We start from the raw sequence: 57,671 nt of genomic DNA on the forward strand, positions 1-57,671 counted from the left end.
CAGACCCGAGCAAGGAACTCGAGTTTAGCGGCGTCTACTGCCTCTACAACGGGACGCTCCGGCTGGTAGGAACGGATATGACCGGCCCCAACGGCCTGGCGCTCTCGCCCGATGAGAAGCACCTGTATGTTGACAACTGGGACGAAAAGCGCAAGGTGGTGATGCGATACGATGTCGCGCCGGATGGGTCGCTATCGAATGGCGCGGTGTTCTTCGACATGACGGGAGCGCCGGGAGAGGAAGCGCTCGACGGCCTGAAGGTCGATGCACACGGGAATGTGTATGTGTCAGGTCCGGGTGGGGTCTGGATCATCTCGGCCGCGGGGGCGCACCTTGGGACACTTGTACTCCCCGAGTTGCCGGCCAACTTCGCGTGGGGGGATGCGGATGGACGGACGCTGTATATGACGGCTCGTACAGGGCTGTACCGGATCCTGCTGGGGGTGCCTGGGAGCCGCCGCTAGGCATGCACGCCGAGTGCTTGCGTCGGGGTGGACCTATTGTGAGCAGGCCGCCGCGGACACGGCGACTGATTGGGGAGCGGCGATGACGATTCAAATTGATGAACGTACAGAGTGGCTGGAGGCCGATGGCCTGGGCGGGTTCGCTTCGGGAACGACCAGCGGGGTTCGCTCTCGCCGGTATCACGGTCTGCTGACGGCGTCGGTCCGTCCGCCGACGGGGCGGTTTGTGCTGGTCAACGGGTTCGACGCGTGGATCGAGACGCCCGGCGGTGTCTTCCCGCTTACGTCGCAGAAGTACCCGCCGGGGGTGGTGCATCCCCACGGTTCGCTGCACATCGCGTCGTTCACGCACAAACCGTGGCCGACCTGGACGTGTCGCTTTGAGGACGGGACAGAACTTGTGCACGAGGTGTTCGTGCCGAGGGGACGGGCGATGGTCGCGGTCTCCTTCCGGCTTGTCCGCGGCGGGGCGGGCGGATCGCGGCTGGTGCTCAGGCCGTTCCTTTCGGGTCGGGACTACCACAGCTTGCACCATGAGAACGGCGAGTTCAACTTCACGCCCGAGGTCAAGGGAGAGGTCGCCGTGTTCCGGCCTTACCCCGGAGTACCGAGCGTGGTCGTGCGGTCCAACGGCGTGTTCGCGAGTGATCCGGTCTGGTACAGGAACTTTCAATATGACGAGGAGCGGGCCCGCGGGCTGGAGTGCACGGAGGACCTGGCCTCGCCCGGTTCGCTGACGTGGAGGCTCTCGGCGCGTGACGGCGCGGAGCCGGCGGTGATGCTGCTGGCGGCCGGGTCGGTGCCGTGCTCCAGCGCCGAGTTGATCTCCGGGCCGTCGCCGGCGGTGCCGACGTACGAGGACCTCCGGAACGGCGAGTTGCACCGGCGCCGGGCGCTCGGCTCCGGGCTGGAGGTCGCCGCGAACTCGTACATCTCGCGGCGGGAGGATCCCGGATCGGAGGCTGGAAGGACGATCATCGCCGGGTACCCCTGGTTCACCGACTGGGGCCGGGACACGTTCATTTCCCTCCGGGGCCTGTGCCTCGCGGCGGGGCGGATCGAGGACGCGAGGGCGATCCTGCTCGCGTGGGCGGCGCATGTGTCGGAAGGAATGCTGCCGAATCGATTCCCGGACTCGCCGTCGGACAGCCCCGAGTACAACGCGGTCGATGCGTCGCTGTGGTATGTCGTCGCCGTCGGGGAATACCTCGACCTTGCAGCGGCAGGCAAGGCGAGCATCTCGGCGTCGGAGGAGCGAACCCTTCGGCGTGCGGTCCTGGAGATCGTCAGCGGCTATTCAAAGGGAACCCGATACGGCATCCGCGTCGACAGGGATGGTCTGGTTGCCGCGGGCGAGCCCGGGGTCCAGCTCACGTGGATGGATGCGAAGTGCGGCGATTGGGTGGTGACGCCGCGGATCGGCAAGCCCGTAGAAATCCAGGCGCTGTGGGCGGCGGCGCTGGCCGTGGCGGAGCGGTTCGATTCGGCGTGGAGCGACGCGCTGCAGCGCGTTCGGACCGGCTTTGCGGAGCGGTTCTGGAATCCCGAGCGAGGCTGCCTGTTTGACGTCGTCGATACCGACCACGTCACGGGACGGAACGACGGGACGCTCCGGCCGAACCAACTGTTCGCGGTCGGGGGCCTGCCCGTGCAGCTCGTTGCCGGCGACCAGGCCCGCCAGATTGTGGACCTCGCCGAACGGGAACTGCTGACGCCGATGGGGCCGCGGTCGCTGGCGCGGGGAGAGCCGGGCTACACCGAGCGATACGGCGGCACGCCGTTGCAGCGCGACGGATCCTACCACCAGGGGATTGTCTGGCCGTGGGTGCTTGGGGCGTTTGTGGAGGCGTGGGTCAGGGTCCGCGGCGGGACCGACGAGGCCAAGTCGGAGGCGCGCCGGCGGTTCCTTGATCCGATTCTCGCCGGGCTCGACGATGGGAGCGTCGGCGGCCTCGGGCACATCGCTGAGATCGCGGATGCAGCGGCGCCGTTCACTCCGCGCGGATGCCCGTTCCAGGCGTGGTCGATCGGCGAGGCGCTCCGGCTGGATCGCGTGGTGCTCGCGCCGGGTCACTCGCAGTCAACCGGGATCGAGCCCAGGCCCGTGACCGCGGCGCCTCGGGGTCGAGCGGCCGTCGGCGCGAAGCCGTCGAGCGCGCGCGCCCGCAGGTAGGCGCGGGGGTCGCGGGGAATGGCAGGTCGCTGTATGCTCCCACCACGCGGCGAGGTCATGCCGCGCCGGGGCCGCCATGTCGAACCAGCACCCACACGCCGACGATGCCCACCCCACGATGTGCAAGGACCCCGAGTCGCAGCGGCTCGCTGAGGATGCCGCGCGCATCAAGAACTGGAAGCGCTGGGGGCCCTACCTCTCCGAACGGCAGTGGGGGACGGTGCGAGAGGACTACTCGCCGAACGGGGACTGCTGGAACTATCTCCTGCACGACCACGCACGGTCGCGTGCCTACCGCTGGGGCGAGGACGGGATCCTCGGCCTGACCGATCGCGAGTGCCGGCTCTGCTTCGCGCTGGCGATGTGGAACGGCAAGGACCCGATCATCAAGGAGCGGCTCTTCGGCCTCACGGGCCCCGAGGGGAACCACGGCGAGGACGTCAAGGAGACCTACTTCTTCCTCGATTCGACGCCGACACACTCCTACATGAAGGGGCTGTACAAGTACCCTCAGCAGGCGTATCCGTACGACCACATCGTGGCGGTGAACAAGGGGCGCACGCGGCTGGAGCCGGAGTACGAGATCGCCGACACCGGCATCTTCGACGAGGGCCGGTACTTCGATGTCCAGATCGAGTACGCGAAGGACGGCGGCGGCGGGCCGGACGACATCCTGATCCGCGCCACCATCTTCAACCGCGGTCCGGACGCCGCGCCGCTGCACTTCCTGCCGACGCTGTGGTGCCGCAACACGTGGGCGTGGGGCGCGGTGCACGAGGGGTCGTGGCCGCGGGCGCCGATCGAGGCGGCCGGGCCGGCCGTCTCGAACGGGCTGCGAGTGGCGCACGCCTCGCTCGGCACGTTCCGGTTCTGGGCCGATGCCGCGTCTGATTCGACGGCGCCGGCCTGGCTCTTCACCGAGAACGAGACCAACTCGGAGCGGCTGTTCGGCCGGCCCAACGCCGCGGCCCACGTCAAGGACGCGTTCAACGAGCTGCTGGTGCACGGCAAGACGGATGCGGTCAGTCCGGAGCGGTCGGGGACCAAGGTGGCCGCGTACTACAACCTGACCGTTCCCGCCGGCGGCTCCGTGGTGGTCCGCATGAGGCTCTGCGCCGAGGCGGCGACGCCGCCGGCGCCGTTCTCGCCTGAGTTCGAGGCGGCCTTCTCACGCCGGAAGGCGGAGGCCGACGAGTTCTATTCGCACCGCATCCGCGGCGACCTCGGCAACGAGCGGTCGATGGTGTCACGGCAGGCCTACGCGGGGCTGCTCTGGTCGAAGCAGTACTACAACTACATCGTCGACGTCTGGCTCAAGGGGGACCCGGCCGAGCCGACCCCATCGCCGGAGCGGGAGCGCGGTCGGAACAGCGAGTGGCGGCAGGTCTTCTGCCGCGATGTCATCTCGATGCCCGACTCGTGGGAGTACCCGTGGTTCGCCGCGTGGGACCTGGCGTTCCACTGCGTTGCGTTCGCGCGGATCGACCCGGAGTTTGCGAAGCAGCAGTTGATTCTGTTTCTGCGCGAGTGGTACATGCACCCCTCGGGGCAGCTCCCGGCGTACGAGTTCGCGTTCAGCGACGTCAACCCGCCGGTGCACGCGTGGGCGGTGTGGCGGGTGTACAAGATCACGGGGCTGCGGGGGAAGCGGGACCGACTTTTTCTCGCGAGGGCGTTCCAGAAGCTGCTGATCAACTTCACGTGGTGGGTGAACCGCAAGGACCCGAACGGCAAGAACCTTTTCGCCGGCGGATTCCTCGGTCTGGACAACATCGGTGTGTTCGATCGATCGATGAAGCTCCCCGACGACGTCACGCTGGCCCAGGCGGACGGGACGGCGTGGATGGCGTTCTTCTGCGGCACGATGATGTCGATCGCGCTGGAACTGGCCTCGGAGGACCCGGCGTACGAGGATGTGGCCTCCAAGTTCTTCGAGCACTTCGTGGCCATCACGGATGCGATGAACAGCCTCGGTGGCTCCGGCCTGTGGGACGAGACCGACGGGTTCTACTACGACCAGGTGAGCATGGACGGCGTAGTCGTGCCGATGAAGGTGCGATCGCTCGTCGGCGTCGTGCCGATGCTCGCCGTCGAGGTGCTGGAGGACGACACCATCGATCGCCTGCCGGGGTTCCGCAAGCGGATGGAGTGGTTCCTCAAGAACCGCACGGATCTCGCGCGGTACATCACCTACCTCGAGCACAAGGGGGAGCAGCAGCACAACCACCGCCTGCTGGCGATTCCCTCCCGGCAGCGACTGGAGTCGGTCCTGCGGTACCTCTTCGACGAGTCCGAGTTCCTGTCGCCGTACGGCGTCCGCTCCGTCTCGAAGTTCCACGAGGCCCATCCCTTTGTGACCCAGGACCGTGCCGGGCGCGAGTACCGCGTGGACTACGCGCCGGGCGAATCGACGACCGAGATGTTCGGCGGCAACTCCAACTGGCGCGGGCCGGTGTGGCTCCCGCTCAACTACCTCATCATCGAGGCGCTCGAGCGGTACCACCACTACTACGGCGACAACCTGCTGGTCGAGGTCCCCGTCGGGTCGGGTCGGAAGATCAGCCTCCACGACGCGGCCCACGAGCTGCGATCGAGGCTGACGGCGCTGTTCCTGGCGGGCGGAGGCGGTCGGAGGCCGTGCAACGGGGACGATCCGCGGTTTGCATCCGACCCGCACTGGAAGGACCTCGTGCTCTTCCACGAGTACTTCCACGCCGAGACCGGCAAGGGCCTCGGGGCGAGCCATCAGACCGGCTGGACCGCGCTGATCGCGACGCTCTTGCAGAAACACTGAGCGTCAGCGGTCCTTGTGCGGCCCGCCAGCCGGCGGGATCGGGCGGCCGTGAGGGTCGGTGCTGGCGCCGATCTGGCGGTCGAGGCGGGCATCGAGCGAGGGGCCGATGAAGTGCTCGACCCGGTGCGAGGGCTCGTGCACGTGGTCCTCGGGATATCCGAGTTCGCCCGCGAGGAAACTCTCCCACAGGCGGTGCGAGCGGACGACCTGGGCGGCGCTCGCCGCGCCCCGATCGGTGAGGGAGAGCGTGCCCGCGGGATCGACGCCGACAAGCCGCTCGCGCCGCAGCGAGGCAAGAGCGAGTCTCGCGATCACCCCGCCCCCAGCCGATTTCGAAACGGCGTGCGCGGTCGCGGGCCCCGCGCCCCCCGATTCGTGCGCCCGGTACAGATCGCCCAGGATATCCTCGCGAGCGATCCGCAGGCTCAGCCGGGCGCCGTGCACGAGCTTGCTGACGACGCCGTGGCGCGGAGCCGCCAAGGCCGCGAGCAGGAACTGGCACCCCGCGACCACGCTCACCATGCCGGAGACCGACGAGTTGGTCCACAGCGCCAGCAGGTAGCCCAGGATCGCGGCGGTGGTGCCGAGCACCGCGGCCAGGACGAGCATCCGCCCCAGGCGATCGGTGAGCAGGTGCGCGGTCGCGCCTGGTGCAACGAGCATCGCGACGACGAGGATCGACCCCACCGCCTCGAAGGAGACGACGGAGGTGGCGGCCACCATCGTCATGAGCCCGTAGTGGATCAGCGGCACGCTGATCCCCATGGTCGCCGCGAGATACTGGTCAAACGAGACGACCTTGAGTTCCTTGTAGAACACCGCCACGAGCGCGATATTAAAGGCCGCGACGGCGGCGAGCCAGAACGTCATCGAAGGCATGCCGGCGATCCGGTGCGGGTCGGTGGCGACCGTCTCGATGATCCCGTAGAGCACGCACCCGGGGTCAAGGTCGACGCTCCCGGCCTTCCACGTGATCAGGACGACACCGACGGCGAACAGCGTGGTGAACACCACTCCCATCGCGGAGTCCTCGCCGACGCGGCCCCATCGGTGCAGCGCACTCGACAGCACCGCCGTCGCGACGCCCACGACCAGGGCCCCGGCCAGCATCGCGGGGACGTTGCGGCTGTTGGTCAGGATGAACGCGACCGCCAGCCCGGGGAGGATCGCGTGCGAGATCGCGTCCCCAAGCAGCGACAACCGGCGCAGCACCAGGAAGCAGCCGATTACGCCGCAGGCCACGCTGCAGAGCGCGGCGGTGAGCATCACCCAGAGGTCGTCGCCGGTCAGGCCGAAGGCAGCTGCCAGAATCATGTCACGGGCTCCTGCGCGGCGTTGGCGGACGGCGGCCCGACGGGATCGGATGAACCGACAGCGGAACCTCGCCGCGGCTTCCCGGCAGGCGGCCCTCGGCGGCGAGGCGGGACTCGAGCCGGCTGATCAACTCGGGCGGCAGGAAGTGCTCGATGCGGTCGGCGTCGCTGTCCACGTGGTCGGGCGCGATGTGCGCGTGCTCGACCATGAAGAGTTCCCACAGGCGGTGGGTGCGAACGGCGCGGGCGGCGGCGACCGCCCCTTCGGGCGTGAGGTTCCATCCCCCGGGGGCCCGCTGCGCGAAGCCCCGCCGCGTCGCGAGGCGGAGGGCGTGTTTGAAGGCACGGCGCCCGCCCCGGGCGTCGACCCGGAGATCGTCGGCGTTCCACGGGGCTGGTATCTCACGCGGCTCGGACCACTCGTACACGGTCCGCAGCAGGTGGTCGAGTTCGACGCGGCGCCTCAGACGCACCTGTCGCACGAGGCTGGCCACGAGGCCGCGACGGGGCGCGGCGGCGAGCGAGAACGCAAACGCCGCCGCGGCGGTCAGCACGATCATCGGTCCGGTGGGCCATCCGCGGCTGAGGGCCTCGCGGGGTGCTGGCAGGACGGCGCTCAGGGCCGTGCCCAGTGCCCCCGCGCCGGCGCCGATCGCCCCCGCGAGCACGAGCATCGGCCCGAATCGGTCGGTCCAGCACCGGGCGGTCACGGGCGGGATCACCAGCAGCGCCACCATCAGCACGACGCCGACTGCGGGTAGCCCGGCGACGGTGCACACGCAGACGAGGGCCATCAGCAGAAGATCAAGCCGGGCGGCCGGCCAGCCCTGCGACACCGCAAAGTCCTGGTCGAAGCAGAGGAGCTTGAACTCCTTCCACAGAAGCGCGGCGACGCCGATGACCGCGGCCGCGACCGCGGCGATGACCAGGGCGTCGGACCGAAGCATGGTCGCGGCCTTGCCGAAGATGAACGAGTCCAGCCCGGCGCGGTTACCCGCCGGGCGATGCTGGATCACCACGCTCAGCACGATCCCGAGCCCGAAGAACCCGCCGATCGCCATCGCGATCGCCGCGTCCTCCTTCACCCGGGTGAACCGCTTGACCGCCGAGATGGTCCACGCGGCGACCACGCCGATGATGAGCGCTCCGAGCAGGAAGGCCGAGAAGTTCCGGTCGCCGACCACGAAGAACGCCAGGCACACGCCGGGCAGCGCCGCGTGGGCCATGGCGTCGCCGACCAGAGCCCGCCGGCGCAGGACCGCGAGCGAGCCCACCACGCCGCTCGCCAGACCAAGCAGCGCCGTCCCGGCGAGCACGGTCCGAGTGTTCGCGTCCTGCAGGGTCAGGAGCCGGATGAGGTCCGAAGTGTCCATGGTGTCTGCAGCAGTGGACTGTGCGATTAGCGACTGCCGTCCGCGCCCGCGGCTCGACGAACGGCCTCGGCGGCTTCGTCGAGCAGGGTGAGCCGACCGCCGTAGGTCTTCTGCAGGTTCTCCCGGGTAAAGACCGCCGCGGTCGGCCCCGCGGCCACGAGCCGCATATTGAGCATGACGATGAAGTCGAAGTACTCGGGCACGGTCTGGAGGTCGTGGTGCACGGCTACGACCGTGCGTCCTTCGGAGCGGAGCGACCTGAGCACGTCGACGATGGCCTTCTCCGTCGCGGCATCAACGCCGGCAAAGGGCTCGTCCATGAAGTACAGCGGCGCATCCTGGGCCAGCGCCCGCGCGAGGAACACCCGCTGCTGCTGGCCGCCGGAGAGCTGGCTGATCTGCCTGCGGGCGAGCGGCAGCATCCCGACCTGATCGAGGGCGTGCTCCGCCGCGGCGCGGTCGTTGCGCCCGGGGCGGCGGAACCAGCCGAGGGTGCCGTAGCGGCCCATGATGACCACGTCGAGCGCATCGACGGGGAAGTCCCAGTCAACGGTCTCCCGCTGGGGGACGTAGCCGATCAGCCGGCGTGCCTGGTTGAGCGGCTTGCCGAACAGGTCGATCCGGCCGCTCGCGAGGGGAACCAGCCCGAGGATCGCCTTGATCAGCGTGCTCTTGCCCGCGCCGTTCGGCCCGACCACGGCGATCAACTGCCCGGCGGGGAGCGAGACGTCGACGTCCCAGAGAACGGGCTTGCGGTGGTACGCCACCGTGACGTCGTGCACCTCTACGGCAGCGGCGGTCGCGGGCGGGGCATGCGGCGGCCGTGTGCGGGCGGTGCTGCTGGTGGTGGTCATCGTGCGGGCTCCGCGAGCGCCGCGACGATGACGTCGACGTTGTGGCGCACCATGCCGATGTAGGTGCCCTCGGGGGTTCCCGACGGGCCCATGGCGTCGCTGAAGAGTTCGCCGCCGATCTTCACGTTGTGCCCGCGGGCACGGGCCCCCTCGACGAGTGCTTCGATCGTCTTCCTGGGAACGCTGCTCTCGACGAAGACCGCAGGGATTCGGTCCTTCACGAGCATGTCGACGAGCGCGTTGATGTCGCGCATGCTTGCCTCGGAATCGGTGCTGATCCCCTGGATCGCGCGGACCTCCATCCCGTAGGCCCGCCCGAAGTACCCGAACGCGTCGTGGGCGGTCACCAGGACACGCCGGTCGGCGGGGATGGTCGCGATGCGCTCGCGGGCCCAGGCGTCCAGCCTCGCGAGTTCTTCGAGGTACGCCGCGCTTCGCTCGTTGTACCCGGGCTTCCCGGCGGGATCGATCTCGATGAGGGCGTCGCGGGTGCGTTCGGTCGCGAGCATCCACAGCGAGACGTCGAACCAGACGTGAGGATCGAAATGTCCCTGGAACTCGGGCGGCTCGCGGAGGCGGTCTTCCGGGATCGCGTCCGTGACCTGGACGGTCGGGTGCCGCTGCGCCATCTTGACGAGCACATCCGCCATCCGTCCCTCGAGATGCAGGCCGTTGTACAGGACCAGGTCCGCCGAGGTCAGCAGCCGCACATCGCCGGGCGAGGCCTTGTACATGTGCGGATCGACCCCCTCACCCATCAGCGCCGTGACGGCCGCCCGGTCCCCGGCGACGTTGCGGGCCACATCGGCGATCATGCCGGTGGTCGCGACGACACTGAGTGGGGAACCGCTCTGCCCGTCCGCGGGCGGGGACGAGCCCTCGCCGGCGGTGCGGGAGCACGCGGCAACCAAACCGCCGGCGATGAGCGCCACCACGAGTCGGAATGCAGCCCAAGCCGGTGCTGACCAAGACCATCCGTGCCGCATGAGGGGCCTCCATCCACGAGAAGTGTAACCTCGGCTACAAATAAATCGTATCATCATCTGTAGCCCACGGCAACTTCTGCCGCGCTGGCTACACTTTTCTGATGCCACGACCCGGCTCCAAGCCCGGTAACGCCCGCCCCGTCTCCGCACGCCAGTCCGCGGCGGTGCACGCCCAGACCCGCCGGGCGCATGCCAAGGAGACCGCAGAGGACTATGCCGAAGCGATCGCCGACCTGATCTCTTCACGGGGAGAGGCCCGCGTGACGGACATCGCCCAGTTGCTCGGCGTCTCCCACGTCACGGTGGTGAGGACGATCGCGCGGCTGCAGCGGGATGGGTGGGTCACGGCGAAGCCGTACCGGTCGATCTTCCTGACCGACTCGGGCGCTCGCCTGGCCGAGATGGCCCGGCGGCGGCACGGGATCGTGCTGAGTTTCCTCCTGTCACTGGGCGTGAGCGAGGCGGCGGCGCTCGCCGATGCGGAGGGGATCGAGCACCACGTGAGCGACGAGACGCTCGCCGCGTTCGAGCGGTTCAGCCGGCGCACGAAAAAAGGCCCGGCATAGGCCGGGCCTTTGGGGGAATACCGGAGGAAGGGCGATCAGTTCGGGATCAGCTTGTTCGTCTCGGCGACCAGGACGCCCAGGCTCTGCTTGAGCATGAACGACTGCTTGGTGGCGTCCTCGAGCTTGGGCATGAGCGACTGCACGTTGGCGGAGCTCATGTCGGTGGCGAGGCTGGCCTCGGTGTCCTTCAAGGTGGTGAGGAGGCTCATGTACTGGTCGCGGGTCCGTTGCATGTACTCCTGCAGAACGGAGTACTTCAGGGCGCCCTGCGTGCGTTGGGCGTTGGCATCGGGCATGGCATCTCCCGGCTCGCCGGCGATCTGGCGGTCCCACGCGGCGAAGTAGGCCTGGCCGTCGTCGCGCATGTAGCCCGCCTGGGCCTGGATCAGGGCCGCCTGGCGACGCAGACCGCCGAGGTCGCTCTGGAAGGTCTTAAACGCGGCCTCGCGGTTCGTGGTCGCGGACGACATCACGTTGGTCAGGGACTTCATCGTGCTGTCGAGCTGCGGGATCGCCTGGGACAGCTCCTGCTTGTACGTGACGGCGCTCACTCGCGCCTGGTCGTACACCTCTTCGCGGGTGGGCGAGCACCCGGTGGCGGTCAGCAGCGCCGCTCCGACGGCTGCCAGCGTCATCGTCCCGATCAATCGTCTGTTCATGGCAGGACTCCTGGTTCGTGTTTGATACCCGGCTTCGGGTGGTTGACCGAGCCGGCGGTTGAATCGTGTCGTGCGAGTATATCGTGCAAAGGTGCGGCTATCGTGGCGAGCAGAACTGGTAGCGGCATCGTGCGTAAAGAAGTCCCCTATTTTAGTGATCTGGCCGCGAGACGAGCGCATGATTCCTCGCGATCCATCCGAGTGAGTGTGGCATCGGCGTCGTCGGTCCAGACGAAGAGCTTGGCGTCGTCGTTGTGGACAGCGAGGTAATCGAGTGCGGTGGCGATGCTGGGGAATACCCCGCGGCGGAGCTGCTTTTGCGTCAGGCTGGCGAAAGCGTGTTCGATCTGGTTGTGCCAGTTGGAGTTGGTTGGGGGGATGCAGTGGTATTCGGGATGACACGTCAGCCGCCGCCAGCGGCGGCCTGTGTGAGGCGTCGCTGCCCAGCACGATGTGCATCGCCGTGTTCAGGGTTCGAACGTCTTCACCACCGCGCCGATGGAGTTGAGGAATCCGACGAACTCCTGGCGCCGATGGTTGCGATGGCATTCGCCGATTACCACACCGGTCTTGGAAGACTCTCTTTCAGACGCTCCGTCGAAACGCGGTGCAGGATCACCGCGAGATACTCAAGATCCGTGGGCGGTAACAGCGATCACCGGACACTCGGAGGAAGTAGAACCCAAGCACTACCTCGGCTACGACAGGCTGACATGAATAGGGCCACCGGCGCAGCGAAACACAATGGGGTGGAACTGGTTGTTGCGATATGGAAGTCGCTGCTAGCCGCGACCGTGGAGGAGATTCTCGCTGTTGTGTGCAAGCAAGCCGCCGGTTGATGTTGGTCACGCTCCGATGCGGCGAAGCCGGTCGATGGTGGGCGTGATTTCCGGGTCTCTGAGTTCCCGCGGTATCGACGCGAAATAGTCTCCGTCGATTTCGACGTCGGTATTTGCTCCGTGGTCTGGCGCGGCGTCCAAGAACATTTTTCCGTCTTCAAAGTCGCGGTCCCACAAGACCTGATCGCTCAGATCTTCGATCGCCCAAGTCCACTCTTCAAGATCGTCGTCGTTATCGGCAAGGGCTTTAAGGCCACGCTCGTAGCACCCAGCTCGAATAATGCTCCGGATATCAAAGCTGTCGGCCGCATCAAGTTCGAACTCGACGAGGGCCAGCAGTTGCTTGTAAACCGCGTAGATAGCCGCCTCGCTCGCGGCGGTGTGGGCCGGAGTCGACACAGAAGAGGGGTCGAGAAGCGCACCCGCGATATCTTCAAGCAATGCCAATCGCTGGCCGTAGGAAAGCGAATCGAACACCTCCACGCTGCTCTCGTGGTCGTCGCCCCACTCAGCCAACTCCTCGACGAGAGCACTCAACCCGGCCTTGAAAGCTCGGGCTTCCGCACCCTTCAGAACGCGATTTCCTTGAGGGGTTCGCCACATGGCCGCTCGCTCAAAGCGGAACTGCCGCAACCCGGCTTCGGCCATCCGCCTCAAATAGGCCGAAGGTGAATAGAACCGCAAACGCAGATTCAAATCGAAGTGCCCCCCGTAGGACTCGAACCTACGACCCGCTGATTAAGAGTCAGCTGCTCTACCAACTGAGCTAGGAGGGCGTTCACGCGGCGGATTTCTCCCGCCGTCGGCCATTCTAGCCCTTCAGCCCCTTCCGTCCAGATTGATCGGTCCGCTTGGCCCGCCTAGGTATGCCTGACACTCGCGCCTTGTCGTCGTTCCACCCGGGGTCGGCCTCAGTGCACAACGTCCGATCCCGCGCTCTCGGCGCGGCGACTTCCGGTTCAGTGCCGCCTGCTCTGAGACAGTGCCAAACCCATCCCAGCCCAGCGGTTCCGGCCGCGGTTTACCCCTGCTCTGGCCGCGTTGACTCCCCCAGTGCTTTCACCTAACCTTCCGGTCCGATTCCCGGCTCGTTTGGGGGAATCATCACCTCAGTCCAACGCGGCTTCAGCCGGATGGCCGGCAGCCGGTGGCCTCACCCGACTGGAGCGTCTCGCCATGCAGCCTGCCTTTCGCCAATCCTACGGTCGGACCCGCCGCCGCCGTTCGCACCATGCCCTGACGGCTGTGAAGCCCACGCTCGACCCCCTCTCGGGCATGCCGAAGATGCACCACCGCGTCTGCAAGGAATCCGGGTACGTCCGGCCCGGCCTGCGCATCAGCGTTCCGAAGCTTGGGATCGGTTCTCAGAAGGGCTAAGGCCGATGCGGCTTGCCGTTGACGTCATGGGGGGCGACCACGCTCCCGATGCGATCCTGAAGGGCTGCCTGGATGCCCTGCCGTCGCTGGGGCCCGATGACCAGTTGGTACTGGTCGGCAACCGGCGCGATATCCAGGAGATCCTCACTGAGCGCGGCGCTACCGACCCGCGGCTGATCGTCGAGCACGCCTCCGAAGTCATCGGGATGGATGAGAGCCCGGTGGACGCCGTCCGGGCCAAGAAGGATTCCTCGCTGGTCCGCATGGCCCTGCTCGGCTCCCGCAAGGCCGAGGTTCCCTGCGACGTCGTCCTCTCCGCAGGGAACACCGGGGCGTGCGTCTCCGCTGCGACCATGCACATGAAGCGACTGCCCGGAGTCCACCGCCCGGGCATCGCCGTGACAATCCCCTCGTTCAAGGGGCCGGTGGTCCTTTGTGATGCCGGGGCCAACCCTGAGCCGCGGGCGACCCACCTTTGGCAGTATGGGATCATGTCCGCCGTATTCTCCCACCAGGTCCTGGGGATCGAGCGGCCGCGCGTGGCCCAGATGAACATCGGGTCGGAAGAGGGCAAGGGCACCGACCTGATCCAGCAGGTCCACGAGCTGTGCAAGGCCACACCCGGGATGAACTACATCGGGTTCATCGAGGGGCGCGACCTGTTCGACGGCGCGGCAGATGTCGTGATTACCGATGGCTTTGTCGGGAACACGCTGCTGAAGATGGCCGAGGGTCTGGCCAAGAGCCTCATCCAGAACATGATCGAGCACGTCTTTGCCGCCGACATGGACCTGGCGCTCCAGCTCGAGCCGGTGATGAAGTCGCTCTACAAGCGGATGGACTACCACGAGTACGGCGGCGCCCCGCTCCTGGGGGTCAATGGCGTCTGCGTCATCGCCCACGGTTCCAGCCAGGCCAAGACGATCAAGTCCGCGATCGCCAACTGCCGGCAGTACGTCAAGTCCGGGTTCAACGATTCCATCATCCAGCGGCTGGCGGAGGTCGAACACATTGCCCGGCACCAGCACCAGGCGGAGCCGGCATGACCACTCCGGCTCCCGCCGCCGCCGGACCTCGCCCGACGCCCGCGGTGCGCGGGGTGGAGCTTCTCGGCACCGGATCGGCCCTCCCGGCTCGCCGGCTGACCAACGTCGACCTCGAGAAGATGATGGACACCTCGGACGAATGGATCGTCCAGCGGACCGGTATCCGGGAACGACGGATCATCAACCGCGAGGCCGGGGAATCCGCTCACTCGCTGAGTGCCGACGCCTTGCGGGCCGCGCTGACCGATGCAAAGATCGGCCCGGAAGAACTCGACCTGGTGATCGTCGCGACAATGACGGCGGAGATGACCTGCCCGCCGACTTCCTGCCGCGTTATTGATTCTGTCGGCGCTGCGAACGCAGGCGCGTTCGACCTTTCCGCCGCGTGCTGCGGCTTTGTCTTCGCGATCAATACCGCTCACGATCTGATCAAGTGCGGTGGGTACCGAACCATCGCGGTGATCGGGTGCGACACGCTCTCGATCAACATGGACTACACGACCGAGGGGCGCAGCACCGCGATCATCTTCGGCGACGCGGCGGGCGCGGCCATCTTCCGCGCGTGCGACGACGCCGGCAAGGGGATCCTCGCTCAGAGCATGCACGCCGATGGTGGGGGATGGAAGGACATCTACGTTCCCCGGTGTGCGCACGATTTCCCGAGCGGAACGGAGCCCGACGCCGCCAAGCACGGCTTTGTGCAGATGAATGGCGCGCAGGTCTTCAAGTTCGCTGTCGGGACCTTCCCTGAGTTGATCGCCGAGACGCTGGCCAAGGCCGCGATCGCCGCCGACAAGGTCGACATGTACGTCTGCCATCAGAGCAACGCACGCATCCTCCAGGCTGCCCGCGACCGATTCGGGCTCCCAGCCGACAAACTCTATATCAACATTGACCGTTACGGGAACACCGTCGCGGCCAGCGTCCCCCTGTGCCTCGATGAACTCCGGCGGGCAGGCCGAGTTCAGGCGGGTCAGCGGGTCATGTTCGTGGCCTTTGGAGGCGGCCTGACGTGGGGAAGCAGCCTCTGGCAGCTCTGAGCGGCGTCGGAATGGCGAGGTCCACCGGATCGCACGCCGGCGCGTGTTCCCCCATATCCTTGTTCCATGGCATCTCCCCGGATTGTGCTGTGTCCCGGTCAGGGCGCCCAAGTGGTCGGCATGGGCAAGGCGTGGTACGACGCCTCGCCCGAGGCGCGGAAGGTCTTCCACACAGCAGATGAACTTCTTGGTGACCGTTTCGGCGCTCCGCTGAGCCTGTTGTGCTTCGAGGGGCCCGTCGAGCGGCTGAATCAGACCGACGCCGCCCAGCCGGCCCTCTATGTTGCCGGTGTGGCCTGCTGGCGAGGGCTGCTGGCACAGTGGCATGCCGGGGGCAACGCGGGCGGCGCCGCCGTCGAGGCCTCTGTCCTCGCGATTGCGGGCCTGAGCCTGGGCGAGTACACGGCCCTGCACCTTGCAGGGGCGTTTTCATTCGAGGACGGGTTGGAACTTGTCGCTGTCCGTGGCCGCGCCATGCAGGATGCGGCCGAGGCGGTTCCCTCCGGGATGGTCGCCCTCATCGGGGCCGATGAGGCCCAGGCAGCGGCTGTCTGCGCCAAGGCTCGCGGGAACGATGTGCTTGTGACGGCGAACTTCAATGCCCCGGGTCAGGTGGTCATCAGCGGGTCCAAGGCGGCTTGCGAGCGGGCCATTGAAGCGGCGGGCACCGTGGGCGTTCGGGCAACCCCCCTCCCCGTCGCCGGGGCGTTCCATTCACCGATCATGGCCCCCGCCGCCGAGCGGCTTGCGCTGGCCCTGAAGAGGACCGCGATTCGTCCTCCCAGGTGCGCGGTGGTATCGAATGTCACTGCTCTTCCGCATGAAGCCGACGGTTCGGGTACCATCGAAGAGTCCATTCGGCGCCGGCTCGTTGAGCAGCTCACGTCCCCGGTGCGGTGGTCGCAGTCGTGCCAGTGGTTGGCTTCCGGGTGGCCGGCCGACAGGGCGGAGTACCACGAGCTCGCGCCGGGCAAGACGCTTGCCGGCCTCATGCGTCGGATCGAGAAGACGATCAAGGTCGCTGCTCACGATGAGCCAGGAGTTGGGAATGCGGTCTGAACGGAAAGGACATCGCGGGTGGGCTGGGGTGTTTGGATTGGCGTTGCTCGCCTCGGTCGCGGTCCTCGCCGGCTGTCCCGCCAAGAAGGCGCCACCCCCGCCGCCGCCCCCGCCGGCCCCTCCGCCGGCTCCTCCGCCGCTGACCCTTGGCACGTTGGCGCAGGACATGCAGGCCGACCCGCGTGTGCAGTTTGCTGACAACGTCGAGGTCTTCGACGAGGCCTTCGCGCGGAGCGTGGTGTCACTGGCCGATGCGATCGCTCGGGGCAGCGCCTCGGGCCTCCGCTCCATGGTCACGCCCTCCACATCGGGTGTGCTCTCGATGCTCGAGACCAGCGGCGATTGGTCCGCTGAGACCGGCAAACTCGAGGCCGTGCGGATCGTCTACATCGGGGCGCCTCCCAGTTCCGACCTCGGTCTTCCTCCCCCCGGCTCGCTGCCCGAGGTCAGCCAGGCCGAGATGATGAAGCTCGCCGAGAAGATGCAGGGCGCCATGGCGTCCCTCAACCTCACCCAGGAGGACATGATGCGGATTGCGGCCGCGGGACCCAACGCGCCGCAGGTCATCGAGGAGATGAAGGGCGAGGGCAAGTTCACAGACGAGCAGATGCAGAAGTTTCAGGACGCTGTGAGCGAAGCCCTTCCTGCCGCGATGACCGGCGGGCGATCCGATTTCGTCCCTGAGCGCGCGGTCGTCCTCGCCATGCAGGATCCCGCTGGGGCCTATCTGCTCGGCTGGTTCAGCAAGTCGTCGGGGGACGACTTTGTCTGGACCGGGGCGCCGAGTGCATCCCTCACGCGGCCGCGGGCTTCCGACTTCGATTCCATCGGTCTCGCCGCGTTCTCTTCCGAACAGGCGGCGGCGTGGAAGCCGACTGAGCGGTCTGTCGGCAGCGGTGATGAGGCCTCGACGGATCCGGCGGCCGGTGTGCCGGTGCCGACGGATGAAGCCCCGAAGGGACCGAGGAAGAAGAGCACCCCGGCCGGGCCGGTCACCATTCCAGGTGGTTGACGGTGCGTGGCGTTGCGGTCCGAATGAAAGGCCATAACGGTCCTCCAGGAAGGTAAGAGACATTGACTCAGCCCACACCCGCCCGCCGCGTCGCCGTTGTGACAGGGGCCTCGAGAGGAATTGGAAAAGCGATCGCGTTGCGTCTGGCCCGTGACGGCCGTCACGTCGCGATGATCGCTCGCACCGAGGGTCCCCTCGAGGACCTTCGAGCTCAGATCGAGTCCGCAGGAGGGGCGGCCACAGCCTACCGCGGTGACATCTCCGACTCGACGGCCTTCGGCGAGCTGGTCGACCGCATCGCCTCCGACCTCGGTCGCATCGACATCCTCGTGAACAACGCCGGCGTCACGCGTGACGGCCTCGCCCTGCGTATGTCCGATGAGGACTGGACCTCGGTGGTCCATACAAACCTGACCAGCGCGTTCGTCGGTATCCGCGCCGCGGCCCGGGCCATGATGCGGGGCCGGTTTGGCCGGATCGTCAACATCTCGTCGACCAGCGGCGTTGTCGGCAACGCCGGTCAGGCCAACTACGCGGCGGCCAAGGCGGGGCTCGCCGGGCTCTCCAAGACCATCGCCAGGGAACTCGGTTCCAAGGGCATCACCTGCAACGTCATCGCCCCGGGGTTTATCGAGACTGACATGACCAAAGACCTGCCACAGCAGATCAAGGATCACGTGATGGCGATCATGGCCGTCAAGCGGTTCGGGTCTGGAGAGGACATCGCCGCGGCGGTCTCGTACGTCACCAGCGACGAGGCAGGCTTCCTGACCGGCCAGGTCATCTGCATCGATGGCGGTATGACCATGTGCTGAGCACTGGTCGCAGTGTTCGCAGGCCATTCGTATATCTGTCCGAACGAAACCGGCGCGCCGGCGGCCCGTACACTTCCGGTGGATCGACAATCCAAACTGGAGGCCCACCATGCGCACGTTCACGTCCATGTTGGCGGCCGGCCTTATGGCGCTCGGTGTGTACGCCCAGGCTCTTGCAGCCGATCCGCCGCTCCCCAACGGCTTGTACACCATCGCACCGAGTTCCAAGTATTTCCAGGGGTGCATCGCGCCCTGCCAGTGCATCGTGGTGTACTTGGACGACCTCCGCGGGTCGTTCGCGCTGCGCTACACGCATTCAGACCCGGTGTTTGACTACTACGACGTCGACCGGGCCGTGCTGGATACGCCGGCTCTGCAATGGCGCTACACCGGTGAGGGCACGCTGCGGATCGGGGGCGAGGTCGCCGTTGTCCAGTCGCTCTCGCTCGACCTTTCGCTCGCAGACAACCCGCCCGCAAACTTCCAGGGTGCCGCGAGCGGCGCACCCGCCGGAACGGTCAGCGTTCAGATTTCCATGAACGACCTTGACTGCTACGACACGCTGTTCACAATCGAGGCTCGACCCTGTCGGGCCGACATCGACCGCAGCGGCGAGGTGACCCCGGCGGACGTCGGGTCGTTTATTCAGGTCTGGATCGCCAGCATCCAAGGCGGCACGCTCGCCGGCGACTACGACGGAAACGGCCAGGTCACGCCAGCCGACGTCGCGGCCTTCGTTTCGTCCTGGCTCGCGGCGATCGAGGGGAACTGCCCGTAGCGACTCGGTCGGCTAGCCTTCGGCAGTTGCCATGCCCTCGCTTACGCTCGCGGCCTTGGCGGCTCGCGGCGAGTCCTTGCCATGGCCGGTCCGCTCGAGGCCGAGGATGATGATCCCGCCGATGATCATCGCCACCGCGAAGCCCTTGCTCGGGGTCATCCGCTCGCCAAGGACAAGCCAGCCGAGCAGCACGGCGGTGGCTGGTGCCATCCCGAACGCGATCGGTCGAAGCAGCGAGATGTCCCCTCCCGGCTTGGAGAGCCCGAGGTAGAAGAAGAACACGCCCGCGAATCCCGCCATCAGCCCGGAGCCGACGATCATCCGGATCCACACGCCGGCCGAGGCCTCCCGCATCCAGTTGGGTGGTTCGCTCTGCCAGAGGTACGTGGCGAGCAGGTACGCTCCCGCCGCGGGCGGCAGCGTTACCGCAGCACGCACGAGCAGCGTTGTCATCGGACCCACCTGGCCCGAGTTGAGAGCCCCCTTGGTCAGAATCTCGCCGACACCCCAGCACAGCCCGGCCACGATCGCAAGCAGTATTGCCGCCATGGCGGCACTGTAGCGAATATCGCGCGAGGGATCAGAAGAAGTCCGCCATCCACGGCGACGTGGAACGGAACACGCTGTCCGCAGCACGGAGGGACGCCTCATCACCCTCGACCAGTCCTGCCAAAGCCGCCTGGCTGGCCGAGTACAACCCCGAGTACATCGCCGCCAGTCCCCGGACGTTCGCGCGGAGCACCGGCCCTGTCGCCTGGTCCGCCCGGTCGACCCGCGCCCGTCCGTCAGCGACGTGGATCGACCAGATACCCTGGTTTTCCGGCAGCAGGTCGTCAGTGACTTCGATGACCGCGCCCGCCACGACACCGGCCGGCCACCCCCGTGCTTCCAAAGCCGCCTTGACGTCGAGGACGCGTGTCATCCAGTAATCCCGCTTCTCCACGCGGTAGTGCCTCGCGCCGATCATCGTCAGTAACGGGTGGATCGGTCCGCACTGGAAGACCACGTCCTCACCCATTGTTGCAAAATCGGCCATGAACGTCAGCAGCCGGCGGCCCGCCGTGGCGTCAAGGAACGCGAGGTCGGAGATGGCCAGATCGTGTCCGCCGGTCTCGGGCTTCCTGGTCTGCGCGAGCCGGACGTAGCCCCGAAGCGTTCCATGGGCATCAAAGCACCCAAAGCCGCTGTAGGCGACCTCGCGGAGTTTCTTGGTTCTGGCCCAGGAGTACTCGCTGCGGTCGAGCATCCCGTCGAATCGCACCGCGAAGCGGCGGTAGCACTCCCGCACCTGTGCCTCGCCATCCGCGACCAGCGGCCGGATGTCGAGCCCGTGCTCAGAAACATCGATCCGGTGGATCGGCACGGTCGCCTGGAACCGGCACCCTGTCTGCTCGTAGCCGACCTGTCGATACAGCGGCTGGGTCGATGCGTACAGCCCGCCGATGGGGAAGCCCTCGCCTCGCATCTCGCGGACGAACTCCCGCATCATCGTCCGGGCAAATCCCTTTCCGCGAGCCTCGGGCGACACAGCGACTCCGGCGACGCCCATCATCCGCACGCTGGCGCCGCCGAAGTACTGCGCCATCGGAACGCGCAGAAGGCAGGCGACGATGAGCCCGCCCGGCGCCCTGAGGACGCGGACGTGCTGCGGCCCGGCTTCTCTCAGCCACTCTTCGCTCTTGTCAACGGGCCCGGCGAACGCGTGGTGGATCAGGCGGGCGACACTGCCCACTTCGCCGTCGCCTGCCAGGGGTCCGTAGGTAGTCTCCGCCATGCGTCCTCGCGTGCTGAGGGGTGGGCCAGTGGGTACTCGCGTTATGCTGTCGTGCTCGCGGCCTCGCGGTCGTCCACCGGGTGAAGGAACGACAGGTGCAGCGCCGCATGGCCAAGGTTGAGCTTTGACCACTCACTCAGCGACATCCGGCCGAATACCGGGCTCGGATGGACCGGTTCTTCACCCCGTTTCATCCGTGCGATCGCGCTCAGAAGTCGCGCCGCGCCCTCCTCGGTCGAGAGCACCTCGATCCCGTACGTTCCTCCCGGCGCACCTGGAATCCGGTATCCGGCGGGGAGCCCGCCACGAAAGACGAATCGCTTCAAGGCCGGACCGACGAGACGCACCAGCCACGGTGCCTTCATCGGAAAGCCCGTGTAGGGGTATTCCATCCAAGCCCCGATGTGACCCAACGTCTGGCCGACGGTCCAGTTGCCCGTGCAGCGAACCCGACCATGGATCGCGGCTGCACGCAGCCGTGTGACCTCTCGCTCAAGCTCCTCGAACGAGGTGAACGACAGCTGTCGCCGGTCTTTGACCTGCTTGGTGTCAATCTGGGTAGTTTGATTCGAGTCCATGGCATGCCATGGTACCGTGGATCAGATGGGTGGTTCTCGCGTCGATGGGGGGCTTAGTGGTTTGCCCGGTGTCCACGACTCGCCGCTCCTTCTCGGCAGATCCGACGAACGCAGCGGGCCGCTTCCGAACATCAGCCAATGCGCGGAGACCCCGAACTCCTCGCACAGTGCCATGACGAACTCGCATGACGGTGAGTCGCCGCGGAGATACCGCCGCAGGGTCTCCGTTGAGACCCCCGTGGCGCGCGCGATCTCCCGGCGGCTCTTGCTCTCGATCAGGGCCGTCATCCTGGTTCGGAATGCCGGCATGGCTGGGAGCGCGCGCAAGGCCGCCACGGCGTCCGACGGGATCGTCGGAGCGCGGGAGGCTGGGGAATCTGTCGTGCTTGTCACTCGCGAATCTCCACCTAGAGGAGATCGCCGGGATCGCCCCCCAGCTTCTCGTACGCGACTTGCAACGCACTCAACAGGTTGTGACGGGAGGTCTCACTCAACTCCGGAGGGGCGTCGAGTGTCATGTAGTACAGCGAGCGGATATTCGCCTTCGTGTTCTCAGCAGAATCGCCCTTGGTTAGGCCAGTAGGTCCGGACCCTGTAAGGCATTTCGCCAACTCGATGGCGGCCTTGTCGATCGTGGTAGAGGAATCAGGCTTTGCGGAGCACTGGTAGTACTGACTGAGCAACAGGATCAGCGCCAGGAAATCGCGGTTCCAGGTTGGATTGGAGACTACCGCTCCGGTGCCAGCGGAAACACTAGTGTCGGGTATCGCGATTGCCGCGGATCCTCGCCCGAATGAGGGAGCGAACCCGACTGCGGCTATTGCCGACAGCCACATGACCGTGGTACCCTGAACTCGATTAGCGCGCATGACAACCTCCGCTCGTGCCTGGGGGAGCGGTCAGCCGATGAGCACCATGCTCTCAGCTGCCAGTGCAGACTCAGGCTGACCCAGAGGTGAAGTCGTGACACGAAAGTGTGGGATTTTCGAGTTTTTTTTCGCTTATCCGGGCGAGCGGCGGAGCGCAGGTGATCGATGATCGGACCCCCGGACACCTCAGTGACCGAGAACACGCGACCCGGCGCCGATGGGCTGGAGTCGTCGCATGCGCCCGCTGCACCGGTGCTTGAACTGCTGCGAAGGATGAGGCTTGGGGATCGCGAGGCCGCGGCGGCCTTTATGGGGCGTCACGCCGTGCTGATCCGGACTCGCTACCGGCACAAGCTCGGGCGGGCGATGCGCCGACTGTTTGATTCACAGGAGCTGCTTTCCACCGTGTCGCGACGGCTCGATCTGTATGTCCGGTCTGGCCGGCTGGAGGCCGCCACCGAGGCGCAACTCTGGGCCCTGGTGTTCCGCATCGCTGACAACTCGCTGGCCGACAAGGTCAGGATCTTCCGCCGCCTCCGCGACACCGAAGGGGAAGACTCCGAGTTCGCTCGGGGCCTTGCCGATCGCATCAAGCAGCACGATCGATCACCCGAGGGTTCCGAGGAGGAAATTGATCGCCTGCTGCGATCGCTCGCCTCGGCTACCGATCGGGAGATCCTGTCGCAGTGGCTCGGTGGGTCGTCGCTGGCGGAAATCGCCGATTCGATGGGGCTCTCCCCCGAGGCCGCGCGCAAGCGCTGGCAGCGCATCCGCGAGTTGCTGAAAGCCCAACTCCAAGAGCACGCCGCATGATCCGGACGAGCGAGGTGCTCGTGGCCGAGATCCGTCGGTTGCACCGCGAACGGCGATCGGTTGACCTTGGCGCGTACTTCCGCCAGCAATCCGGCCTTGATGATCAGGCTATTGCAGATGTGATCGACGCCGATGGGCACGCACGAATCGGCCGGAACGAACCGGTCTTGATCGATCTCTATCTCCGCTCTGTCGATGGGCTGGTGGAGATGCCCGCGTCGCTCGATACCGCGATCGAGATCGCGATCCAGTCCATGCTGGCGCAGGGGATGACCCAGGCGCAGGCTGTGGCGAGGCTCCGCCGGGACCACCCCGACCTGGAGGACGCGATCCAGACCGCCGCGGCTCTGCGGCAAGCGCTCTGGTCCACCAGTGAGATCTCTCGAAGAGTCCCGCGACCCGCCGCTCGAACATTGCCGACAGACTTCGGTCCTGTGCTCGCCACCGGCGAGCGGCGATACGACCTGCGGGAGCGCATCGGAACAGGCGCCCATGGCAGCGTATACGCCGCGGTGGACCGCAACCTCTCCGAGGACGGACACACGGCTTGGGTCGCGATCAAGATCCTGCACGCCGCGCCGTTTGAGACTGAGGTTGAGGAGGCGACCAAGGCCCGTCGCATCGATCACCCCAACGTTGTCCGCGTGATCGACCGGGGCATCACTGACGACGGCGAGCACTACATTGTTTACGAGTACGTCAAAGGAGCCCGGCTCGGTAGCGGCGGGGCCGCGGGCTCGGCGCCGATGGATCAGCGGCGAGCCGCATCGCTCGTCGCCAGCATTGCCCGCGGCGTCCAGGCGGCGCATTCTGTCGGCATCGTTCATTGCGATCTCAAGCCTGCGAATGTGCTGGTCAGCGATGAGGGCGTCGTCCGGGTGACCGATTTCGGCATCGCTGCAAGGGTCGACGACGATTCAGATCAGGGTGCGCCTGGCGCTGACCGTGAACTCAAGGGAACTCTCGCCTTCATCGCCCCCGAGCAGTACCGGCAGGAGGAGGGCGCTCGGACCCCGCCGGCTGACGTGTACGCCCTCGGCGGCTTGCTCTACTGGCTGCTAACGGCTCGATTGCCAAATGGGGAGTCGGTGAATGAGGTCTCCACCAACCTCGGAGGGTCGAACGGCCGCACCGCCGCGCCCTCACCGCGGGCCGTGCGACCCGGGGTCGATGCCGCCCTCGATGCAATCTGCCGGCGAGCTCTCGCTCCTCTACCCGCTGAGCGGTATGGCTCTGCCGATGTCTTGTGTCGTGACCTCGATGCATGGTTGCATCATGAACCGATCGGCTGGACGCATCCGACGTTCGCAAGGCGGGCGACGCTGTTCCTTCGCCGCCAACCGGTCATTGCGGGCATGGCCGTTCTCCTGGCCGCCGCGCTGGTCGCTCTTGGCGCGTACGCGGCCGTGCTCTCGCAGCGTGCGGCGAGGCAGCGCACCGAGCAGGCTCTGGCCGCTTCGGAACAAGCGCTCGCCGCCTCCGAAGAGCAGCGCCGAGAGATGCAGGCGCTGCAGGATCGAGGACGGGAGGCCATCCGCGCAACGTTTGCGGTGATGAGGGCGACGGACCCGGACAAGCTCGAAGCGGGCTGGCTTCCGACCGTGACGATTATGGAATCGATGCTTGGGCCGCTCCTGGTTGGGCTGGGGGAGGACAACGAGAGCCGCTGGAACCGTCGTGTTGAGATCGTCAGGCGGATCCTCTCTGAGGCCGAATCCAAGGGGCAGGGCCGTTCACTCGAGTCGCTCACATGGCAGACGGCACAGGTGTACTGGCTGTTGCAGACAGGGTCGTTCAACGAGGCGGAATCCGTTGGCATGGATTTGCAGGCCAAGATCGCTGAGGTGCTCGCCCCCGATGATCCCTGGCATGGCCGGGTCGCGGTCATTATGGCCTGCGTCCGCGCCCAGCGGCTCATGGCGGCCAAGTACGATAAATCGATGCCGGCCGAAGCCAAGGAGCAGCTCCGCACCCAGTGCGAGATCATCGAGACAATCGCCGAGCCCGTCGCGGGTCCCTACCACCCCGACCCACTCAAGAGGGCTGCCCTCAAGACGCTCGCCGAGGCATACCGGGCCAAGTTCCTCCGCGATCCTGAGCGGCTCCAGTCGGTCCAGAACCGCCTCCAAGACGTCGACAAATAAGCCACGGCTGGATCGGGACGCTACTATGCGGCCTTCCGGCCCCGTCGTCTAGCCTGGTCTAGGACATCACCCTTTCAAGGTGGTAACATGGGTTCGAATCCCATCGGGGTCATTTGCTGTCAGGCATTCTTTGGGGAGCGTGCCTGAAGCTATCCACCCTCCTTGCGCCGGTGTTGCTTGTCTATGCGGCCTGCTCGAAGGCGCTGGCCAGCAGGTCATTCGCTGCGGAAATGATTTGTACGACCGGAGTCGGTGTGCTCAGGCATCGACAGGGGCGTTCCGCCATCGTCTGGTCGTGAAGCCGGAGCTTGCCTGAGGGCGAGAACAACACCATCGGAAGTCGCTGGACACCCGCCTCGTGCTCCGCGGTCGCGAGCAAGCGCGAGACCTCTTCTCGCTCTTTGGGTGAAGCCAGGTGCACCACAGCGATGGTCGGTGGTGCATCATCCAACGATGGACCAGCGAGCTCCGTGCAGAAAATCCTGTAGGCATCCAGCTCGGGCAAAGCGCTCACATAGAGAGGGCGGAACGGCCCGATCAGCGCAGCGCGGTATTGCTCGACGACCCTCGGCCATGCGGCCGCGTGAGAGTTCGACAATAAGGCAAACTTCGTGTCATCGGTCTGCTGCTTCGCCGTGGCCTCGATCTGCCGGATCGTTGCGGATTCAACCCCAAGGGAGCGGCACAGGTCCTCTGTAGGCGAGATGGTGTCGTTCCCGCTTCCCCCGAGCATCATCGCGTGCGCCATTCGATCGGCAAGGATCAGCCTGAGCACCTCTACCTGCTGTTGGGGGGCCCGTGATTTGACATCATCGGGTGGCATGTGGTGGAGCACGATCGGGGTGACGAGGTCCTTGGGGAATCGCCACGCCTGCAGGACCCGATCCATCGCGTCGGCGTGATTCAGCTGGAGCATCAGTGACTCGGCCCGCTCGAGGGGCACGCCCGTGGCCCGCGCGGATTCCAGAACCTGAACATACATCTCACCGAGTCGTTCCGCGAAGATGACGCGTCCAAGGTCGTGGAGCAGCCCTGCCGTAAATGCCGCATCGGGCTCCCTGTGTTTGAGCGCGTGCGCGAGCATCGCTCCGATGAGACCGCACGCGATCGAGTGCTCCCAGAAGAGCGGCGTGCTCAGGTGTCGCTCGAACGCCAGCGAGCCGAACCGTTCTACGACGCCGATGTTGAGCACGGCCTGACGGATGCTCTCGATCCCGATCCGCATGACGGCCTTCGGTACGGTGTCAACCCGATCACCCCTGGAGTAGACCGCGGAGTTGGCAAGCCGCAGGATCTTGAGAGCGATCGTGTGATCCTGGCTTACCGCCTTGGCCACCTGCTCCATCGAGCAGTTGTCGCTCGCAGTGATTGAGAGCACCTGGGAGACCGTCGGAGAAAAGCCCGACAGTTCCTTGTCCGCCTGGATTGCCTTCAACAACTCAGATCGGGTCATCAGGGGGCCGGAGGCTCGGGCCGAGGGTTTGGAAGAACCCGGCGTGTGCGCGGAGACGGGCTGTACGCTGGATGGAGGTCGCGCAACTGTCCCTGGCAATGGATCAGCGGTGCGAGCATCATCGGTGATCTTGGTAGCGAGTGGTGACGGTGTACCGGTCGTCACCTGGGACGCCTGGGCGGCGTGATCCCCCGTGGCGCCCGTCATCGCGTGCTCATCCATTGCTTTGTGCACCCTCTCAAGCATCTCCTTGAGCGAGAACTGAGACTTGAGAAGATAGCCGGCGATGCCGAGTTTCATCGCATCGACAACCCGGGCCCGATCGGATTCGGCCGAGAGGATGATTACCGTGGTCAGTCTCGATACGGGATCGTCACGAATCCGGCGGAGCGTGCTCAGCCCGTCCATGACGGGCATGCCCAGATCGAGCAGGACGAGGTCCGGTCGGTGATTCGAAATCGCCGCGAGCGCCTCGTGGCCATTCGATGCCGTGATGACCGTGAAGCCGTTGGCGCGCAGCACCGCCTCGATCGGCTCGCGATAGATGGGCATGTCGTCCACGACGAGAACACGCTTCATAAAACCCGGGACTCCAGTAATACGGCATCACGATGTCGGGCACTAGGGTGTTTCATCGGTTCTATAAACCAGCCTGCTCAGATGCTCTTTGATCCACAGACACTGGCAATGTGTTATCGGCCGCGGTGGAGCTCGTCGTTGCCCGGGGCGAAGGCGGCAGTTTGATACCTTCGCGGTGATCGGCTTCCATCACGCGACTTGGCTGACCGATAAGCGTTGGGTAGCCCAGATGGCCTACGCCCGGGAGTGCCAGTCCATGCGCGACCACAACGAGTCGTCTCGACATCCTGGTTGGCGCCTGGTCTTGAGTCGAACTAGATCGGCGGTGAGCGCGATGGGTTCGTCTGGTGTCACGGTCTGGGGGCTGCGCCTGGCTGGGTGTGCGATGATTGGATGGGGGGTCTGGTGGGCAACACGCCCGGTCGACCGTGACGCTCTTGATCGTTCATCCGCGGCAGCAGTTCTGATGGACATGGGCGGCTCCGTACGGGCGGATATTGCACGCGTCGTGGAGCCGGCCATCGAGCGTACGCGGAAGCTGGCCTCCGACCCCGTAGTGATCGATGCGATCCGGCGTGGAGACAGCGAAGCCCAGACCCGTGCGTGCAACAGCGCGATCAAGTCATCGACGGAAATCGATGCGATCGCTCTCTTTGACATGGACGGACACATCGCAGCCATCAACACGGTGTACGAGTCGGGCAAGCCTATCGCCCGAGATCGTATCGATCGGATCATGGGTCAGAGCTTCGCCAGTCGAGACATTATTCAGAAGTGCGTTCGGAATACCTCGGATGACCAGGTGCTCGAGTTCCAGACCACCTGCGATATCACTCCGGCGTTCTTTGATTCCAGCGGACTCTCCATCGCGTGTTCGGTCCCGGTCCGCGATCCGCGAACCGGTGCCAAGCTCGGCGTTGCAAGCTCGCGGCTTCGTTTCGAACGACTCACGGATCTCATCCGCGGCAGGTCGATCGGAGGCAAAGTCGCCTCTCTGGAGTTCGTGACCGATCGCGGCGAGTATTTCTCTGAAGAGATCAACTCGGGGCATGCAACGCCGCCGGTTCCGGTGAGTGTATTGGCCGGTATTGTGGCGCCACTGGTCGGGGGTGGATCCGATTACTCCCTTACCAAGCACGCGGGGGGGTACCTCTGCCTGTTTCGCCTTCAGGACTTCGAGACACTTGAGGGAGGCGGGATTCAGGTTCTGCTGCAGGCTAATGAAAAGTGGTTGACGGGTGAGATCCGGCAGTCGCAGGCGTTCACCGCGGTCGGGCTGATTGGCGCCGGGATACTCCTGTTGATGATGGCATCGATCATCCGGAACGTCGCCGCTCTTCGGATCAGCGAGAAGACCGCTGTGGCGGAGCGGACGGCCGCGCAATCCGCGCTGGCCGAACTCTCCGCTCACAAAGCCGCGCTCGATCAGCACGCCCTGGTGTCGGTCATGGATGCATCGGGGAAGTTCGTCGATGTCAACGATGCGCTCTGTCGGACCAGCGGATATGAACGAAAGGACCTCATCGGCAAGAGTCACCGTATGCTCGGCTCCGATGTCCATGACGAGGACTTCTGGCGTCAACTCTGGCGGGCGATCGAAGCAGGCGGGGCATGGCACGGCGAGATCTGCCACGAGTCCCGGGACGAATCCCCATATTGGGTGCAGGCAACCATTGTGCCGTTCAAGGATGGCAGCGGGAAGATTGCAAAGTATGTCACGATCTGCACCGACCTGACCGAGCGAAAGCGAGCCGAGGCAGAGCGTGACCGTGCCAACCGTGCTGAAGCGGCTAACCAAGCCAAGAGCGAGTTCCTGGCCAACATGAGCCACGAGATCCGTACGCCGTTGAATGGCGTCATTGGTCTGCTGGACCTTTTGCTTGGCTCAGAGCTGACCCCCGACCAGCGACGGTACGGGAAACTGGCCAAGACCTCGGCCGCGCTCCTCACCAGCGTCATCGGTGACATTCTCGACTTGTCCAAGATCGAGGCAGGACGGCTTGAGATGTGCCCGTGTGACTTCAATCTCCACGATACTGTGGAGGAGATCGTCGACATGATGGCGCAGCCGGCCTCCCGGAAGGGGCTGGAAACGGCGTGTCACATCAGCCCCGACGTGCCGGTTGTGGTTCGCGCCGACTCCGAACGACTGCGGCAGGTTATCGTCAACCTCGTCAACAATGCCGTCAAGTTCACCGAGCAGGGGTCGGTCGTGATCCGTGTCACGCCTGAAACGCGCGCCGACGGAAGCGCGAAGGTCCGGTTTACCGTTACGGACACCGGAATCGGAATCCCGTCCGATCGAATGCACCGTCTCTTCAGGGCCTTCTCGCAGGCTGACACCTCGACAACGAGGGTCTACGGCGGAACCGGCCTTGGGCTTGTCATTTCCAAGCAGATCGTGGAGTTAATGGGGGGGGAGATCGGTGTCGAGAGCGAAGCCGGGCACGGTTCGACCTTCTGGTTCACGATTACGTTCGAGCTCCCATCGCAGGCGGCCGTTCCCCCACCAGCCCCTCGCTTGGATCCCTGCCCCATCCGGGTTCTTGCCGTCGATGACAGCCAGGTCCAGCGAGACATGCTGCGAGAGCAGATCGGCTCCTGGGGCATCGAGGCCGCGACCGCGGCAGACGGCGACGAGGCGCTTCGCATGCTCATCGAAAGTGCCTCGTCGTCCGAGCCGTTTCGTGTCGCCATTGTCGACCGCGACATGCCGGGCATGGATGGCTTCGACCTGGCGATGGCCATCCGATCCCGACGGGATGTCCGCGGCACCGCGCTGATGATTGTGCTCTCACCCGAAGACGAGATCGATCCGAAGCGCCTGCGGGACATGGGCTTCGCCGGTCACATGACCAAGCCGATCCGGCAATCGCAGCTCTTTGATGCAATTATGGATACAGTCGCGGCGGCGGATAGGTACCCAACCCCTCAAGCGTCGCTTCCCAAGATGCCGCCTCCTGCCGCGGCGCCATCGCGGTTGCAAGGCCTGCACATCCTGGTGGCCGAGGATAACGAGGTGAACCAGATCGTGGTCCGCGAGGTCCTCGCGAGGTCCGGCCATCACTGCGACATCGTCCCCGACGGTCGCCAAGCGGCCGAGGCTGTCAAGCGAGGTCGGTACGACCTGGTGCTGATGGACTGCCAGATGCCCGTCATGGATGGCTTCGAGGCGACGCGTGAGATACGTCTCCGCGAGCAGGAAGAGCAGATCGCGGGCCAAGCCCGGCAAGGGTTGCCGATCATCGCGCTGACGGCAAATGCCATGAAAGGCGACCGCGAGCGCTGCCTCGAAGCCGGGATGACCGCCTACGCGACCAAGCCCATCAATCCGAAGGAACTGCTGCAGACCATTGAGCATGCGATGGGCGTCAATTCAGCCGTGTCCGAAGCGGCATAGGAGGGTTCCATGACTCGCAGTGAGACTTCCGAGCAACCACCAGCACCGCCGCCGCTGGCCATCAAGGAGCTCTCCGAACGGTGCATGGGCAGCGCCGATGTAGCGATGCTTGTCCTCAACATGCTTGAGAAGCAGCTCCGCGGCGACATGCCAGAGATTGAACGGCTCGTGGCCGCACAAGACGCCGCCCTGGTCGCCAAGGCGGCACACGCGTTGAAGGGCGCGGCCGGGGCGGCTGCGGCGCCTGCGCTCCATGATCTGGCGGCCAAGATCGAGATGATGGCCAAGGGCAACCAACTTGCTCTGCTTAGTGAGATCATGGTTCGGCTTCGAGCCGAAGTGGAGCGGTGCATCGGATATCTGCCGGCTGCACGCGAATCACTTCGGGGATGCGCGGGGGGCGAGCCGCTGCCAAAGGAGCAGCGTCCATGAAGGTGCTTGTCGCCGACGACAACGAGATTTCGCTGGCATTGCTTGAGGCAACGCTGACCCGCGCTGGATACCAGGTGGAGACCGCCCGGGATGGCATCGAGGCCTTGGAGCGGGTGCGGACCGGTGGGTGCCGCCTGGTCGTGTCGGACTGGGAGATGCCCGGCCTCAGCGGCCCCGAGCTGTGCAAGGCAATCCGGACGGATGACCTCCCGGGTTATGTGTACGTTATTCTCGTGACCGCGCACGATACGCCCCAGGAGACGGTCGAGGGCCTCTCTGCCGGCGCCGACGACTTTGTCGCAAAGCCATTTAATCCATCGGTGTTGATTGCCCGGGTGCGGACGGGGCAGCGGATCGTTGCGCTCGAGACGCGCGAGGTCGCCATCTTTGCGATGGCAAAGCTCGCCGAGTCCCGCGATCCCGAGACGGGCGCCCACCTGGAGCGGGTACGCAGTTACTGCAGGGTGCTGGCCCGGGAGCTCGCTTCCTCAGCGAAGTTCGAGGCCGAGGTCGACGACGAGTTTGTCCGTCTGATCTACTTGACCAGCCCGCTTCACGACATCGGAAAGGTCGGTATTCCAGACAGCGTGCTGCTCAAGGCAGGCCGGCTGAGCGATCGCGAGTTCGAGATTATGAAAATGCACGCTATGCTCGGGGCCCAGACGCTGGACTCGGCGCTGCGTGCATTCCCTGGAGTCAAGTTTCTGGAGATGGCCCGAGACATCGCCGCGACCCACCATGAGCGATGGGATGGATCGGGGTATCCCGAGGGGCTGGCCGGCCCGGAAATCCCACTCTGCGGACGCATCGTTGCGCTGGCCGATGTCTACGACGCGCTGACCTCCAAGCGGGTGTACAAGGCCGCATTCACCCATGAAATCGCTCGTTCGATGATCATCCGTGAGTCGGGGATCCACTTTGACCCTGAAGTGGTCGAGGCCTTCGTTCGCGCCGAAGACCAGTTTGTGGACATCCGCGCTCGCTACGCAGAGCCCCAGGCGCTGGCGGCGTGATTGGCTTCGATCTCGGGACGCGACTTGCGTCCAAAATGCAAGGGTGTCGCGGTTTGGTAATCTGGGGGGCTTGAGCGCCGTGCCGGAATCTCCCGGCATCCGCTCAAAGGGATGCCCACATGAAACGCCCGACAGGTGACCTAGCCAACGGTGAACGCCAAGTTTTGCTTTGGCAGATCGTTGCTCGCGCTCTCGCTGCCGGCGTTGGACTCACCGGCGCCGTGGTGCTCCTCGGTTGGTTGTTCAACGCAGAAGTGATCAAGGCGGTCCTTCCCGGCCGAGTCAGCATGAACCCCGCGACCGCGATCTCCTTCGTCGCGTCAGCGCTGGCCCTTTGGCTCGTTGCAGCGGCTGCGCCGAGGCAGGCCGCAATCCGTGTTGCGAGGGTGCTCGCCGCCCTGATCGTGCTTGTCAGCCTGCTGCGTCTTGCCGGCTCGCTCACCGCTTGGGACCCAGGAATCGATCGAATCCTCTTCTCATCGCGGCTGGATACGTCCCCCCTTGGTCCCAACCGCATGGCTCCTCACACCGCCACGGCATTCCTCTTTTCTGGCGGAACGGTGCTGCTGCTCACATTCCCATCAGTCGTGTGCAGCATCGCCGCGATGTCTCTGGGGGTCGTCGTCGCCCTTCTCGGTGCCCTTGCCTTAGTCGGGCACGCCAACGGCGTGATCACCATGTTCGGGGTGTCGGCATCAATCGGGATGGCACTGCACACATCCGTAGCGTTCATCGTCATGGCGGCGGGCTTTCTGCCTGTTGCCTGGGCTCGACTTGCAGCGCCGGTGGCTCAGGGCGGAGTCGATCCGGGCGGCCAAGGTGTTGAAGATCGGTCCAGCGATCGACTGAGTCTCGCGGGCTTTGCGGTTGCCTGCGCCGTCATGACTGTGGTCGGAGTAACGACGTTCGCGAGCATTCGACACTTTCTCGATGACAAGAACCTGGAGAGTCGTGCGAGAGAAGTACTTTCAAATGAAAGAAAACTGGCTTTTGCTCTTGCGAATGTTGAATCGTGCGTACGTGCATATATTATTACGGGAGCTGAGACGGCGCTTGATCCTTACCAAGACGCACTTCTGCAGGTCGATCAGGAGCGCAGCCGTCTCCACAGCATGATTGCGGACGATCCGCTGCGACGACCATTCTTGGATTCACTGGAGCCACTCGTTGTCGAGAAGCTCTTGTGGACGCATCAGAACATCGTGATTCGTCGAAATGAAGGGTTCGGGCCCGCGAGCGCCCGCGTCGCCACGGGGACTGGACAGCGGCTGATGGGCGAGATCCTCGCCGTTCTCTCGGCGATGGAAGAGCACGAGAATGCCCTGCTCGAACAGCGCTCCGCAGCCGCGGACGCCGGAGGGACTGCAACCGTCACTGTGGTGTCGATCGGCAGTTTTCTCGGTGTTGCGACCGTCGGCCTTTCCGGTCTGCTTATTCGGCGGGACATCGTCAGACGGCGTGCGACCGAGCGGGAACTGCTTCGTGCCAAGATGGCGGCGGAGTCGGCCAGCCGTGCCAAGAGCGAGTTTGTCGCCCACATGAGCCATGAGATTCGCACGCCACTCAACGGCGTGATCGGCATGACCGACCTGCTGCTGGGAACCGGCCTTTCCGACCAGCAGCGCCGCTTCTGCCAGCTCGCCAAGTCATCCGCAGAATCCCTGACCACCGTGATCAACGACATCCTGGATTTCTCCAAGATCGAGGCGGGGAAACTCGAGATCGTCGCCAGTGATTTCAATCTGTACAACGCTGTCGAAGATGTCATGGATGTCATGGCACAGCGGGCGTCCAAGAAAGGGCTGGAGATGGCATGCCATATCCACCCGAGCGTGCCGACCATGGTTCGTGGCGATGGCGATCGGCTCCGGCAGATCCTGATCAACCTGGTCAACAACGCCACCAAGTTCACGGAGCGTGGAGCCGTTGTTGTTCGGGTATCGCTTGATTCTGGGCAGACCGACCGCGTCACCATCCGTTTCACTGTGACCGACACCGGAGTCGGGATTCCGAGGGATCGCATCGACCGGCTGTTCAGATCCTTCTCTCAGGCCGATGCCTCGACGACTCGCGTTTACGGTGGAACGGGGCTTGGTCTGGTCATCTCCAAGCGGTTGTCGGAGCTCATGGGGGGAACGATCGGTGTGGAGAGCAATCCGGGGAGGGGTTCTACGTTCTGGTTCACCGCGGTCTTTGAACGGATCGGACCGGCCAGCGCTGCCGAGTCGCGCGTGCGGCTGGATCCGAGGACGCTGCGGGTCCTGGCGGTCGATGACAACGATGTTCAGCGGGAGATCCTTCGCGATCAGATCTCAAGTTGGGGCTTGGAAGCCGCTACCGCGCCCGACGGTGAGCAGGCCCTAAGGATGCTCGGCGAAGCCGCGGCGGCCTCGTTGCCGTTCCGTGTTGCGATCGTCGACAGCGACATGCCGGGAATGGACGGATTCGAGCTCGCCACCGCCGTCAGGGCCCGCAACGATATCAAAGAAACCGTTCTCATGATCCTGCTCTCGGCCGAAGCAAGCATCGAGCCCGAGAAGCTCCGGTCTATGGGCTTTTCCGGCCACATGTCCAAACCCGTCCGGCAGTCGCAGCTGTTCAACTCGATCATGGACGCTATCGCCGCGGCCAAGCAGGATCCGGCGCCGGCGATGCCAATACCAAGCGGCACCACGGACGACCTCGTGGAACGACCGGCCAACGCGCCAGCGAAGGCCCGCATCTTGGTGGCAGAGGATAACGAGGTCAACCAGGTCGTCGTTGCTGAACTCCTGTCCAAGTCGGGCTACGCCCGCGACATCGTTCCCGACGGCAAAAAAGCGGTAGAAGCGGCGAAGAGCGGGCAGTACCACTTGGTGTTGATGGACTGTCAGATGCCGGTGATGGACGGTTTCGAGGCCTCCCGCGAGATTCGTCGTCACGAACGATCGGCGCCACTGTGTGCGTCGGGTGGCCGCCTGCCAATTATTGCGCTGACCGCCAACGCGATGAAGGGTGACCGAGAGCAGTGCCTGGATGCGGGAATGGACGACTACGCGAGCAAACCGATCAATCCGGTCGAGTTGCTACGAACGATTGAACGGGCCCTCGCCGCTCAAACGGTTCGGGACGTTACCATTGATGCTGGCTAACAAGCACGGTGGGCCTCGCACATCGATACGTTGGCGAGGCCAGCCGCGAGAGCCGCAAGGCGTGGCTTCACCGATGCGTATCGGCAGCACGCTTATGGACCCATGGTGTAGTCAAAATCGTATGAGTGCCGACCGCCTTCGACAATGATCTTCATGGATCCTCGGAGGCCGGCGAAGCCGTCGGTGCCGGAGTCGGGGACGACACTCACGACGAGGTGCGGCGTGCCGCGGTTCATCGTGCCGGTGTGCTGGAGGACGAATGTTCCGCTCCGGCCCGAGAGCGTGCCCGTGACAATCTCGAGAGCGACATACCCCGCCGAACCGTCAACGGCGGTGCGGGCCGCAAGCATCTGGCCTTTGCTCGTGCCGTTGAGGCCGCCATGGAACCGCTTGTCGATCAGCAGGCGCCCGGGAAGGGTGTGAGCAGGGTCGTCAGGCTGCATCGGCGTCAACTTCACATCGAATGTCCCGGTCGCGTGCTCTGCCACAATCAGGTTCCTCCTCAAGCCGTTCGAACCGAACCTCGTGGGATTGAGATCGACGAATCACCGATGTCAAAGCACTCCTCGCCGTCGGATCTATCCATGAGGGCACCGTTCAGCGGGAATGGAACTGGCAGGAGCCAACAACTCCGATGACTCCAGAGCCCAGCATGATCACGGGTGCGCACGGCATCACTCTTGCTGTCGGCGATGAGTGTTCCACGGCGAGTTTCTGTGCTCGGGTGACGGGCCATCTCGGGCATCATGCGAGTTTTCTACGGCTTAGGATGGGCAGAAGGAAGGTCAGCCCAGAGGCTGCCCAATCGCTGCCGACTTTGACGAATATGTGACCATCTCGTTCGAATCGTGGATACTCGGTCTTGCTGGGTTTGCCGCTCGCCCTCTTCGCAGCCGTCACTGGGTTCTGTCGAAGCGAGATTGCCGACGTAACCCTTGCGCTGGCGGCGGCTTGAACGTTGTTGCCCTGTGCGGGAAGCGAGAGACGCCCTGAGCAAGTCCGGCGACTTCAAGACATCGGCGTTCCGCTGCTCCCTCAGGCCATGCTTGATCAGTTGGCGCAGTCGCCTTTCGGCGTATACACTCAACCCAAAGCATGCGCTCCACATCCTACATCCTTGTCACTTGGCTCTGCCTCGCCTGGTTCGGCTTGGCGGGCACCGTCTTGGCTGGCGGCGTGGTGGTCTGCCGCGACGGCAGCGGCGTCTTACGGCTGGAATGGATGTGCGAGCGGAACACCCACGGCGGGTGTCTTGCGGCGTGCGGCGACGAGGCGGATGACGATCACGATTCACCGACGCCTGTTCCGTGCGACGACACACCTGTTCGGGGCGAGGTCCAGATCACCAAGGCCCCCGCACGGGCGGAACTGGAGCTCGCGGCTCCGCTTCCGGTGGCTGTGGTGGTCGACCCGTGGGGGGAGCGCTTGTCGGCCTTCGCGGTCGCGGTTCGGGTGATCTCCGAGCCGGAGCGGCCGCCGGATCCGATCCGACATATCCGGACAGTTGTCCTCCTCGTCTAGGCAGGTGAGTTCAGCTGGGTGTTCTTGGGGAACCCTCGGCTGACGCCGCGCGCCATGGCTTTGCCGGGCCGCTCCCGCACCTGCGATGAGGAATCCTAATGAAGACTCGCGCCGTTGGCCGCGCGGGATGGAGCGTCAGGCTCCTTCCGTGCACCACCGTGTTCCTTTCCGTTCTGTCGGGGTGCGCCTCCCAGCGACCCGACCCCCGTGCCGAGGAGGCCGCGTCCACCGCGGCGGGGCTGGAAACTGCCATCGCCTTCCGGGCCGAAGGCGGCCCGCTGGACGAGGCGGCCGACATCAACTCGCTGACCCTCGCCGATGCGGTCCAGCGCGCGGTCGCTACCGATCCACGTCTGCACGCGGCCCTTGCCCGGGTCCGCATCGCGATGGCGGATGCGGACCAGGCACGCCTGCTGCCAAACCCGGTCCTGGACTTCGTGCTGCGATGGGGGCCGGGCAAGCCGCAGTTCGAGGTTTCGCTCGCACAGGACCTGATCCAGATCCTGCGGATCCCGAAGCAATCAAGCGCGGCGGACCACCGCTTGCGGCAGGCCGCGGCTGACGCCGTCACGGTGGCGCTGGACACAGTTGTTGAGGTGCAGGAGCGGTACATCGCGGCGCAGGGCCTCGAGCTGCTTCTGCCGCTGCTGCTGGAGCGTCGCGAGCTGCTGGACAAGGTGGTCGCCACCGCGAAGGCAAGGCTCGAAGCCGGCGAGGGGACGCGGAGCGACCTGACGATCCTCGAGGCGGAACGGGTCGAACTAGACGTCGACATCGCGGAGTCGCGGCGGCAACTCAGGGACGATCGACTCCGCCTTGCCCGCCTGATCGGCGAGCCCTCGGGGCCTGCGGCGTGGCCGCTGGAGCCGTGGTCGGCCCCGGCAACCGCCCTCAGCAGCGAGTCGGAGTGGATCGTCGCCGCGCTCGCGAACCGGCCCGAGGTGCAGTCGGTCGCTTGGTCGCTCGCCGCGCTGGGGGATGAGGAGGCGCTGGCGTCGTTCTTCCCTTGGGACGGCGCCGGGTTCGGGTTCGATGCGCAGCGCGATGAAGAGTTCTTCATCGGGCCGTCGATCTCAACGCCGATACCTGTCTTCGACACCGGTCAGGCCAGAAGAGCCCGGGCCAGCGCCGAGCAGATCGAGGCCCGGCACGACCTCACCATGGCCCGACGCATGGTGGTGGAAGAGGTGCGTGTCGCGTACCAGTCGCAGGAGGCAATCGCCGCGAACCTGCGACGGATCCGGTCCGAACTCATCCCGCTGCAGGAGCAGCGTCGCCGGCAGGTGGAAGCGGCGTACCAGGCAGGCCAATCGGACGTGACCCCTCTCTTCCTTGCGGAGCAGGACCTGCGTGCAGCGCGCGCCAGGGGAATCGAAGCCGAGCAGCAGCTTTCCCTCGCGGCCGCGCGCCTGCAGCGGGCCGTCGGCGGCCCGGGCGTGGCGAGATCCGTTGGCCACCCGCAGGACTCCCCATCGTCGGAGCCGCCGATCTCATCATCTTCATCCACACCCACCACAGCGCACACCGCAGCACGCTGAACTCGGCCACAAGCCGGAGGCAACCTCATGCTCGACAGAACACCCCCCACGCATCAACACCAGGCTCCTCGTGCATCGATCGTCGCGGTGCTGATCTCGCTCTCGCTTCTGGGGTCGCTCGCTTCATGCAAGGACTCCACGCCGAGCGCGGGAGCCACTACCCCGAGGACCGCCCATGAATCCCGAGACCACGGCCACGGCGACCACGACGAGCACGCGGACGAGGTTGTCCTGACCTCCGAGGCGATCGACCGCTACGGCATCGCGGTCGGCGAGGCTCAACTGTGGATCCTGCGGTCCACCTTCGTCGCCCCGGCCCGCATCGCCTTCAACACGGAGGCGATGGCCCACGTCGGCTCGCTGGTCCGCGGCCGGGCCGTCGAGATCAGCGCGAGGCTCGGCGACCAGGTCAAGAAGGGCGACCCGCTGGTGATCGTCGAGAGCCCCGAACTGGGCCAGGCCCAGGCCGACCTTCTGCTCAAGCGCGCGGCGGTGGAGACGGCGCTCCCCCAGGTGGAACTCGCTAGGGCCGCGTGGGACCGCGCCCGGGGTCTGCTGGAGCACTCCCAGGGCATCTCCCTCACCGAGGTTCAGCGGCGAGAAGCCGAGTACAAGGCGACAGTCGCGGGCGTGAAGGCCGCGGAGGCCACCGCGGTCGCCGCCGAGAACGAACTGCACCTGCTGGGGATGGACCAGAGTGCGATCGATGAGTTGGTCGCATCGGGCGAGGTGCGGCCCCGGTACACCGTCCGCGCCGCCATCGACGGCCGGGTTGTACAACGCGAGATCACCCTGGGCGAACTGGTGAGCCCCGATCGTGAGTCGCTGATGGTCCTGGCGGACACCTCGATGCTCTGGGTGCTGGCGGATGTGCCGGAGTCACGGCTGCCATCGATCGCCGTGGGCGGAAAGGCTTGGGTCTCGGCCGGCCATGCCGCCGCGGGGCCGGGGGAGGGAGCCGCGGCGCGGTTCGAGGGGCAGATCTCGTACGTCTCGCCGCTGGTCGATCCGACCACCCGAACCGCGCAGGTCCGCATCGAGATCCCCAGCGAAGCACTGGGGGCAGCCGCGATCCGGCCGGGCATGTTTGCGCAGGTCGAGATTGTCGCCGCGCCGCCGGACGGCAACGAACCGCCGCCCCGCGTCGCCGTCCCGCAGGGCGCGGTCCAGCAGGTCGAGGGCGGGCCCGCGGTGTTCGTTCCGGTCCCGGGTGAACCCAACACGTTTCAGAAGCGGGCGCTGACCGTCGGCCCGACCGTCGGCGGGCTGGTGCCCGTGTTCGCAGGGCTGGTCGAGGGTGAGAAGTTCGCGGAGTCGGGTTCGTTCATCCTCAAGGCCGAACTCGGCAAGGGCTCCGCGGCCCACGAGCACTGAATCGCTCGCCGATGCGACCCACGACCGCACGCAACTCCGCATTCCACAGGGCCTCCCAACATGCTTGAAGCCGTCCTGCACTTCTCCATCAAGAACCGCTGGTTCATCGTCGTGCTCACGGCAATCGCCGCGGCCGTGGGCGCATACTCGCTCAAGAGTCTCCCGATCGATGCCGTCCCGGACATCACCAACAACCAGGTGCAGATCAACGCCCTGGCGCCGTCGCTGTCGCCTGTTGAGGTCGAGAAGCAGGTGACCTTCACGATCGAGTTTGCGCTCGCGGGCATCCCGGGTCTCCAGTCCACGCGTTCGCTCTCCCGCAACGGCTTTTCGCAGGTCACCGCGGTCTTCGAGGACAACGTGAACATCTACTTCGCCCGCCAGCAGGTCGCCGAGCGGCTGGGCGAGGCGAAGGAGTCCCTGCCCCCGGGCGTGGAGCCGATGATGGGCCCGATCGCCACGGGCCTCGGTGAGATCTACATGTACACCGTCGAGTACGAGCACCCTCGCGGCGCCGGCGCGACGATCGTCGACGGCCGCCCGGGCTGGCAGAGCGACGGCTCGTACCTCACTCCAGAAGGCCGGAGTCTCGCGTCGGATGTCGAACTCGCCGCGTACCTCCGCGAGGTGCAGGACTGGATCATCCGGCCGCAGCTCAAGAGCGTGAAGGACGTCGCCGGCGTCGACGCCATCGGCGGCTACGTGAAACAGTACCACGTCCAGCCCGACCCCATGGCCCTCGTCTCGTACGGGCTGACGTTCACCGACGTCATCGACGCCATCGAGAAGAACAACGTCTCCACCGGGGCCGGGTACGTCGAGCACAACGGCGAGTCGTACCTCGTCCGCGCCTCCGGGCGCATCGAGACGATCGACCAACTCTCCGGCATCGTCGTCGGCTCCCGTGGCGGCGTCCCCATCTGCATCCGCGACATCGTTGTTCCCGGCGGCGTCGGGATCGGGCGGGAGCTCCGCACCGGCTCCGCCAGCGAGAACGGCGAGGAGGTTGTTGTCGGCACCGCGATCATGCTGCTCGGCGCCAACAGCCGGACCGTCGCGGCCGCCGTCGACGCCAAGATGCCCGAGATCCAGCGCTCGCTCCCGCCCGACATCCGCGCGAAGACCGTGCTGAACCGCACCAAGCTTGTGGACGCCACGATCGGGACGGTCCGCAAGAACCTGCTCGAGGGCGCCGTGCTGGTCGTGGTCGTCCTACTGCTGCTGCTGGGGAATGTCCGGGCCGCCCTGATCTGCGCCATGGCCATCCCCCTCTCTATGCTGATGACCGCGACGGGCATGGTGCAGAACAAAGTCAGCGGCAATCTCATGTCGCTCGGCGCCATCGACTTCGGACTGATCGTGGACGGCGCCGTGATCATCGTCGAGAACTGCCTCCGGCGCCTCGCCGAGGCCCAGCACCACAAGGGCCGCGTGCTCTCGCTGCAGGAGCGGCTGCACGAGGTCATGGTCGCCTCCAGGGAGATGATCCAGCCCTCCGTCTACGGCCAGGCCATCATCATCACCGTGTACGTCCCGATCCTCGCGCTCTCGGGTGTCGAGGGGAAGATGTTCCACCCGATGGCCACCACGGTCATCTTCGCGCTCATCAGCGCGTTCATCCTCTCCCTCACGTTCGTTCCCGCGATGGTCGCCATCCTTATCCGCGGCCGGGTGCAGGAGAAAGAGATGGTCCTGGTGCGGTGGGCCAAGGCGGCGTACCGGCCGGTCGTCGAGTGGTCGGTGCGGTTTCGCTGGGCGGTGGTCGTCGTTGCGGTCGCGGCCTTCGCCGGCGCCGCGGCGCTGTTCGGCCGGCTGGGTCAGGAGTTCGTGCCGACCCTCGACGAGAAGGATCTCGCGATGCACGCGATGCGGATCGCCTCCACATCCCTCTCTCAGTCCCAGTCCATGCAGTTCGACGTCGAGCGGGCGGTCGCCGGCATTCCCGAGGTCGCCTTCGTCTATTCCAAGACCGGCACCGCCGAGATGGCGACCGACCCGATGCCGCCCAACGTCTCGGACACCTTCATCATCTTCAAGCCCCAGGACCAGTGGCGGTCCGAGGCCGAGCTGGACCGGCTGATCGCGGAGAAGACCGAGGCGATCGAGGCCATGGGCGCCCACGCCGCGCACGCGGGGCACGGGCACGAGGAGGAAGGACACGCCCACGAGGGGCCGAAGATCGAAGGGCACAAGGGCAAGCTCATCCAGCTCATCGAGCGGACCCTCGCCACCGTGCCGGGCAACAACTACGAGTTCACCCAGCCCATCCAGATGCGCTTCAACGAGCTCATCTCCGGCGTCCGCGGCGACGTGGCCGTCAAGGTCTACGGCGATGACTTCGAGTCGATGACCCGGACCGCACAGCAGGTGCTCGCCGCGATCGAGGCCGTGCCCGGGGCCGCCGACGCCAAGATGGAGCAGGTCGAGGGCCTGCCTGTCATGACGCTGGACATCGATCGCGCCGCGATCGCGCGGTACGGCCTGAACATCCACGACATCCAGCAGATCGTCGCCGCGGCGATCGGCGGGGCGCACGCCGGGCTGGTCTTCGAGGGAGACCGCCGGTTCGACCTCGTCGTCCGCCTCCCCGATTCGCTCCGAGACCGGCTCGAGGCGCTCGAGCGCCTCCCCATCCCCCTGCCAGGCGGCGATGAGCCCGGAAACCCCGCCCGCCTCGCCGATGCGAGCACCGGCCTCGCCGGACTCGTCCAGACGCGCGAGATGGGCTTTATCCCGCTGGGCGACGTCGCAGCGATCAGCGTCGCCGAAGGGATGAACCAGGTCAGCCGCGAGAACGGCAAACGCCGCATCGTGGTCCAGTGCAACGTCCGCGGGCGGGACCTGGGCTCGTTCGTCCGCGACGCCGAGCGGGCGGTCGCGGCGGTCCCGGTTCCCGCCGGCCAGTGGCTCACCTGGGGCGGGCAGTTCGAGAACCTGGTCGCCGCCAAGCAGCGCCTGACGATCGTCGTTCCCATCTGCTTCTTCCTGATTTTCCTGCTGCTGTTCTCGACCTTCAAGAGTGTCAAGTACTCCCTCCTGGTCTTCAGCGCTGTCCCGCTGGGCCTGACGGGCGGGGTCATTTCGCTCTGGCTCCGCGGGATGCCCTTCTCGATCTCCGCCGCGGTCGGGTTCATCGCCCTCTCGGGCGTCGCGGTGCTGAACGGACTGGTCATGGTCTCGTTCATCAACCAGCTCCGCGCCGAGGGCATGCCCCGCGATGCCGCGATCATGCGTGGATGCCTCGTGCGCCTCCGACCGGTGCTGATGACCGCGCTCGTTGCCTCGCTCGGGTTCGTCCCCATGGCCCTGGCCACGGGAACCGGCGCCGAGGTCCAGAAGCCGCTCGCCACCGTCGTCATCGGCGGCCTCATCTCCAGCACGCTCCTGACGCTCTGCGTGCTGCCGGCCCTGTACCGGATCTTCACATCCTGGGACTCATCCGGCGGCCCGAGGCCGCGGCCGCAGGACTGGGAACGGACGGACTTCGGCCCACATGAGGCCGGGTCGCCGCCTCGCGGCGCACACCACTCAGATTCATCCTCGCCGTCACCGCCCCCGGGCCCGTCGCCCGCGAACGGAACAGGCGGCCCCTCGACAGGCTCGCACTGAGCCTCCATGCAGGAGTCGGTACATGCAGACCAGCAATCGGAAGAACCTGATCGCCGGCCTCGGCGGCGGAATCGCCCTCGCCGCCCTCGCGGGCGTGCTCTTCGGCCAGGGTGCCTCGCAGCCGGTCCGGAGCGACCCGCAGTACTTCGTCACCGCTGATGGAGAGGGCGCCCACCTGTGGGTCCGCGAGGGAACGACCCTCCGCGTCATCGGTCATGGCGAATGCAAGGAGTGCACCGCCAAGGGCCACGGCGACCATGACCACGGCGATGGCGATGGACACGACCACGGAAAGCCCGGCCACAAGTAGCCCCGTCCCCTGCTCTCCAATCCCCGTGCAAGGCGCCCCGAGCGGGGCGAGGGTGTGCTTGCGCCCACAGTCGGCACTGGATGCAAGAACCGGTCTTCATTAGACTGCCCGGACCATGCTCCACCCCTCTCACATGTGCGGCCAGAGTGTCTCGGGGGACGGACGATGACCTCACCGCCGGCTCCGTGTCCCGACCAGGTGACGCGCCTTCGGGAACTCATGCTCGGCACGTTCTTCCGCGGCTGGAGCCCGGACTACCTGTCCTCACCCGCGTTCGAGGCCGACCTGCTGGCCCACACCACGCGTCGCTTCGAAGAGTGCCGCGACATGATCCTGCCGTGGATCGAGCGTCACCTGCCGCTGGACAGCAAGTCTGTCGTTGATATCGGCTGCGGCACCGGCGCGAGCACCGCGGCCTGGGCCCAGAAGGCCGAGCGAGTTGTCGGGTACGACATCCACGCGCCCTCGATCGACGCCGCGAACGGGCGCATGGAGATCATGGGGATTCAGAACGTCACCTGCCGCGCGCTGCGGCCCGACGCCCTCATCCCGGCAATCCGCGATGACTTCCCCGATGGGGCCGACGTCATCATCATGTACGCCGTGCTGGAGCATCAGAAGGTGTTGGAGCGGATCGACACGCTCCGGGCAAGCTGGAGCCTCCTCCGCCCGGGCGGGCTGCTGGTCGTGGGCGATTCGCCCACCCGCTTCTCAATGATGGACTTCCATACGTCCCTGCTCCCGTTCTTCAACTGGCTCCCCGAGGAACTCGCGGTGTACTACGCCCACAAGTCGCCGCGGGCCGACTTCCGCGACGGCGTGGAAAACGCCCTTCGCAGCGGCCTGCCCGCGGCGATCGACTACGTCGCCCGCTGCGGACGCGGCGTGGGATACGAGGAGTTCGAGATCGCCATCGGCGATCTGAACCGGTACGTCGTCGGCGATTCCTTCGATGACGGGATGATCAACCAGCCGCACCGGGGCGTGAGTTTCGTCGACGAACTGATCCAAGCGTTCGCCAGGAGCTTCAGCCTCAAGGTACCGCGCGGCTTCCTCCGCGAGAGCCTTGAGGTCATCCTCCGCAAACCGCTCCATCCCGACGAGGCCCCGCCCGATCCCAAGCCGGCCCCCGTTGAGGGCCTCATGAAACGCTCCCAGGTCGATGCTCTGGTGAATGACCAGGTACAGGCACGAATCGAAGAGGAGCTGAAGAGACTCAATCAACAGCCGGCGGCTCCTGCAAGCCTCGCTGCAACTATGAATTAGATCGATTTCGGCGATTGCGTAACGAGTGTTTCGTAGTGTTCAGGTGTGTCTTTGGGTTTGGTACACGAGTGCGGGCAGGGTGGTTTGTGGCGGAGAACCAGAAGCGTCCATCCTGGTGCATCGGACTCGTCGGATTCTCGTGCCCCGAGTGGTCGAAGTCACTGTTCACCGTCGATGCGGGTATTCGCGGTCGCTCTCGTGGCGACACGCACCGCCTGAGCAAGTACGCGGCTCACTTCAACGCCGTAGAGATCAACACCACCTTCTACGGCATCCCCTCGATCGATACCGTGCGGGCGTGGGCGGACGCGACACCCGCGGACTTTCGCTTCTGCGTGAAGATGCCTCGCGACGTGACGCACGGGCCGACGCCCCAGGGCGTGCTGGCCGCGGCGGACGGCCCGCCGCCGGGGCATCTGCTGCGCGAAGAAACGCTCGTGACGGCGCGACGCTTTCTGCAGGTACTCCAGCCGCTCGGCGGCAAACTCGGGGCCGTGCTCGTGCAGTTCCCGCCGAAGTTCATGGCGCAGCGTCGCGATGAACTCGCCGCGTTCCTCGACCGTGTCGGCCGCGGAGCGCCGCTCGCGGTCGAGTTGCGCCACGACAGTTGGTGGACTCCCGAAACCGGGGCAATCCTGCACGACCGCGGCGTTTGCTGGGCGGCAACCGATGAATCGCCCCGGCACGAGGCAGAGCGAGCGCCGGATGCCAGCGGCGTGGACAGGCGCGCGCCGCGGCACATCACGCCGACCGCCGACTTCCTCTATATCCGCTGGCTCGGCAAGCACGACCAGCTCGATGATCGGAGCAAAGAGCACTTTGACCCCACATCTCGGCTGCGCTGGTGGGCAGAGCGGCTCCGCACAATTCTGGACCGGAACCCGCAGGTCCGCGTCGTCTACGGCTTCTTCGACAATGACTTCGCCGGCTACGCCCCGGCGACCGCGCGGCGGTTCATGGACATCCTTGGCCTGCCGTCTCCAAAGTTGGACACACGAGCAGCCGACGAGCCGACGCTCTTCGGGTAGCAGGTCTCTTGCTGAATTGCTCGTGGACTTTCGCCCACAGGTGCCCGGCTTCCTGAACCGCAGCCGTATGTCAGTGCTACGAAAAAGCCCCGTAGCCGGACAGGCTCGGGGCTTGCAAGCGGAGAGGGGGGGATTCGAACCCCCGAAACGGTTACCCGTTTACGCGATTTCCAGTCGCGTTCCTTCAGCCTCTCGGACACCTCTCCGGCTGTGGGGATTCCAGTTTAGCCGCCATTCCCTTCCCCGTCCCCGGGCCGCCCTCCCGCCGCCGCGCCCGCTCGGGGATCCTTCCCGTCGCCGTCGTACCCTAGTTGCCGCAGGAGCGCCCCATCCCCGAGCGAGCGAGCCAGCGGTGGAAACGCCAGCGGCGAATCGCGGTTCACCAGCCGCAGCCACAGCCACTCGACCACCCGCACCCCCCAGTACCGATCCACAGTCACCCGTGCGATGGCCCAGCCCACGACGGCCCCCACGGCGACATCGCTCGGCCAGTGCGCTCCGGTCAACACCCGCGTCGCGCCAACCACACACACCATCGCCACGCACAGCCAGCGAAGGCGCGGGTAGTTCGCCGCGAGGAACACGCTCATCGCCGCCGCGGCTGCCGTGTGACTCGACGGCATCGACCACAACTCCGCATCCCCTTTCCAGAACTCCCACGCGTACTGCAGCGAGAACCCATTGTCTGTCGGTACTGGGTACATGGCCCACGGACCCAGGATCGTGTGCGGGTCGCCCAGCGCCGGCCGCGGCCGACCAAGGCCCCCCTTCAGCACCCAGCACGCGATGCTGGTCAGGCCCGCTGCGGCGAACAGATCAAGCAGCCGCCGTCGCCGCGCCGGGTCCAGCGACCAGATCACCGCCGCCGCGAAGATGATCGAGCCAACCGCCCCGTACTGCTGCCACGCCCGCAACTCCCTGAGGACGTCCCCCTCCCGCCGGAGGAGGCCGGCCGACATCGAAAAGAGCGGACCATCCAGCGGGAAGATCGCGGCAAACAGCACCGCGGCGAGCAGCAGCGGCCATGCCCATGCGCGCCGTTCCTCGGCCCTCGACCACTGCACAACAGGCCCGACCACGCCCCACACCGCCGCACCCGCCATGTGGCCCCAGCGCACGGGCACCCACAGCGACTGGTTATAGTCGCGGGCCATGGCCACGGCGGACGCTGATCGAGCCAACTCAGTCTCTCCTGCGATCGCTCAGGCCCCCGCCGCGGGGTGGCTCCGCGGCCCCATCGCGACGGTCGTTCTGCTCGCCCTGTGCGCCACACTCTATCTTCCCGGCTTGTTCACGATGCCTCCGGTGGACCGCGACGAGTGCAAGTTCGCGCAAGCCTCGCGCCAGATGCTGGCGACCCAGGACTGGGTGGTGCCCCGAATCGGGGACCGGCCGCGCCTGAACAAGCCGCCGATGATCTACTGGCTCCAGGCGGCCTCTGCACGGCTGCTCGGGGAAACACCCGCGATGGCCGCAGCACCCTTCCCGGGCGGTGCCGACCCGACGGCAGGGATCGGGCGGTACCGCCTCCCCTCGGCGATTGCCGCGACGATCACGGTGCTGCTCGTGTTCTGGCTGGGAACGCGAATGTTCGACCGGCGGGCCGCGATTCTCGGTGCGGCGCTCCTCGCCGTCTGCCCCGTCTTCGCGTGGGAAGCGCACCAAGCCCGGGCCGACCAGGTGCTTGTGGCGACCATCGTGATCGCGCAGTCCGCTCTGTGGTCGATCTGGCACACACGGCGATCACCACGCCGGCCGGTGCTGGCGCCGGCCGTGCTGTGGCTGGCCCTGTGCGCGGGCGTGATGACCAAGGGGCCGGTCGCCCCGATGGTGGTCGGCCTGACAGCACTGACCCTTGCCCTGCTCCAGCGGGACTGGAGGTTTCTCATCCGCCTTCGTCCCCTGATCGGCGGTTCCATCGTCCTCGGCGCGATCGCGACCTGGCTCGCCCTCGTCGCTGGACACGTGGGATGGAGTCACCTCTCGGAGACGCTTTGGCGCGAGCTCATCGGTCGCAACCTCGAGGCCGCGGAAGGCCACTGGGGACCGCCGGGGTACCACCTGCTGCTTCTGAATGTCCTTTTTTGGCCCGGCACACTTGCCGTGCTCTTCGGTGTCGGGCGGGCGTGGCAGCGAGGGCTGCGTGCCGGCTCGCCCGCCGGTCCTGCCGCCGCATGGCCCGCGAGGATGCTGCGGCACCTGCGCAGCCGGAGGCCCGCGCGTGATGCGGAGGTCTTCTGCCTGGCATGGCTCATCCCAGCGTGGATCGTCTTTGAACTTGTCGGCACCAAACTGCCTCACTACACGATGCCGCTCTATCCGCCCCTCGCCCTGCTGTGCGCCCGCGCGGCGTTCGCCCTCGCCGCGAGGCACCGGCGCACCGGTCAGCCGCCACTGGACCGCGCGGCCGTCATCATCTGGTCCGTTCTCGGCGCGGTAATCGTCGTCGCCGTGCCCGCTGCGGCTGGCGCGTTCGTCGTGCATGGCGACCGATCGGCGCTGGCCCCCAACCTGCTCTCCTTCCCGCTGCGGATCGCGGCGACGACCGCCCTCTTCTACGCCGCGGTGCTTCTCTGGCGGCATGGCATCGTCCGCGCCCAGGTCGCCTCGATCGGGGCGATAGTTGCGGGGGTGGTCGCCCTCATGGTCGTGCTCCCTCATGTGCCGGGGCTCTGGGTCAGCAACCAAATCCTCGCGAGGATCCGCGAAAGCGACCAGTCAATGTCGCTCCCCGTGGCCGTGGTCGGATTCCGCGAGGACAGCCTCGTCTTCTTGAGCAACGGCGGGATCACGCGACTGAACATGGATCACGTTCCCGAGTGGTTCTCCGCGAATCCGGGCGGGCGTGTGTTTGTCCCCAAGGAGGAGGTCGCCGCCTGCCGGTACCTCGTCGGCCGGCCGATGCTTGCAGAGGAGCAGTACGCAGTGAGCGGGATCAACTACTCGGACCGGCTCCGGTCCGTTGACCTTGTACCGATGCGGTTCCCACCATGACGCAGGACACACCCGGACATCCGCCGCCGCCGTCGGGCCTGCTGCTGGTCGACAAGACCCGCGGTCCGACCTCCATGGATTGCTGCCGTGCGGTCAAGCACAGGCTGATCAACGCCGGGTTCCACAAATCGATCAAGGTCGGCCACGGCGGGACGCTCGATCCGCTCGCTACCGGCCTCGTAGTGGTGCTCGTCGGCAAGGCCACCAAGCTCTGCGACGCCGTGATGGCGGGCGAGAAGGAGTACCTCGCCGACGTGGATCTGTCGGTCACGTCGCCGACGCAGGACCTCGAGGGCGACCTGACGCGGATCGATGTGGCCTCGCCGCCGTCGCGCGAGGATGTTGAACGGGCGATTCTTCCGTTCATCGGCCTGATCCAGCAGCGCCCCCCGGCGCACTCGGCGATGTGGGTCAACGGAGAGCGGGCCTACGACCTGGCCCGGCAGGGCAAGGCTCCCGACCTGCCGGCCCGCCCGGTGCAGATCCACGCGATCACGCTCACCGAGTACGCCTGGCCGATCGCCCGGCTTGACATCACGTGCGGCAAGGGCACCTACATCCGTTCGCTCGCACGCGATCTCGGCGAAGCGCTCGGCGTCGGCGGTTGTTTGGCCTCGTTGCGGCGCACCCGCAGCGGGCGCTTCCGAGTCGAGGAGGCGACGCCCTACGACAGGCTCCCGCACCAGATCACGCCGGCGGATCTGCGGCCGCTCCCAAAACCGGGCGACCTGTAGGCGGTCCGTCCTCGCCGACCCCCGGCGTTCGCGGCGGGTTGCCGAACCGGCACTGCCGGATCCCGAAGTACACGAGTGTTTCGAAGATCAGCAGCCCCGCGAGGAACCCGCCAGCCGCGGGCCAGGGCGCCGCACGCCAGTCGTGCCGCGCCGAGATCGGCCAGGTGAGCCAGTCGTTCCAACTGTGGTGCGATCCGGAGAGGAACCAGCCGAGCAGCGCGAGCACCGACCCGATGATCCAGCCGATGGTCGCATGTCCGCACACCGCCGAGGCCACGGCGGGCGTCACCCTCCACCCGCGGCGGGAACCGAAGAACCGCACACCCCACGACTCGATCATGATGAGGGCGCGGAGAGGCAGGAATCCGAGCAGGACGCCGCTCCCGACGCTCATCCCGAGTATGGCCAAGACGGCAAGGCCAGTCGGGTAGCGGGAGAGCATGTCGCCCACGGCCTCTGGACCGATCCCGAGCACCGACATCACGACCACAGGACCGAGAAGGACCGACGCGACCAGCGAGTTGAATACGCCGAGTTGCTCGGATCGCGGCGCCTCGATCACCAGCGATCGCGAGTGGGTCATCGGGTGCCGGAGCACGCCCAGGTTCGTCCGCAGAAAGGCAACGAGTGAACTCCTCGATCGTCCCGTCTGCTGCCACGGACTCCCCGGCCGGCCTGTCTCGGGCCGGCTCATCGGGATGGACTCGCCGCACTCCGGGCAGTGGGCCTCATCCTCGATTCCCTCGAGCACGTAGCCGCACCGCTCGCACAGCAGCGTGGTTTCCCGAGGTTTGGTGCTCACCGATTCCTCCAGACGTGCCGGCGACTCTACGGGGCTCGTGCCCAATCCCGCCCGCCGCTGGCGTGCCGGAGCAGACTCGACTAAGGTTGACCTCGCCTGCCGGAGCCCCAGTTGATCCAGATCCGCCGAATCCTGATGGACGATGCCCTGTACGCACAGGAATGCGCGCTCCGCGAGGCCGTGCTCCTCGGACCCATCGGCTTCGACCTCGACCGCTTCCGCCGGGAGTTCCCGGGGATCGAGGAGCGGATGGAGCACTACGTCGCAGTCTTCGACCACCCATCCGGGCCGCGGGTCGTTGGCAGCGTGGGGCTTGTGGTCGATCACCCGGCCAAGGGCGTCGGCAAACTGACCCAGATGTGTGTCGACCCGCAGAGGCAAGGCGAGGGGATCGGCAAGCGGCTGGTCGTCGCCGTTGAGCGAAGGGCGTTTGGTGAACTGGAACTGGCGGAACTGTTCTGCCACGCCCAGATCGCCGCGTGCGGGTTCTACCGCCGCCTCGCGTGGAACCCCGATGGCGAGGTCTTTACCGAGGCCGGGATTGAGCACCGTAAGATGATCCTGCGGCCCTCCCTCGGCGAACCCGCCGAGGCCTGAACTTGCGTATCGAACGCTCAGGCCGGTAGCCGCACAAAGGGCCGGGTGGAATACTTCCTAGGCGAAAGCCGGGGCGGGCGTGCGGAGCCGCGATGATCGATCCCGATCCATCCGTGCGAGACCTTTTCACCCGCCATGGCCTGCGATGCACCCGCCAGCGGGAGGTGGTCTACGCCGCTCTGCTCGCGTGCAAGAACCACCCGACCGCCGAGGAACTCTTCCGCCTCGCCCGCGGCTGCGAGTCCGGGCTTTCTCTGGCCACGGTGTACAACGCGCTTGATGCGTTCATCCGCTCTGGACTCTGCCGGCGTCTTCCATCCAGTCACAACGGGGGCCCGGTATCTGGCGGCTGCCGGTTCGACGCCTCGACCGACTCGCACGTCCACACCGTCTCGGCGTCTGGACAGGTCCGCGACCTGCCGGCCGACCTCTCATCCGCCGTTCTGGACTCGATTCCGGATCACCTGCTGCGCGAGATCGAGAGACGCCTCGGCGCGCGGATCATGCGAGTCGGAGTCGACCTGATCGTGTACGACGACGGAGGCGAAGCACCCCCAACGGGGTGTGCCTGACCCCGCCCGAGATCTGCTATTTGGGTGTGTCCGCTGTCAAGACGCCGGGGCCTTAGGCCGATATCCCGGGTACCGCCCCGGTTCTCGGGCGTCCCGGAGGTCGCCAGTGTCACCTGTCGCCAACCGCCGTCGCCACCAGCGCTACGTGCTGCAGCCCATGTACACGCCTGTCGCGGTCAGGCTGCTCGACCGCGAGCAGTTCGATATTGAGGGGCACGCGTACGACATCTCGGTGGGGGGGATGCGCTTTGAACTCGACGAGCGGGTCGCGCCCGGCACCACGGTGGCGATCCAGATCACCCTCCCCATGACCGACGAGACGGAGGTCGGACCCGGGCGTTCGATCTATGTGCTCGCGACGATCGTGTGGATCGAGGATGATGATGTCCCCGGCCCGGTGCGCACCGCTGCGGTGTTCAACCACTTCGCGAGAGTGGGGGACCAGGAGCGGCTGGCGCGGCAGTTCTCCACCGGTCGATTCCGGCTCGCGGCCTGAGCACGCTCCTCCAGGAAATCGGCTGGGAACCGCGCCGCGGGTGTGGTATCGTCGGGCCTTCCGAGGGTGATCCCACTGGAGGCGGCGATGCCGTTTGTCCTCGCGCTCGATCAGGGCACCACATCATCACGGTCGATCGTGTTCTCGCCCGACGGCACGCCCGTGGCGCAGAAGCAGATCGAGTTTCGTCAGATCTTTCCCAGGGCCGGCTGGGTCGAGCACGACCCGATGGAAATCTGGTCGTCGCAGCTCGCGTCCCTCAGCGGGGCGCTCGCGGCGGCCGGCGTCCGCGCGTCGGACTTGGCCGCGGTGGGGATCACGAATCAGCGGGAGACGACGATCGTCTGGGATCGTGCCACCTCCCGGCCTGTCTACAACGCCATCGTCTGGCAGGACCGCCGGACCGCGGAAGCGTGCGACCGGCTGCGCCACGACGGCGCCGAGCCGACCATCCGCGAGAAGACGGGCCTTGTCATCGACTCGTACTTCTCGGGAACCAAGATCGGCTGGATCCTCGACAACGTCCCCGGCCTCCGCGCCCGCGCCGAGCGGGGCGAACTCGCGTTCGGGACCGTCGATTCCTGGCTCATCTGGAACCTGACGGGCGGGAAGGTCCATGCAACAGATGCGACCAATGCCTCGCGGACGATGTTGTACAACATCCACACGGGCGAGTGGGACCCTGATCTGCTCCGCCTCCTTCGTGTGCCTGAGGCCCTGCTGCCCCGCGTCGTCGAGTGCTCGGGCACGATCGCGACGGTGGACCCGGACCTGCCGGCGGCACGGGCCCCGATCGCGGGGGTCGCGGGCGACCAGCACGCCGCGCTCTTCGGCCAGGCCTGCCACGTGCCGGGGATGGCCAAGGCCACGTACGGCACCGGGTGCTTCCTCCTCCAGACGCTCGGGCCCAAGCCGGTACTGTCCCAATCCGGCCTCCTGACCACGATCGCGTGGAGCCTGGGCGGCAGCGTGACGTACGCGCTGGAGGGAGCGGTGTTCATCGGCGGGGCGATCGTGCAGTGGCTGCGCGACGGTCTCCGCATCATCCGGTCGTCGGACGAGGTGGAAGCGCTCGCCGCGTCGGTCCCGGATTCCGGAGGGGTGTGCCTGGTTCCGGCGCTCGCGGGGCTTGGTGCGCCGCACTGGGACCAGTACGCGCGGGGCCTGATCATCGGCCTGACGCGAGGCACGACCCACGCCCACATCGCCCGTGCCGCGCTCGAGGGCATCGCCTTTGAGGTGGCGGACCTGATGGATGCCATGCGGAAGGACTCTGGGGCGCAGCTTCCGGAGCTCCGCGCCGACGGCGGGGCGTCCGTGAACGCGCTGCTGATGCGGTTCCAGGCCGAGGCTCTGGGTGTTCCCGTGTCGTGCTCGGCCATCCCAGAGACAACTGCCCTCGGCGCGGCATTCCTTGCGGGCCTCGGCGTCGGGGTGTTCAAGTCCGTGGATGAGATCGCATCGCATTGGAAGCAGGGACCTCGGTACGAGCCCGCGATGGATCGGGCCGAGATGGACCGACTCCGGACGCGCTGGCGGCGGGCCCTGGATCGGTGCCGGAACTGGGAGCGAGAATGATCCGTGACGAGATGATCGGCGCCCTGCGTCGCCGGGGCGATCAGGCCTGGGACGTCGTCGTGATCGGCGGCGGCGCCACGGGGGCGTACGTGGCCCTCGACGCGGCCTCCCGCGGCTATTCCGTGGCGCTCTTCGAGCGGCACGACTTCGGTAAGGGAACCTCCAGCCGCTCGACGAAGCTTGTCCATGGCGGCGTGCGGTACCTGGAGCAGGGGAATGTCTCCCTCGTCATGGAGGCCCTCAAGGAGCGGGGCCTGCTCCGCGACAACGCGCCCCACCTGGTCCACGACCTCGCGTTCATCGTGCCGACCTTCGATTGGTGGGAGGGACCGTTCTACGGGATCGGCCTGCGGCTCTACGACATGCTCGCCGGCAAGTTCGGCTTCGGCGCCTCGCGGAATCTCAGCAAAGAGGACACGCTCGCCCGCATTCCGACGCTCCGCACGGACGGGCTCCGCGGCGGCGTGATGTACTTCGACGGTCAGTTCGACGACGCGCGCCTGCTGATCAACATCCTGCAGACCGCCGTCGAGCAGGGCGCTACGGCGGTCAACTTCTGCCCCGTCGAATCGATGATCATCGAGGACTCGGTCGTGGCGGGGGTTGTCGCGAGGGACGCGGAATCGGGCGCACGGCTGGTCGCCCGGGCGCGGGTCGTGGTCAACGCCACGGGCCCGTTCGCGGATTCGGTCCGGCGGATGGCCGAGCCGGGGGCGGAAGCGATGATCGCGCCGAGCACAGGGGTTCACCTGGTGCTCGACCGCTCGTTCCTGCCGGGCGATGCGGCCATCCTGGTGCCGCATACCCCGGACGGGCGCGTGCTGTTCGCGATCCCGTGGCACGGGCACGCGCTGGTCGGGACCACCGACAACCCCATCCCCACGCCGGTGCCCGAGCCCCACCCGACGAGCGACGAGATCGACTTCGTCCTGCAGACCGTCTCCGGGTATCTGCAGAAACCGCCGATGCAGGCGGACGTCCTCTCGTGCTTCAGCGGCATCAGACCGCTGGTGTCCGCCGGGGGCAAGAGCACGGCCAAGCTCTCCCGGGACCACACCGTCCACATCGATCCCTCCGGACTGCTGACGATCGCCGGCGGGAAGTGGACGACTTCGCGCCGGATGGCGGAAGACGCCGTGAACCACGCGGCGACGCTCGGCCGGCTGGACGAGCGAGACTGCGTGACGCGAAGCCTGCGGATCCACGGCCATCTCGACCATCCCACGCCGCTCGCCGACCTCGGCGGGTACGGGTCGGACGCGGGGGAGATCGAGACGCTGCGGAGGAGCGAGCCGGCCCTCGCGGCGAGGTTGCATCCGGCACTGCCCTATACCGGGGCCGAGGTGGTCTGGGCGGCTCGGCGCGAGATGGCGAGGGGTGTGGAAGATGTGCTGGCTCGCAGGACTCGCGCATTGTTCCTGAACGCTCGTGCGGCGATGGAGATGGCGCCGGCGGTCGCGGGGCTCCTGGCCGGCGAGCTGGGGAAACCCGAGGCGTGGGCGCGCGCGCAGGTCGAGGAGTTCGCGGCGGTCGCGGCGGGGTACCTGCCGCGGTAGGCGGGGCGCTTCATGCCGTTGGCGGGGGATCGCCGTTGATCTCGACCTCGTCGGGGGCGACAACCGCGGGCTCGGGGCCCGGCTCGGCGCGGGCCATCGTGCCGGGGACGATCCCGGGCATCCAGATCTCGGTCTCGTCCTGGCCGTCGCTGACGCGGCGCATGAGCAGGTAGAGGATGGTGACGCCCGACATGGCGGTGGTGATCACGTAGGCCAGGACGACGACGACCGCGGCGCTCGTCCAGAGCTTCAGGACAGACCCGGTCGCGGCGTAGGTGCCGGTGGTTGAGTCGGACATGGCGCCGCGGCCGGCGGTGGATTCGATGATCATGGAGCGGGCATGGTCGCCGGCCCAGGCCTGGGCCCCCTGGGCGGCGAAGCCGACGGTGTTGGAGACCACGATCCACGCGACCACGCCCGCGACCCAGACGACGGCACCGGTGATCAGGAGGTAGGTGACCAGGCGGAGGGGCCGGCCCAGAACGTACGCGTAGGCCCGTTGGATCGCGTCGAGGGCGTCGGCGCCGTCGCAGGTCACGGCCGGCACGAGCAGGTGATGACCGACCCAGTATCCGACGGCGACGGCCACGGCGACGAGTGAGAGCAGCAGGGAGAGCCCGAACAGGACGGATCCGAGCAGGTTGATGACGGGCCAGCGGAGCAGGAGCAGTCCGAACACGGCGGTGCCGAGGGCGATGGCCCAGATCAGGAGCCACGGCGCGACGATCGAGCCGACAAGGCTCTTCCACCGGCCGATGGCGAACCCCGCCGCTTCAGGCCATGAGATCCGGATGCCCTGGGCGAACTCGCACGCGGCCATGCGGCTGATGGCCCCCATCCCGACGAGCCACACCCAGAGCATGAGCGGGCCGAAGACCAGCACGGTGATGGGGAACTGCCGCGCCGCTTCCAGGGGGCCGCGGACCCCCCAGCGCCACACGGCGCTCGGGAGATCGCCGGATCGGACGGCGGACCATCCGGTCGGGCCGAACGCCGAGGCGATGATCGCGCTGCGGTTGTCGGCCGAGAGGGTCATGATGCGTCCGTCGATCCACGTGCCGGCCTGCGAGAGCGCGGCGACCGCCACGATCGCGAGGAACGCGACGACCAGCTTGCCCGCCCCGAGACCCAGGAGCGGCGCGCGGAGGAGCTTGGGCCAGAGCAGGTCGGCGGTCAGGTCGGAGAGTGTGACTGCGGATGGCATGGCGCCTGAGGGCCTGGATGTCGTGTGGGTCGGACGTGCCATGGGGCGCTCCTGCGGACGGGGTGTGCAGCGGTCTCATCCTACCAGAGGCACACCGGAACGAAAAAAACTACAATCAATCCGAATCATCACGTCAAGAACCAGTGGAGGAGCCCTCATGACGCCGTCCATCATCATCGCGGTCGTGCTCGGCGGTCTGCTGATCGTCGTCGCGCTCTGGGTCATCGCCGTGTACAACTCGCTTGTGGGCAAGCGGGTGGATGCGGACAACGGGTGGGCCCAGATCGACGTGCAGCTCAAGCGGCGGTACGACCTGATCCCCAACCTGGTCGAGACGGTGAAGGGGTACGCGTCCCATGAAAAGGGGACGCTCGAGGCGGTCATCTCGGCCCGGTCGCGGGCGGTGGACGTGTCGAACTCGTCGGTCGCCCAGCGGGCGGAGGCTGAGAACATGCTCGGCCAGGCGTTGGGCCGGCTGATCGCGCTCTCCGAGGCGTACCCGGATCTCAAGGCCAACAGCAACTTTGCGGCGCTGCAGGAAGAACTGGCCTCGACGGAGAACAAGATCGGCTTCTCGCGCCAGCACTACAACGACTGTGTGGCGAGGTACGAGCAGGCGAGGCAGATGTTTCCCGGCTCCGTGGTGGCTGGGGCGTTCAACTTCGCCAAGAGGGACTACTTCGAGGTTCAGGATTCCGGCCAGAGGGAGGCGCCGAAGGTCAAGTTCGGCGCGTGAACCGGCCCGGGGCGCGGCCGGTTGGAGCCGCCGCCTTCTTGAGCAAACCCGATGTCCCAGACACCCCCTCCACCGCCGGGAAGGCCGTCCCGCCTCAACGAGGCAACCGGGAAGCTGCGCGCCGAGATCTCCGCGTACCCGGGGTCGATCACGTACGTCGACCTGATGCGAAAGAACAAGCGTGAGTCGGTGATGCTGATGGTGGTGATGGTGCTGCTCGGGGTTGTCCTGGGCGGGGTCATCTCGGGGGCGCTCACGGCCTACGCGGGGGCGAGCGCGGCGGACCTGCTGCCGTCGGTCGTCCTCGGCGCCGCGGCGGCGCTGGTCGTGGCCTCGCTCGGGGCGACATGGTCGTGGTTCGGGGGCGACTCGGCCATCCTGGCGATGTCGGGGGCACGCGAGATCACCAAGCCCGATGACCC

At 66.4% G+C, this 57,671-nt stretch carries 49 protein-coding genes and 3 tRNA genes (2 of these 52 running past the window's edge); 34 read left to right on the forward strand and 18 right to left on the reverse strand.

The features are described 5' to 3' along the window. The 3 genes from KF745_00775 to KF745_00785 all read left to right on the forward strand — a co-directional run. On the forward strand, nt 1–464 hold the 3' end of the coding sequence (locus tag KF745_00775; protein MBX3356939.1) for an SMP-30/gluconolactonase/LRE family protein. The gene continues 1,138 nt to the left of window position 1, outside the view; 464 of the gene's 1,602 nt are visible here — the last part of the coding sequence; the start codon falls outside the window, past its left edge; it ends in the stop codon at nt 462–464. 82 nt (nt 465–546) lie between these two features. Then, nucleotides 547–2,637, forward strand: coding sequence for a glycogen debranching enzyme family protein (locus KF745_00780; GenBank protein MBX3356940.1), 2,091 nt, complete (start codon nt 547–549; stop codon nt 2,635–2,637). 76 nt (nt 2,638–2,713) lie between these two features. After that, entirely contained in the window at nt 2,714–5,431 is a 2,718-nt protein-coding gene (locus KF745_00785; GenBank protein ID MBX3356941.1) for a glucosidase, read from the forward strand. A 3-nt stretch (nt 5,432–5,434) separates the two neighbouring features. On the opposite strand, the gene KF745_00790 is transcribed toward KF745_00785, so the two are convergent. The 4 genes from KF745_00790 to KF745_00805 are packed head-to-tail and all read right to left on the reverse strand — an operon-like array spanning nt 5,435 to nt 9,957. Next, nucleotides 5,435–6,745 (reverse strand): metal ABC transporter permease, encoded by a 1,311-nt coding sequence (locus tag KF745_00790; GenBank protein ID MBX3356942.1) that lies wholly within the window; start codon nt 6,743–6,745, stop codon nt 5,435–5,437. A gap of 1 nt (nt 6,746) precedes the next feature. Then, nucleotides 6,747–8,117, reverse strand: coding sequence for a metal ABC transporter permease (locus KF745_00795; GenBank protein MBX3356943.1), 1,371 nt, complete (start codon nt 8,115–8,117; stop codon nt 6,747–6,749). Nucleotides 8,118–8,143: 26 nt separating this feature from the next. Beyond that, complete coding sequence (locus tag KF745_00800; protein ID MBX3356944.1) at nt 8,144–8,971, reverse strand: ABC transporter ATP-binding protein; 828 nt, start codon at nt 8,969–8,971, stop codon at nt 8,144–8,146. Next, nucleotides 8,968–9,957, reverse strand: a complete 990-nt coding sequence (locus KF745_00805) for a zinc ABC transporter substrate-binding protein (GenBank protein ID MBX3356945.1) — start codon at nt 9,955–9,957, stop codon at nt 8,968–8,970. The genes KF745_00800 and KF745_00805 overlap by 4 nt, the downstream gene beginning before the upstream one ends. A gap of 101 nt (nt 9,958–10,058) precedes the next feature. On the opposite strand from KF745_00805, the gene mntR reads away from it, so the two are divergent. Further along, nucleotides 10,059–10,523 (forward strand): manganese-binding transcriptional regulator MntR, encoded by a 465-nt coding sequence (gene mntR, locus KF745_00810; protein MBX3356946.1) that lies wholly within the window; start codon nt 10,059–10,061, stop codon nt 10,521–10,523. Nucleotides 10,524–10,558: 35 nt separating this feature from the next. On the opposite strand, the gene KF745_00815 is transcribed toward mntR, so the two are convergent. The 3 genes from KF745_00815 to KF745_00825 all read right to left on the reverse strand — a co-directional run bounded on the left by KF745_00815 (nt 10,559) and on the right by KF745_00825 (nt 12,797). Further along, nucleotides 10,559–11,182 (reverse strand): DUF2959 family protein, encoded by a 624-nt coding sequence (locus KF745_00815; GenBank protein MBX3356947.1) that lies wholly within the window; start codon nt 11,180–11,182, stop codon nt 10,559–10,561. Nucleotides 11,183–12,027: 845 nt separating this feature from the next. After that, nucleotides 12,028–12,717 carry a hypothetical protein gene (locus KF745_00820; protein ID MBX3356948.1) on the reverse strand — a complete coding sequence of 230 codons (690 nt, stop codon included), beginning with the start codon at nt 12,715–12,717 and terminating at the stop codon, nt 12,028–12,030. A gap of 7 nt (nt 12,718–12,724) precedes the next feature. Further along, nucleotides 12,725–12,797 (reverse strand) — tRNA-Lys (locus KF745_00825). A gap of 400 nt (nt 12,798–13,197) precedes the next feature. Here KF745_00825 and rpmF point away from each other — a divergent pair. The 7 genes from rpmF to KF745_00860 all read left to right on the forward strand — a co-directional run bounded on the left by rpmF (nt 13,198) and on the right by KF745_00860 (nt 19,148). Continuing rightward, nucleotides 13,198–13,398, forward strand: a complete 201-nt coding sequence (gene rpmF / locus KF745_00830; GenBank protein ID MBX3356949.1) for a 50S ribosomal protein L32 — start codon at nt 13,198–13,200, stop codon at nt 13,396–13,398. Nucleotides 13,399–13,403: 5 nt separating this feature from the next. Next, the gene (gene plsX, locus KF745_00835) at nt 13,404–14,444 is read left to right on the forward strand and encodes a phosphate acyltransferase PlsX (GenBank protein ID MBX3356950.1); all 1,041 of its coding nucleotides are present in this window, start codon (nt 13,404–13,406) and stop codon (nt 14,442–14,444) included. Next, nucleotides 14,441–15,484, forward strand: a complete 1,044-nt coding sequence (locus tag KF745_00840; GenBank protein ID MBX3356951.1) for a ketoacyl-ACP synthase III — start codon at nt 14,441–14,443, stop codon at nt 15,482–15,484. The genes plsX and KF745_00840 overlap by 4 nt, the downstream gene beginning before the upstream one ends. Nucleotides 15,485–15,550: 66 nt before the next feature. Then, nucleotides 15,551–16,543, forward strand: coding sequence for an ACP S-malonyltransferase (locus tag KF745_00845; GenBank protein MBX3356952.1), 993 nt, complete (start codon nt 15,551–15,553; stop codon nt 16,541–16,543). After that, nucleotides 16,533–17,555 carry a hypothetical protein gene (locus KF745_00850; GenBank protein ID MBX3356953.1) on the forward strand — a complete coding sequence of 341 codons (1,023 nt, stop codon included), beginning with the start codon at nt 16,533–16,535 and terminating at the stop codon, nt 17,553–17,555. Before KF745_00845 ends, KF745_00850 begins: the two co-directional genes overlap by 11 nt. Before the next feature lie 62 nt (nt 17,556–17,617). Next, nucleotides 17,618–18,370, forward strand: coding sequence for a 3-oxoacyl-[acyl-carrier-protein] reductase (gene fabG, locus KF745_00855; GenBank protein ID MBX3356954.1), 753 nt, complete (start codon nt 17,618–17,620; stop codon nt 18,368–18,370). A 109-nt stretch (nt 18,371–18,479) separates the two neighbouring features. Continuing rightward, the gene (locus tag KF745_00860) at nt 18,480–19,148 is read left to right on the forward strand and encodes a hypothetical protein (GenBank protein MBX3356955.1); all 669 of its coding nucleotides are present in this window, start codon (nt 18,480–18,482) and stop codon (nt 19,146–19,148) included. Between the two features lie 12 nt (nt 19,149–19,160). Here the strand turns inward: KF745_00860 and KF745_00865 are convergent, their stop codons facing one another. From KF745_00865 to KF745_00885, 5 genes are read right to left on the reverse strand one after another with little or no spacing between them, the layout of a single operon-like run. Continuing rightward, the gene (locus KF745_00865; GenBank protein MBX3356956.1) at nt 19,161–19,697 is read right to left on the reverse strand and encodes a DMT family transporter; all 537 of its coding nucleotides are present in this window, start codon (nt 19,695–19,697) and stop codon (nt 19,161–19,163) included. Between the two features lie 31 nt (nt 19,698–19,728). Then, nucleotides 19,729–20,922, reverse strand: a complete 1,194-nt coding sequence (locus tag KF745_00870) for a GNAT family N-acetyltransferase (protein MBX3356957.1) — start codon at nt 20,920–20,922, stop codon at nt 19,729–19,731. A 41-nt stretch (nt 20,923–20,963) separates the two neighbouring features. Then, the gene (locus KF745_00875) at nt 20,964–21,500 is read right to left on the reverse strand and encodes a DUF1569 domain-containing protein (GenBank protein MBX3356958.1); all 537 of its coding nucleotides are present in this window, start codon (nt 21,498–21,500) and stop codon (nt 20,964–20,966) included. A gap of 21 nt (nt 21,501–21,521) precedes the next feature. Next, nucleotides 21,522–21,893 carry a helix-turn-helix transcriptional regulator gene (locus KF745_00880; GenBank protein ID MBX3356959.1) on the reverse strand — a complete coding sequence of 124 codons (372 nt, stop codon included), beginning with the start codon at nt 21,891–21,893 and terminating at the stop codon, nt 21,522–21,524. A gap of 14 nt (nt 21,894–21,907) precedes the next feature. Further along, nucleotides 21,908–22,369, reverse strand: coding sequence for a hypothetical protein (locus tag KF745_00885; protein ID MBX3356960.1), 462 nt, complete (start codon nt 22,367–22,369; stop codon nt 21,908–21,910). A 165-nt stretch (nt 22,370–22,534) separates the two neighbouring features. Here KF745_00885 and KF745_00890 point away from each other — a divergent pair, with 165 nt between their 5' ends. The 3 genes from KF745_00890 (at nt 22,535) to KF745_00900 (ending at nt 25,438) form a co-directional block, all read left to right on the forward strand. Beyond that, a complete protein-coding gene (locus KF745_00890) occupies nt 22,535–23,182 on the forward strand; it encodes a hypothetical protein (protein ID MBX3356961.1) in 648 nt (215 codons plus the stop codon). Next, complete coding sequence (locus KF745_00895) at nt 23,179–25,326, forward strand: serine/threonine protein kinase (protein ID MBX3356962.1); 2,148 nt, start codon at nt 23,179–23,181, stop codon at nt 25,324–25,326. The genes KF745_00890 and KF745_00895 overlap by 4 nt, the downstream gene beginning before the upstream one ends. A gap of 37 nt (nt 25,327–25,363) precedes the next feature. After that, nucleotides 25,364–25,438: transfer RNA gene (locus KF745_00900), tRNA-Glu, on the forward strand. A gap of 69 nt (nt 25,439–25,507) precedes the next feature. Here the strand turns inward: KF745_00900 and KF745_00905 are convergent. Beyond that, on the reverse strand, nt 25,508–27,358 hold the full coding sequence (locus KF745_00905) for a response regulator (GenBank protein ID MBX3356963.1): 1,851 nt from the start codon (nt 27,356–27,358) through the stop codon (nt 25,508–25,510). Between the two features lie 334 nt (nt 27,359–27,692). On the opposite strand from KF745_00905, the gene KF745_00910 reads away from it, so the two are divergent. The 4 genes from KF745_00910 to KF745_00925 all read left to right on the forward strand — a co-directional run bounded on the left by KF745_00910 (nt 27,693) and on the right by KF745_00925 (nt 35,334). Further along, nucleotides 27,693–30,758, forward strand: coding sequence for a response regulator (locus tag KF745_00910; GenBank protein MBX3356964.1), 3,066 nt, complete (start codon nt 27,693–27,695; stop codon nt 30,756–30,758). A 9-nt stretch (nt 30,759–30,767) separates the two neighbouring features. After that, complete coding sequence (locus KF745_00915; protein ID MBX3356965.1) at nt 30,768–31,190, forward strand: Hpt domain-containing protein; 423 nt, start codon at nt 30,768–30,770, stop codon at nt 31,188–31,190. Next, a complete protein-coding gene (locus tag KF745_00920; GenBank protein MBX3356966.1) occupies nt 31,187–32,203 on the forward strand; it encodes a response regulator in 1,017 nt (338 codons plus the stop codon). Before KF745_00915 ends, KF745_00920 begins: the two co-directional genes overlap by 4 nt. Nucleotides 32,204–32,322: 119 nt before the next feature. Then, complete coding sequence (locus KF745_00925) at nt 32,323–35,334, forward strand: response regulator (protein ID MBX3356967.1); 3,012 nt, start codon at nt 32,323–32,325, stop codon at nt 35,332–35,334. Between the two features lie 92 nt (nt 35,335–35,426). Here KF745_00925 and KF745_00930 read toward each other — a convergent pair whose 3' ends face one another. After that, nucleotides 35,427–35,822, reverse strand: coding sequence for a DUF3224 domain-containing protein (locus tag KF745_00930; protein MBX3356968.1), 396 nt, complete (start codon nt 35,820–35,822; stop codon nt 35,427–35,429). 607 nt (nt 35,823–36,429) lie between these two features. Here KF745_00930 and KF745_00935 point away from each other — a divergent pair. From KF745_00935 to KF745_00965, 7 genes are all read left to right on the forward strand, one after another. Then, on the forward strand, nt 36,430–36,855 hold the full coding sequence (locus tag KF745_00935; GenBank protein ID MBX3356969.1) for a hypothetical protein: 426 nt from the start codon (nt 36,430–36,432) through the stop codon (nt 36,853–36,855). 98 nt (nt 36,856–36,953) lie between these two features. Beyond that, complete coding sequence (locus tag KF745_00940; GenBank protein MBX3356970.1) at nt 36,954–38,393, forward strand: TolC family protein; 1,440 nt, start codon at nt 36,954–36,956, stop codon at nt 38,391–38,393. 27 nt (nt 38,394–38,420) lie between these two features. Then, complete coding sequence (locus tag KF745_00945) at nt 38,421–39,767, forward strand: efflux RND transporter periplasmic adaptor subunit (protein MBX3356971.1); 1,347 nt, start codon at nt 38,421–38,423, stop codon at nt 39,765–39,767. Between the two features lie 60 nt (nt 39,768–39,827). Further along, nucleotides 39,828–43,376, forward strand: coding sequence for a CusA/CzcA family heavy metal efflux RND transporter (locus tag KF745_00950; protein ID MBX3356972.1), 3,549 nt, complete (start codon nt 39,828–39,830; stop codon nt 43,374–43,376). Between the two features lie 22 nt (nt 43,377–43,398). Next, nucleotides 43,399–43,686: a hypothetical protein gene (locus KF745_00955; GenBank protein ID MBX3356973.1), complete on the forward strand. Its 288-nt coding sequence runs from the start codon at nt 43,399–43,401 to the stop codon at nt 43,684–43,686. Nucleotides 43,687–43,851: 165 nt separating this feature from the next. Beyond that, the gene (locus tag KF745_00960) at nt 43,852–44,952 is read left to right on the forward strand and encodes a methyltransferase domain-containing protein (GenBank protein ID MBX3356974.1); all 1,101 of its coding nucleotides are present in this window, start codon (nt 43,852–43,854) and stop codon (nt 44,950–44,952) included. A 68-nt stretch (nt 44,953–45,020) separates the two neighbouring features. Then, nucleotides 45,021–45,980, forward strand: a complete 960-nt coding sequence (locus KF745_00965) for a DUF72 domain-containing protein (protein MBX3356975.1) — start codon at nt 45,021–45,023, stop codon at nt 45,978–45,980. A gap of 119 nt (nt 45,981–46,099) precedes the next feature. On the opposite strand, the gene KF745_00970 is transcribed toward KF745_00965, so the two are convergent. Together KF745_00970 and KF745_00975 are read right to left on the reverse strand one after the other, a co-directional pair. Then, nucleotides 46,100–46,186, reverse strand: a tRNA-Ser gene (locus KF745_00970). An 18-nt stretch (nt 46,187–46,204) separates the two neighbouring features. Then, complete coding sequence (locus KF745_00975; protein MBX3356976.1) at nt 46,205–47,161, reverse strand: phosphatase PAP2 family protein; 957 nt, start codon at nt 47,159–47,161, stop codon at nt 46,205–46,207. On the opposite strand from KF745_00975, the gene KF745_00980 reads away from it, so the two are divergent. Both KF745_00980 and truB read left to right on the forward strand, forming a co-directional pair. Beyond that, a complete protein-coding gene (locus tag KF745_00980) occupies nt 47,133–48,974 on the forward strand; it encodes a glycosyltransferase family 39 protein (protein MBX3356977.1) in 1,842 nt (613 codons plus the stop codon). The genes KF745_00975 and KF745_00980 overlap by 29 nt on opposite strands. Then, a complete protein-coding gene (gene truB, locus KF745_00985) occupies nt 48,971–49,708 on the forward strand; it encodes a tRNA pseudouridine(55) synthase TruB (GenBank protein MBX3356978.1) in 738 nt (245 codons plus the stop codon). Before KF745_00980 ends, truB begins: the two co-directional genes overlap by 4 nt. On the opposite strand, the gene KF745_00990 is transcribed toward truB, so the two are convergent. Continuing rightward, entirely contained in the window at nt 49,662–50,510 is an 849-nt protein-coding gene (locus KF745_00990) for a hypothetical protein (GenBank protein ID MBX3356979.1), read from the reverse strand. The two genes, truB and KF745_00990, sit on opposite strands and share 47 nt — an antisense overlap. A gap of 111 nt (nt 50,511–50,621) precedes the next feature. On the opposite strand from KF745_00990, the gene KF745_00995 reads away from it, so the two are divergent. The 5 genes from KF745_00995 to KF745_01015 all read left to right on the forward strand — a co-directional run bounded on the left by KF745_00995 (nt 50,622) and on the right by KF745_01015 (nt 55,309). Continuing rightward, a complete protein-coding gene (locus KF745_00995) occupies nt 50,622–51,107 on the forward strand; it encodes a GNAT family N-acetyltransferase (GenBank protein MBX3356980.1) in 486 nt (161 codons plus the stop codon). Between the two features lie 92 nt (nt 51,108–51,199). Then, nucleotides 51,200–51,679, forward strand: coding sequence for a transcriptional repressor (locus KF745_01000; protein ID MBX3356981.1), 480 nt, complete (start codon nt 51,200–51,202; stop codon nt 51,677–51,679). 106 nt (nt 51,680–51,785) lie between these two features. Further along, nucleotides 51,786–52,175, forward strand: a complete 390-nt coding sequence (locus tag KF745_01005; GenBank protein MBX3356982.1) for a PilZ domain-containing protein — start codon at nt 51,786–51,788, stop codon at nt 52,173–52,175. Nucleotides 52,176–52,262: 87 nt separating this feature from the next. Next, nucleotides 52,263–53,753, forward strand: coding sequence for a glycerol kinase GlpK (gene glpK, locus KF745_01010; protein ID MBX3356983.1), 1,491 nt, complete (start codon nt 52,263–52,265; stop codon nt 53,751–53,753). Further along, nucleotides 53,750–55,309: a glycerol-3-phosphate dehydrogenase/oxidase gene (locus KF745_01015; GenBank protein MBX3356984.1), complete on the forward strand. Its 1,560-nt coding sequence runs from the start codon at nt 53,750–53,752 to the stop codon at nt 55,307–55,309. The genes glpK and KF745_01015 overlap by 4 nt, the downstream gene beginning before the upstream one ends. 10 nt (nt 55,310–55,319) lie before the next feature. Here the strand turns inward: KF745_01015 and KF745_01020 are convergent, their stop codons facing one another. After that, nucleotides 55,320–56,555 (reverse strand): hypothetical protein, encoded by a 1,236-nt coding sequence (locus KF745_01020; GenBank protein MBX3356985.1) that lies wholly within the window; start codon nt 56,553–56,555, stop codon nt 55,320–55,322. A 115-nt stretch (nt 56,556–56,670) separates the two neighbouring features. On the opposite strand from KF745_01020, the gene KF745_01025 reads away from it, so the two are divergent. Together KF745_01025 and KF745_01030 are read left to right on the forward strand one after the other, a co-directional pair. Continuing rightward, nucleotides 56,671–57,249: a LemA family protein gene (locus KF745_01025; protein MBX3356986.1), complete on the forward strand. Its 579-nt coding sequence runs from the start codon at nt 56,671–56,673 to the stop codon at nt 57,247–57,249. Between the two features lie 51 nt (nt 57,250–57,300). Beyond that, nucleotides 57,301–57,671, forward strand: the 5' portion of a protein-coding gene (locus KF745_01030) for a M48 family metallopeptidase (protein MBX3356987.1). 694 nt of this gene lie beyond the right edge of the window; only the first 371 of its 1,065 coding nucleotides appear in the window; it begins with the start codon at nt 57,301–57,303; its stop codon lies beyond the right edge, outside the window.

This window comes from Phycisphaeraceae bacterium (assembly GCA_019636655.1).
Lineage (GTDB): Bacteria > Planctomycetota > Phycisphaerae > Phycisphaerales > UBA1924 > JAHBXB01.

Coding starts and splice junctions, on each gene's coding strand:
- KF745_00850 (MBX3356953.1), top strand. CDS start 16,533: ATGCGGTCTGAACGGAAAGGACATCGCGGGTGGGCTGGGGTGTTTGGA.
- plsX (MBX3356950.1), top strand. CDS start 13,404: ATGCGGCTTGCCGTTGACGTCATGGGGGGCGACCACGCTCCCGATGCG.
- mntR (MBX3356946.1), top strand. CDS start 10,059: ATGCCACGACCCGGCTCCAAGCCCGGTAACGCCCGCCCCGTCTCCGCA.
- KF745_00955 (MBX3356973.1), top strand. CDS start 43,399: ATGCAGACCAGCAATCGGAAGAACCTGATCGCCGGCCTCGGCGGCGGA.
- KF745_00815 (MBX3356947.1), bottom strand. CDS start 11,182: ATGAACAGACGATTGATCGGGACGATGACGCTGGCAGCCGTCGGAGCG.
- KF745_00840 (MBX3356951.1), top strand. CDS start 14,441: ATGACCACTCCGGCTCCCGCCGCCGCCGGACCTCGCCCGACGCCCGCG.
- KF745_00870 (MBX3356957.1), bottom strand. CDS start 20,922: ATGGCGGAGACTACCTACGGACCCCTGGCAGGCGACGGCGAAGTGGGC.
- KF745_01015 (MBX3356984.1), top strand. CDS start 53,750: ATGATCCGTGACGAGATGATCGGCGCCCTGCGTCGCCGGGGCGATCAG.
- KF745_00940 (MBX3356970.1), top strand. CDS start 36,954: ATGAAGACTCGCGCCGTTGGCCGCGCGGGATGGAGCGTCAGGCTCCTT.
- KF745_00890 (MBX3356961.1), top strand. CDS start 22,535: ATGATCGGACCCCCGGACACCTCAGTGACCGAGAACACGCGACCCGGC.
- KF745_00915 (MBX3356965.1), top strand. CDS start 30,768: ATGACTCGCAGTGAGACTTCCGAGCAACCACCAGCACCGCCGCCGCTG.
- KF745_00800 (MBX3356944.1), bottom strand. CDS start 8,971: ATGACCACCACCAGCAGCACCGCCCGCACACGGCCGCCGCATGCCCCG.
- KF745_00875 (MBX3356958.1), bottom strand. CDS start 21,500: ATGGACTCGAATCAAACTACCCAGATTGACACCAAGCAGGTCAAAGAC.
- rpmF (MBX3356949.1), top strand. CDS start 13,198: ATGCAGCCTGCCTTTCGCCAATCCTACGGTCGGACCCGCCGCCGCCGT.
- KF745_00805 (MBX3356945.1), bottom strand. CDS start 9,957: ATGCGGCACGGATGGTCTTGGTCAGCACCGGCTTGGGCTGCATTCCGA.
- KF745_00860 (MBX3356955.1), top strand. CDS start 18,480: ATGCGCACGTTCACGTCCATGTTGGCGGCCGGCCTTATGGCGCTCGGT.
- KF745_00980 (MBX3356977.1), top strand. CDS start 47,133: ATGGCCACGGCGGACGCTGATCGAGCCAACTCAGTCTCTCCTGCGATC.
- KF745_00925 (MBX3356967.1), top strand. CDS start 32,323: ATGAAACGCCCGACAGGTGACCTAGCCAACGGTGAACGCCAAGTTTTG.
- KF745_00780 (MBX3356940.1), top strand. CDS start 547: ATGACGATTCAAATTGATGAACGTACAGAGTGGCTGGAGGCCGATGGC.
- KF745_01000 (MBX3356981.1), top strand. CDS start 51,200: ATGATCGATCCCGATCCATCCGTGCGAGACCTTTTCACCCGCCATGGC.
- KF745_00950 (MBX3356972.1), top strand. CDS start 39,828: ATGCTTGAAGCCGTCCTGCACTTCTCCATCAAGAACCGCTGGTTCATC.
- KF745_00905 (MBX3356963.1), bottom strand. CDS start 27,358: ATGAAGCGTGTTCTCGTCGTGGACGACATGCCCATCTATCGCGAGCCG.
- KF745_00960 (MBX3356974.1), top strand. CDS start 43,852: ATGACCTCACCGCCGGCTCCGTGTCCCGACCAGGTGACGCGCCTTCGG.
- KF745_00790 (MBX3356942.1), bottom strand. CDS start 6,745: ATGATTCTGGCAGCTGCCTTCGGCCTGACCGGCGACGACCTCTGGGTG.
- truB (MBX3356978.1), top strand. CDS start 48,971: ATGACGCAGGACACACCCGGACATCCGCCGCCGCCGTCGGGCCTGCTG.
- KF745_00920 (MBX3356966.1), top strand. CDS start 31,187: ATGAAGGTGCTTGTCGCCGACGACAACGAGATTTCGCTGGCATTGCTT.
- KF745_00885 (MBX3356960.1), bottom strand. CDS start 22,369: ATGCGCGCTAATCGAGTTCAGGGTACCACGGTCATGTGGCTGTCGGCA.
- glpK (MBX3356983.1), top strand. CDS start 52,263: ATGCCGTTTGTCCTCGCGCTCGATCAGGGCACCACATCATCACGGTCG.
- KF745_00935 (MBX3356969.1), top strand. CDS start 36,430: ATGCGCTCCACATCCTACATCCTTGTCACTTGGCTCTGCCTCGCCTGG.
- KF745_00910 (MBX3356964.1), top strand. CDS start 27,693: ATGGGTTCGTCTGGTGTCACGGTCTGGGGGCTGCGCCTGGCTGGGTGT.
- KF745_00795 (MBX3356943.1), bottom strand. CDS start 8,117: ATGGACACTTCGGACCTCATCCGGCTCCTGACCCTGCAGGACGCGAAC.
- KF745_00845 (MBX3356952.1), top strand. CDS start 15,551: ATGGCATCTCCCCGGATTGTGCTGTGTCCCGGTCAGGGCGCCCAAGTG.
- KF745_01020 (MBX3356985.1), bottom strand. CDS start 56,555: ATGGCACGTCCGACCCACACGACATCCAGGCCCTCAGGCGCCATGCCA.
- KF745_00865 (MBX3356956.1), bottom strand. CDS start 19,697: ATGGCGGCAATACTGCTTGCGATCGTGGCCGGGCTGTGCTGGGGTGTC.
- KF745_01025 (MBX3356986.1), top strand. CDS start 56,671: ATGACGCCGTCCATCATCATCGCGGTCGTGCTCGGCGGTCTGCTGATC.
- KF745_00785 (MBX3356941.1), top strand. CDS start 2,714: ATGTCGAACCAGCACCCACACGCCGACGATGCCCACCCCACGATGTGC.
- KF745_00895 (MBX3356962.1), top strand. CDS start 23,179: ATGATCCGGACGAGCGAGGTGCTCGTGGCCGAGATCCGTCGGTTGCAC.
- KF745_00945 (MBX3356971.1), top strand. CDS start 38,421: ATGCTCGACAGAACACCCCCCACGCATCAACACCAGGCTCCTCGTGCA.